Origin of the sequence: Massilia frigida (genome assembly GCF_011682175.1) — a bacterium.
Classification (GTDB): Bacteria; Pseudomonadota; Gammaproteobacteria; order Burkholderiales; family Burkholderiaceae_D; genus Telluria_A; species Telluria_A frigida.
In genome coordinates this window covers 1-45,876 of the sequence record NZ_WHJG01000051.1, presented here as the reverse complement: position 1 = coordinate 45,876, position 45,876 = coordinate 1, and the positions used below count along the sequence as shown (strand labels likewise).

44 protein-coding genes and 7 pseudogenes are annotated in these 45,876 nt (G+C 57.7%); 29 read left to right on the top strand and 22 right to left on the bottom strand.

The features are described 5' to 3' along the window. Positions 1-179 precede the first annotated feature (179 nt). Positions 180-689: a hypothetical protein gene (locus F2P44_RS30260; RefSeq protein WP_167093092.1), complete on the top strand. Its 510-nt coding sequence runs from the start codon at positions 180-182 to the stop codon at positions 687-689. A gap of 86 nt (positions 690-775) precedes the next feature. Here F2P44_RS30260 and F2P44_RS30255 read toward each other — a convergent pair whose 3' ends face one another. The 7 genes from F2P44_RS30255 to F2P44_RS30225 all read right to left on the bottom strand — a co-directional run bounded on the left by F2P44_RS30255 (position 776) and on the right by F2P44_RS30225 (position 4,286). Then, entirely contained in the window at positions 776-1,129 is a 354-nt protein-coding gene (locus F2P44_RS30255; protein ID WP_167093091.1) for a hypothetical protein, read from the bottom strand. Beyond that, positions 1,116-1,676: a hypothetical protein gene (locus tag F2P44_RS30250; RefSeq protein WP_167093090.1), complete on the bottom strand. Its 561-nt coding sequence runs from the start codon at positions 1,674-1,676 to the stop codon at positions 1,116-1,118. Before F2P44_RS30250 ends, F2P44_RS30255 begins: the two co-directional genes overlap by 14 nt. Beyond that, positions 1,676-1,939: a hypothetical protein gene (locus tag F2P44_RS30245; protein WP_167093089.1), complete on the bottom strand. Its 264-nt coding sequence runs from the start codon at positions 1,937-1,939 to the stop codon at positions 1,676-1,678. Before F2P44_RS30245 ends, F2P44_RS30250 begins: the two co-directional genes overlap by 1 nt. Before the next feature lie 88 nt (positions 1,940-2,027). Beyond that, positions 2,028-2,300 carry a helix-turn-helix domain-containing protein gene (locus F2P44_RS30240; protein WP_167093088.1) on the bottom strand — a complete coding sequence of 91 codons (273 nt, stop codon included), beginning with the start codon at positions 2,298-2,300 and terminating at the stop codon, positions 2,028-2,030. Then, positions 2,297-3,244, bottom strand: coding sequence for a helix-turn-helix domain-containing protein (locus F2P44_RS30235; RefSeq protein WP_167093087.1), 948 nt, complete (start codon positions 3,242-3,244; stop codon positions 2,297-2,299). Before F2P44_RS30235 ends, F2P44_RS30240 begins: the two co-directional genes overlap by 4 nt. 117 nt (positions 3,245-3,361) lie before the next feature. Beyond that, positions 3,362-3,856 (bottom strand): hypothetical protein, encoded by a 495-nt coding sequence (locus F2P44_RS30230; RefSeq protein ID WP_167093086.1) that lies wholly within the window; start codon positions 3,854-3,856, stop codon positions 3,362-3,364. Positions 3,857-3,974: 118 nt separating this feature from the next. Then, on the bottom strand, positions 3,975-4,286 hold the full coding sequence (locus F2P44_RS30225; RefSeq protein ID WP_167093085.1) for a hypothetical protein: 312 nt from the start codon (positions 4,284-4,286) through the stop codon (positions 3,975-3,977). A gap of 160 nt (positions 4,287-4,446) precedes the next feature. On the opposite strand from F2P44_RS30225, the gene F2P44_RS30220 reads away from it, so the two are divergent. Then, the gene (locus F2P44_RS30220) at positions 4,447-4,998 is read left to right on the top strand and encodes a helix-turn-helix domain-containing protein (protein WP_167093084.1); all 552 of its coding nucleotides are present in this window, start codon (positions 4,447-4,449) and stop codon (positions 4,996-4,998) included. On the opposite strand, the gene F2P44_RS30215 is transcribed toward F2P44_RS30220, so the two are convergent. After that, positions 4,995-5,216: a hypothetical protein gene (locus tag F2P44_RS30215; protein WP_166899316.1), complete on the bottom strand. Its 222-nt coding sequence runs from the start codon at positions 5,214-5,216 to the stop codon at positions 4,995-4,997. The two genes, F2P44_RS30220 and F2P44_RS30215, sit on opposite strands and share 4 nt — an antisense overlap. A 395-nt stretch (positions 5,217-5,611) precedes the next feature. On the opposite strand from F2P44_RS30215, the gene F2P44_RS30210 reads away from it, so the two are divergent. Next, positions 5,612-6,745: a DUF4902 domain-containing protein gene (locus F2P44_RS30210; RefSeq protein WP_167093083.1), complete on the top strand. Its 1,134-nt coding sequence runs from the start codon at positions 5,612-5,614 to the stop codon at positions 6,743-6,745. Here F2P44_RS30210 and F2P44_RS30205 read toward each other — a convergent pair whose 3' ends face one another. Further along, positions 6,746-7,747, bottom strand: coding sequence for a response regulator (locus F2P44_RS30205; RefSeq protein WP_167093082.1), 1,002 nt, complete (start codon positions 7,745-7,747; stop codon positions 6,746-6,748). A gap of 202 nt (positions 7,748-7,949) precedes the next feature. Between F2P44_RS30205 and F2P44_RS30200 the strand changes: the two genes are divergently transcribed. From F2P44_RS30200 to F2P44_RS30165, 8 genes are all read left to right on the top strand, one after another. After that, positions 7,950-8,135 carry a hypothetical protein gene (locus F2P44_RS30200; protein ID WP_167093081.1) on the top strand — a complete coding sequence of 62 codons (186 nt, stop codon included), beginning with the start codon at positions 7,950-7,952 and terminating at the stop codon, positions 8,133-8,135. Positions 8,136-8,142: 7 nt separating this feature from the next. Then, on the top strand, positions 8,143-8,409 hold the full coding sequence (locus F2P44_RS30195) for a hypothetical protein (RefSeq protein ID WP_167093080.1): 267 nt from the start codon (positions 8,143-8,145) through the stop codon (positions 8,407-8,409). An 84-nt stretch (positions 8,410-8,493) separates the two neighbouring features. Beyond that, positions 8,494-8,730, top strand: coding sequence for a hypothetical protein (locus F2P44_RS30190; RefSeq protein ID WP_167093078.1), 237 nt, complete (start codon positions 8,494-8,496; stop codon positions 8,728-8,730). Next, the gene (locus F2P44_RS30185; RefSeq protein ID WP_167093076.1) at positions 8,693-9,265 is read left to right on the top strand and encodes a hypothetical protein; all 573 of its coding nucleotides are present in this window, start codon (positions 8,693-8,695) and stop codon (positions 9,263-9,265) included. The genes F2P44_RS30190 and F2P44_RS30185 overlap by 38 nt, the downstream gene beginning before the upstream one ends. After that, positions 9,262-9,633 carry a hypothetical protein gene (locus tag F2P44_RS30180; protein WP_167093074.1) on the top strand — a complete coding sequence of 124 codons (372 nt, stop codon included), beginning with the start codon at positions 9,262-9,264 and terminating at the stop codon, positions 9,631-9,633. Before F2P44_RS30185 ends, F2P44_RS30180 begins: the two co-directional genes overlap by 4 nt. A 135-nt stretch (positions 9,634-9,768) precedes the next feature. Continuing rightward, positions 9,769-10,977, top strand: a complete 1,209-nt coding sequence (locus tag F2P44_RS30175) for a ParA family protein (RefSeq protein WP_167093072.1) — start codon at positions 9,769-9,771, stop codon at positions 10,975-10,977. A gap of 2 nt (positions 10,978-10,979) precedes the next feature. Next, on the top strand, positions 10,980-12,047 hold the full coding sequence (locus F2P44_RS30170; protein WP_167093070.1) for a ParB/RepB/Spo0J family partition protein: 1,068 nt from the start codon (positions 10,980-10,982) through the stop codon (positions 12,045-12,047). A gap of 786 nt (positions 12,048-12,833) precedes the next feature. Then, positions 12,834-13,247, top strand: coding sequence for a hypothetical protein (locus F2P44_RS30165; RefSeq protein ID WP_167093068.1), 414 nt, complete (start codon positions 12,834-12,836; stop codon positions 13,245-13,247). Positions 13,248-13,267: 20 nt separating this feature from the next. Here the strand turns inward: F2P44_RS30165 and F2P44_RS30160 are convergent, their stop codons facing one another. Genes F2P44_RS30160 through F2P44_RS30150 form a run of 3 tightly spaced genes read right to left on the bottom strand, consistent with a single transcriptional unit; the run spans position 13,268 to position 15,423 of the window. Then, the gene (locus F2P44_RS30160) at positions 13,268-13,489 is read right to left on the bottom strand and encodes a tyrosine-type recombinase/integrase (RefSeq protein WP_229423840.1); all 222 of its coding nucleotides are present in this window, start codon (positions 13,487-13,489) and stop codon (positions 13,268-13,270) included. A gap of 35 nt (positions 13,490-13,524) precedes the next feature. Then, the gene (locus F2P44_RS30155) at positions 13,525-14,445 is read right to left on the bottom strand and encodes a site-specific integrase (RefSeq protein WP_167093064.1); all 921 of its coding nucleotides are present in this window, start codon (positions 14,443-14,445) and stop codon (positions 13,525-13,527) included. Positions 14,446-14,451: 6 nt separating this feature from the next. After that, the gene (locus tag F2P44_RS30150) at positions 14,452-15,423 is read right to left on the bottom strand and encodes a DNA-binding protein (RefSeq protein ID WP_167093062.1); all 972 of its coding nucleotides are present in this window, start codon (positions 15,421-15,423) and stop codon (positions 14,452-14,454) included. 1,461 nt (positions 15,424-16,884) lie between these two features. Between F2P44_RS30150 and trbK the strand changes: the two genes are divergently transcribed. The 12 genes from trbK to F2P44_RS30090 all read left to right on the top strand — a co-directional run bounded on the left by trbK (position 16,885) and on the right by F2P44_RS30090 (position 26,925). Continuing rightward, complete coding sequence (gene trbK, locus F2P44_RS36695) at positions 16,885-17,289, top strand: entry exclusion lipoprotein TrbK (protein ID WP_167093060.1); 405 nt, start codon at positions 16,885-16,887, stop codon at positions 17,287-17,289. A 233-nt stretch (positions 17,290-17,522) separates the two neighbouring features. Further along, entirely contained in the window at positions 17,523-17,951 is a 429-nt protein-coding gene (locus F2P44_RS30140) for an antitoxin PaaA2 family protein (RefSeq protein ID WP_167093058.1), read from the top strand. Between the two features lie 9 nt (positions 17,952-17,960). Then, positions 17,961-18,248 carry a type II toxin-antitoxin system RelE/ParE family toxin gene (locus F2P44_RS30135; protein WP_167093056.1) on the top strand — a complete coding sequence of 96 codons (288 nt, stop codon included), beginning with the start codon at positions 17,961-17,963 and terminating at the stop codon, positions 18,246-18,248. Positions 18,249-18,459: 211 nt separating this feature from the next. Then, positions 18,460-20,721, top strand: coding sequence for a type VI secretion system Vgr family protein (locus tag F2P44_RS30130; protein ID WP_054264756.1), 2,262 nt, complete (start codon positions 18,460-18,462; stop codon positions 20,719-20,721). A gap of 10 nt (positions 20,722-20,731) precedes the next feature. Beyond that, positions 20,732-22,021, top strand: a complete 1,290-nt coding sequence (locus tag F2P44_RS30125) for a hypothetical protein (protein WP_054264757.1) — start codon at positions 20,732-20,734, stop codon at positions 22,019-22,021. Then, positions 22,018-22,563 carry a DUF6484 domain-containing protein gene (locus tag F2P44_RS30120; RefSeq protein ID WP_054264758.1) on the top strand — a complete coding sequence of 182 codons (546 nt, stop codon included), beginning with the start codon at positions 22,018-22,020 and terminating at the stop codon, positions 22,561-22,563. The genes F2P44_RS30125 and F2P44_RS30120 overlap by 4 nt, the downstream gene beginning before the upstream one ends. Positions 22,564-22,573: 10 nt before the next feature. Beyond that, entirely contained in the window at positions 22,574-23,653 is a 1,080-nt protein-coding gene (locus F2P44_RS30115) for a DUF2169 family type VI secretion system accessory protein (protein ID WP_167093054.1), read from the top strand. Continuing rightward, the gene (locus F2P44_RS30110; RefSeq protein ID WP_167093052.1) at positions 23,650-24,747 is read left to right on the top strand and encodes a hypothetical protein; all 1,098 of its coding nucleotides are present in this window, start codon (positions 23,650-23,652) and stop codon (positions 24,745-24,747) included. Before F2P44_RS30115 ends, F2P44_RS30110 begins: the two co-directional genes overlap by 4 nt. Next, positions 24,737-25,126 (top strand): DUF4150 domain-containing protein, encoded by a 390-nt coding sequence (locus F2P44_RS30105; protein WP_167093050.1) that lies wholly within the window; start codon positions 24,737-24,739, stop codon positions 25,124-25,126. Before F2P44_RS30110 ends, F2P44_RS30105 begins: the two co-directional genes overlap by 11 nt. Before the next feature lie 3 nt (positions 25,127-25,129). Continuing rightward, a complete protein-coding gene (locus F2P44_RS34965; protein ID WP_187363480.1) occupies positions 25,130-25,876 on the top strand; it encodes a hypothetical protein in 747 nt (248 codons plus the stop codon). A gap of 9 nt (positions 25,877-25,885) precedes the next feature. Continuing rightward, positions 25,886-26,347 carry a hypothetical protein gene (locus F2P44_RS30095; RefSeq protein ID WP_054264762.1) on the top strand — a complete coding sequence of 154 codons (462 nt, stop codon included), beginning with the start codon at positions 25,886-25,888 and terminating at the stop codon, positions 26,345-26,347. Positions 26,348-26,616: 269 nt separating this feature from the next. Beyond that, on the top strand, positions 26,617-26,925 hold the full coding sequence (locus F2P44_RS30090) for an H-NS histone family protein (RefSeq protein ID WP_054264763.1): 309 nt from the start codon (positions 26,617-26,619) through the stop codon (positions 26,923-26,925). Positions 26,926-27,033: 108 nt separating this feature from the next. On the opposite strand, the pseudogene F2P44_RS30085 reads toward F2P44_RS30090, so the two are convergent. From F2P44_RS30085 to F2P44_RS30055, 6 genes and pseudogenes are all read right to left on the bottom strand, one after another. Continuing rightward, positions 27,034-28,964 (bottom strand): annotated as a pseudogene (locus tag F2P44_RS30085) (PLxRFG domain-containing protein). Positions 28,965-29,027: 63 nt separating this feature from the next. Next, positions 29,028-32,282: pseudogene (locus F2P44_RS30075) on the bottom strand (hypothetical protein); the annotation flags it as partial. Between the two features lie 154 nt (positions 32,283-32,436). Beyond that, positions 32,437-33,135, bottom strand: a complete 699-nt coding sequence (locus F2P44_RS30070; protein ID WP_166899238.1) for a potassium channel family protein — start codon at positions 33,133-33,135, stop codon at positions 32,437-32,439. Continuing rightward, positions 33,128-34,462 (bottom strand): TrkH family potassium uptake protein, encoded by a 1,335-nt coding sequence (locus F2P44_RS30065; protein WP_167093044.1) that lies wholly within the window; start codon positions 34,460-34,462, stop codon positions 33,128-33,130. Before F2P44_RS30065 ends, F2P44_RS30070 begins: the two co-directional genes overlap by 8 nt. A 310-nt stretch (positions 34,463-34,772) precedes the next feature. Then, entirely contained in the window at positions 34,773-35,375 is a 603-nt protein-coding gene (locus F2P44_RS30060) for a recombinase family protein (RefSeq protein ID WP_167093042.1), read from the bottom strand. A 334-nt stretch (positions 35,376-35,709) separates the two neighbouring features. Further along, a complete protein-coding gene (locus tag F2P44_RS30055) occupies positions 35,710-36,963 on the bottom strand; it encodes a putative Na+/H+ antiporter (protein WP_166899181.1) in 1,254 nt (417 codons plus the stop codon). Between the two features lie 515 nt (positions 36,964-37,478). On the opposite strand from F2P44_RS30055, the gene F2P44_RS30050 reads away from it, so the two are divergent. The 4 genes and pseudogenes from F2P44_RS30050 to F2P44_RS30035 form a co-directional block, all read left to right on the top strand. Then, positions 37,479-40,472 (top strand): Tn3 family transposase, encoded by a 2,994-nt coding sequence (locus tag F2P44_RS30050; protein ID WP_167093040.1) that lies wholly within the window; start codon positions 37,479-37,481, stop codon positions 40,470-40,472. Positions 40,473-40,526: 54 nt separating this feature from the next. Continuing rightward, positions 40,527-41,648: pseudogene (gene tnpC, locus F2P44_RS30045) on the top strand (IS66 family transposase); the annotation flags it as partial. 28 nt (positions 41,649-41,676) lie between these two features. Next, positions 41,677-42,229, top strand: a pseudogene (locus tag F2P44_RS35910) (IS481 family transposase); the annotation flags it as partial. Further along, positions 42,193-42,474: pseudogene (locus tag F2P44_RS30035) on the top strand (Tn3 family transposase); the annotation flags it as partial. The pseudogenes F2P44_RS35910 and F2P44_RS30035, both read left to right, overlap by 37 nt. Before the next feature lie 92 nt (positions 42,475-42,566). On the opposite strand, the pseudogene F2P44_RS30030 reads toward F2P44_RS30035, so the two are convergent. Further along, positions 42,567-43,229: pseudogene (locus F2P44_RS30030) on the bottom strand (IS6 family transposase). A gap of 283 nt (positions 43,230-43,512) precedes the next feature. On the opposite strand from F2P44_RS30030, the gene F2P44_RS30025 reads away from it, so the two are divergent. Together F2P44_RS30025 and F2P44_RS30020 are read left to right on the top strand one after the other, a co-directional pair. After that, positions 43,513-43,794 (top strand): type II toxin-antitoxin system RelB/DinJ family antitoxin, encoded by a 282-nt coding sequence (locus F2P44_RS30025; protein WP_167093036.1) that lies wholly within the window; start codon positions 43,513-43,515, stop codon positions 43,792-43,794. Beyond that, positions 43,766-44,095, top strand: a complete 330-nt coding sequence (locus F2P44_RS30020) for a type II toxin-antitoxin system YafQ family toxin (RefSeq protein ID WP_167093034.1) — start codon at positions 43,766-43,768, stop codon at positions 44,093-44,095. The genes F2P44_RS30025 and F2P44_RS30020 overlap by 29 nt, the downstream gene beginning before the upstream one ends. Before the next feature lie 115 nt (positions 44,096-44,210). On the opposite strand, the pseudogene F2P44_RS30015 reads toward F2P44_RS30020, so the two are convergent. From F2P44_RS30015 to F2P44_RS36875, 3 genes and pseudogenes are all read right to left on the bottom strand, one after another. Further along, a pseudogene (locus F2P44_RS30015) lies at positions 44,211-44,513 on the bottom strand (hypothetical protein); the annotation flags it as partial. A 26-nt stretch (positions 44,514-44,539) separates the two neighbouring features. Next, positions 44,540-44,845 (bottom strand): transposase domain-containing protein, encoded by a 306-nt coding sequence (locus F2P44_RS35905; RefSeq protein ID WP_370662764.1) that lies wholly within the window; start codon positions 44,843-44,845, stop codon positions 44,540-44,542. A 964-nt stretch (positions 44,846-45,809) separates the two neighbouring features. Beyond that, positions 45,810-45,872 (bottom strand): hypothetical protein, encoded by a 63-nt coding sequence (locus F2P44_RS36875; protein ID WP_502572636.1) that lies wholly within the window; start codon positions 45,870-45,872, stop codon positions 45,810-45,812. Between the last annotated feature and the right edge of the window lie 4 nt (positions 45,873-45,876).

Here is a 45,876-nt window from a genome sequence, read left to right as displayed (position 1 = left end):
TGTTGGAATGAGGCCGATTGCCTCACTAACCAACATAGGAAACAGCTACAATCTTGCAGCAGAAACCCGGCTGTGGCGGGACCACAGGCTGCATCGAAGTCCGACTACCGCGCGAGCGGTTTAGTCCTTCGGCCAAAAGCGGACATCCCCATCGATAAATGAAAGGATAGAAAAAGACGATGCTTAGCCTCGACGACACAAGATGGAAGGAACTGCACGGCGGGTATGGGGTTCCATATGATGTCTCAGTAGCGCTTCGGTCGATGCAGGGCGGCAATGACGTTTGGGAAGAACTATGGAACGAACTTCATCACCAGGGCGACATCGGGGAGGCATCTTATGCTGCGGTCCCGCAACTCGTAAGAATTGCCGGGATGGCGGGGTCCAGAGACTGGAACTTTTATAGTTTGTTGGCGATCATTGAAGTTGATCGCCATCGAAAAGGAAATCCGCCCATCCCGGCGTGGCTACAATCGAGTTACGACGAAGCCTGGGTTCGAGCGTACCAAGTTGCGGTTATGGACTTGAGTTCGAGCACAGACAGCCTCACCATTCGAGCAATTCTGGCCGTCCTTGCCTTGGCAAAGGGTGAGGTGAAGTTAGGAGCATTGCTCTCGGGGTTGGATACATCTGAACTCGACGAGTGGCTAGAAGAACATCAAGCATGGTCCGATTCGTACGAGTCGTGACAGGCCATTGTCGGGCAAAACCGAACGGTCGGACGGCGGTGCTGTCACCTTAACGTACTATTTTTTTCAAATTCTGTGCCCGGCCCTTAAAGCGCGCGGCGCCACGGAAACGCCGGCGAATAGCCAAGGAACAGAGGCTTGGCAAAGAAGTTGCGCACGCGCGGCGGGACGATCGAGCGCGGCGCTTCTGGTGCGCTCTCCTTTTCGAGCTGGTGCCGGGCGCGTGTCGTCAGTTTGTATTTGATCCCCTCGCGAATCAGACAGCCGCGTTCGACCAGATCGCAGTAAAGCTCGACCATCTTGCAGTGGTCGATGCCGGCCGGGAGCTTGCGCGTGACGAAATCCCCATGCACCTCGGCGCCCTGATAGATCGTCATTGGCCCCTTGAGGAACGCTGTCAGGATCTGCTCGCTGCGTGAATTTTTCTCAGGAAATTTCATACCTAGCTCCTGCAGGCGCTCGCCGGTGGGTTTTGGCCGGTGTCTGGTGGACCTGGCCGGCGGCGATCCGCGCGGCGATCATCGTTTCGGCAGCGAACAGGTCGTGGCGGGTCGCAACGGCGCACTGCGCCTCGTGAATCGCCAGCGCATTGCTCACCGCGTCCATGCCCGGCCCATCGAGCCGGTACTGGCCGGTCCTCGCGCCCCGTTCCGCCGCCCACGCCATCGCCTCCAGGGCCGGTATCATTTCCGGAACGTACTCTTCGCCAATGCCCGTTTCGGCAAGACAGAGCGTAATGTTCATGGCCGTGCAGAGATAGACATACGACGTCTCGGTTGCATCACCCAGCTTGATATCCTCGAACGCACGCCAATATTTTACGCAGATGAGGGTCGCCTCTTCCCCCTCGATCGGCAGCGCATTCATCATGCGCACGTCATGCCGGGATACGCCGGCAGCGATCACCTGCAGGCCGCCGCCGACGGCACACTTCTTCTCGCGATATGCCTTGACGCGACGCTTCGGCGATCCGTGTTTGCCGGCCATTATGCGTGCTCCAGCAAAGAACCCTGCCGGCGCACATTCGCGCGCTCTCGCGGTGCTACGTTCATCTTCTCGGCTTTCATTTTCGTAAGCAGTGCTGTTGCGGCCGCCTGTCCTTTGGCGGCCTCCTGGTTGAGATGATTTTCTATTTGCGTGTAGGCCAGCTCGCGCTGACGTTGCACTTCCGCACGCAGTTTCGCCTTGACTCCGGCCAACGCTGTTTCGCCGTCCTCCCGCCTGACCTGGTCATAAGCGACTTGGCGCACGTGCTGGGGGGCTCCGCCAAAAGGCGGATTTGGCAGCATTCCCGGTGGGCATTGAAGCGCCCCGACAGCGCCACGCAAAACTCGCAACTCACCTGGTCGGGCCGACGAGGAAGCTGCGGATCGTGGTGATCGACATGTCCGCTACGTCGTGGATGCGGATCATCATCGCCGCACTCAGCGCGACCTTGACGTTCCGGATATTGCTCACGTTCGTCGGGGAGACGCCCAGTTCGCGCGACAGGGCGGCGTCATTCTTGACGCCAAGCTTCGCCATGACAGCGTCGAGCAGCAGGCCGACGTTGTAGGCCGGATTGTTGACGTCGATCGTCACGAATTTTCTCTCGGTGGTGGTGGTGGTCATACGTCGTCCTCATCGGTGGTAGGTTGGTTTTTTCGTGCTCGTGATGCTTTCAAAATTGCTTTCATGCCGGCCACGGCACCGGCCGGCATTCCTTTTTTGGCGCGGGGAAGTGCCTCGGTCGGATCGATGATTCCCACGCGGCTCTGGCGCGGTGGTGCCGGCGGGACCCCGCCGTTGTCGATCGCAGCCTGCACCCGGCCCTTGAACGCCAGGGCGGACTCGCCAGCTTGCGCCGGTTGCAGTCCCAGCCGCGCAGCTTCGGCCGCGACGCTGGCGTCCGACGCCCACCAAGCTTGGCTAGCCCGAGCGCCCGTCGCACGTTCCGGGCCTCGGGCATTGCGGCACCAGTTGCGCCACGGGCCTTCCCATTCGAGCTTGACCCCACGGGAACCTGCCATCGGCACCCAGTGGTCCCGGAACGTCTCAGCCACCTCGCGGACATGGTCTTCGGTCCAATCCGGAAACTTCGCCAACGCCCAGTCACCCCATGATTTCGGAAGTGCAAAATCTTTGGGCAAACGGGTACCGGTTGCCGTGTTCCGGTTAACTGATGATTCAATTGATGGTTTACTGATGGTTATGGGTGCGAGATCTGCGGGGGTTTTTGGCAGAATCTGCGGGGGTGGGAGTGCAGATTTTGCGGGGGTTGGGTGCGAATTCTGCGGGGGTGCAGATTCTGCGGGGGCGTCGAAATGGGCCGAATAGATGCGGTAATTCGTGCTGCGGCCACGCCGCATTTCGCGCCGAAGGATGCCGAGCGCTTCCAAGGCCGTGATATGGCCTTGAACGGTACGCTCGCCCATGCTGCATTTGTACGCTATCGTCGCGATCGACGGATAACACTCTCCCTGGTCGTTGGCGTTATCGCACAACGCGATCAACACGAACTTTTGCCCCGACGGCAACGGCGACTTCCATGCTGCTGTCATTAAACTAATACTCATTTGAATCCTATGTGCTGCATCAGAACGGCGCGCCGCCCGTCATGGGTTCGATACGGTGTTGACCACGCAGTCTCTGCTGGGCGACTTGGGCGACAATTGCCGCCAAGAAGGCTGGGTTCACTCATCGGATGTCATTCGGCGCGACCGCCGCGCGAACGCAGTGGACGCATTTGCCGTACTGGGCCAGCTGCTTGGCGAAGACGTTCTTCCCGCAAGCGCATTTCTTTGGCCTGAGCACCGGCCCAGGCTTGGACGCCCGCGTTCGCTCGCTAAACATGTCGGAGCCGATCCGACTTCCGACCGCCCACGTCGCGCCGCTTTCCAGGTAATGGCACCGCTCGTGCCGTTTGGCTTGATCTGGCCAAGTGTTTTCAAGCGCTGCAGGGGCGCATACAGCTCGGGCGATTTAACGCCGAGTGCATTGGCGATCTCGGCCACAGTGCGGCCGCCGTGCGCGCGTACGTGCTCAAACGTCTTGCGCTCGATGTCGCTGGGCGGGCGCCGTCCTGCGCGCCGCGCAGGTTCATCAAGCACATGCCTGGCGTGCAGCGCGGCGTGCTGCGCCGCAAAGTGTTGAAATGCATTCATTCGGTCTTCTTTATTGGAGATCATGTTTCCGGTCACACGGACAGACAGTAGGGGCGGCACAACGCCGTCCGCTAAAAATGCAGACTTGCGCACTTCATGTCAGCGGCCTCGATTAGGAGGTCAACTGCGGGGCACTAGGTTTTCATCGGTATTCGTCCGGCTGCACGTAGACAATGGCGTCGACGGGCACGACCTTGAGCCCGGCCGCTGCGAGCAAACGCGCGCAGTAATTGAGCTGCCCGCCCGATTTCGCACGAGAAATGGACGATTCGTGCATACCCAGTCGGTCAGCAATAGCGGTAGCCGTTGTTTTATTGATAAAATGCAAGATTGTCGTAAAGTTCTTGCGTGACTGGTCGGCAATTTCCGGGGATACTTGGGCCAAGTCGGCAAGTTCGGTCTTGCTAAACTCGGCATCGGACGTGTCCGTATCCATGGCGGGGCTGTTAGGCATGGAGAAATCCTATGCTGCATGGGTAAAAAATTGATAAAGTACCGGCGGTAGGCAGGAATGAGATGGTCGAAAATATCCGTGTCGAGCTGGGCGAGTAACTTTTCCGCCACGTGCAACAAGCTTGGCGCGTGCGGACTGCGTGCTACCCGACTGCACCGCAATGTCAGTTTCAGTTTTCTCGACTTCAAACATTATTGCCACCAATAAATCATTTAACAAAATATTACAGTTTTTCGCAAGATTTTACAATAAATTATTGCATTTGGTGATTTTAAGAAATTATTTTGGTAAAAATATAAAAATGACAGATGTGCAAAAAGACGCCCCTGATCGCACCCAGCGCCTTCGGGAGGCGTTGCAGCGAAAAAATGGCGGCAACGCGTCGGAGCTTGCGCGATACGCGCAGGTGGTCCCGCAAGCCGTCAGCAAGTGGCTCACAGGCACCCAGTTCCCGCGAGACAGGGCCTTAGACTTGGCGGCAGAATTCCTTAATGTGACCCCGGAATACCTCAAATTCGGCACGCCTACGGTACGCCCACCACCAACCGAAGATTCCCTTATCCTGATGTACGTCAAGCCGCTCGAAGCCAAGCTGCTGACAAACTTTCGCGAGTCAACAGAGCAAGGCCAACGCCAGATGATGATCTCCTCGACGCATGCCGAGAAACTGTCATCAGAAAAATTACCCGACAAAGGTGCGGCTTCGGACTAGCCGCAATTGCCGTTCCGCCGTGGCATGGTCGCCGACAAGGCGGCGATGGTATCTGCGACGGCGAGCGAACGTGCGACGTTCACCAGATACGCTTTTGACGCGGTCGAGGTGGAGTCGAACAAACCCATCAAGACATTGCGCGCCTGGTGCGACGAGGCGTTTTCGATGGGCACTTCTGGTACTGGTAGATTCAATTGAGCGGCGCTTTGGGTGGACATGGTATTAATCTGCTAACAATAATGTTACAACATGGAAACTGTAGTGACACTGTGCCAGAGCGTAGGGTTCATGGCAACCGAAGTTAACTATCACCTTTCGCCGAAGTAATAATTTACGTTTGACAGTAAACTATCAGCTGTAAGTTGAGCAGCACATCAAATTGTGCGGCTATCAACTATTGCATTTTGTTAATTTTTATTGCCCGCAGACTGGCATCGCTCACTGCGGAGAAGGGGCGGCCTTTGTGAAGTAGCGCCTGCCGAAGCGGCCAGGCCCTGGGACGCGGCCCTCAACTTTGCCCAATAGCTAAGATTAACAATCTGCGCTACACTTGCCACCGCTTATTGCAATGCGGAATTAAATGGCTTGTAGCACCCCGTTTCCCGAAGTGAGAATGACCACGGCCCAGCTGCGCGCGGTCGCGCACCTTGCCACGCTCATACAGGCCGACGACACCTTGCTGCGCGAGATCCGGCGCATCGTGCCCGCCAAGCTCGCCGGCTTCAGCGAATGGCGCGGCCAACTTGATTCCGAAGTGTGGGTCCGTTTCCACTGGTATTTCGATGAGGTACGCGACGATTTTGTCGTGCCGGCGCAGGGCGTAAGCACAAACATCGTTCTTGTCACCCCTTTCAAACAAGATCTGTCCCGGCCCACGTTCTACCGCATGCTGATGCGCCGCCTTCGACGCCGGCTCGACTGGCAACCTTATGTGAACAACCTGGAGGCGCGGGACGTGCGCAACGATCCGCAGCTGCCGTCCATGCGTGCCGCGTTGCGTCCCATACCTATCGCCATGCGGCCCCTTCACCGGGATGGAACCGCGACTTGGGGCAGAAAGACCGCACGCGAGCTGGCCTGCCTCCCGCCAGCGGACCAGTTCGCGCAGATCGCCAAGCTTGCCAGGCAGAAGTTCTCCTTCGACCAGACCCTCGCCTACGCCCGCTGCAAGGAAGATGTCAACATCTACGTGCTTGAAGAAAATCACCGGCCGGCCTGGCGCCAGGTGTATGCAACGGAAGAACTAGCGATGCGCGATCCACGCCTGCACATGCAGCGCGGCGCCCATACCTGGCAGGCCGCGCAATGGCACGCCGAAGATCCGGCGTTCTGGACCGCAGCTATCGAACAAGGCATCGAGCACGGTTGGCTGATGACGTCCGACGACGGCCTGGCCACGCTGGTCCTGTCACGCAAAGGTGAAGCTGTCACGGAAAGGGAGCTGCGCTTGATCGAGCCCAGTCTGGTTGAAATCGCCCGGTTCGCGCACAGCATGATGCGGCACCAGCTGCGGGCGCCCGCCGCCGCCCAAGCCGCCGCGGGCGCGGTCCTGTCGGATATCGAGAGGACGATTCTGCTTCACATGCACGATGGCCTGCAGCGCAAAGAGATCGCCGACCGCATGAGGATGAGCCTGTCTGCATTGGACCGGCATATCAAGTCGTTCAAGGTCGAATTGAACGCCAAGTCCAGCATCGATGCGATCAACAAGGCCAAGCTGCACGGCATGCTTCCCGTTACACGGTAATCAGGGGCGGTGGAGGTGCTCGCGCAGGAACCTGGCGTGCGAATACGGTTCGCGCTTGCGATAGTGGTCAGGCAGATCGAACATTGCCCAGTAGTAGTTTTCCCTGCCCCGCGTGACCTGCGGTGGCTTGCAGTATTTCAGCGGGTCGCCTGGCAGATCGGAGGACCAGCATCCGTCGCCAGTGTGAAAAAACGGCACCACGCGGCGCTCACGCAGCGCGGCCGACAGCTCCGCTGGCGCACCCTCCTCTGCAGCGATATCGGCGTGCCATTCAAGGCTTCTGGCGTTCATCATCGGGACGAGCGTGGGCGCTCCTTCGGCGTCAAAGAACAGAAAGCCGTGGGGATTGGTAAAAAGATAGTATTCAACGAATCCGTAGCGATCACACAGGCCCTGGACCATGGCGGCCGCAGCCGGGTCGCGCAAAAATCCAAACTCGTGGGCGTCCAGCTGACCGGCCTGGCTGCGTGATTGATCGAGGAAGTAGGTGTTCTGCAGAGCGTCGATGGCCGCCTCCAGCTGGTCGAGGGCGTCGGGCTCCTGCTTCCGGATAAACCGATGAATGAGGCCACGATTAAAGGCCGCCACGGCAAAGCTCGCGTCGGCGCGAGCAGTGAACATGATTTTCTTACAGGGCAGATCGGCGGCCGCCTCGCAAAACTCCAGCCCATCCATGTCCGGCATCGCGTAATCGATCACTACGACAGTGGGCAGCGAAAAACGCTGGGGATCGCCGACAAAGTGATAGATCCGCTCCAGGTCGCTTTCGGCGGTCGTGCCCCCTTCACCGCACTCATCTTCAAAGCCCAACAGTTGGGGTCCACTTGGGTCCACCCTGCTGAAAATGTCCGACACCCAGTCGAGTGCCGCGCGAGCCCGGTTGAAGGTGGTCTTTGCCAGGCTTTGTTCGAGGTGGAAATCCAGTACGGCCAGTGAAGAACGATCATCATCAATCACAACCGTCATTGTCGGGTGACGGTAAAGCGGCAACTGGACTGGCATGCATGTCTCCTCGGGCGGCTTTTCAGTATATAGCGGAATGAAGTTACAAAAAAGGCCAATGTTGGATAAAAGCATTTATCACCAATTCTCACATTTTTGATGAAATAAAAAATTACAACATACTCTCTAAATTGCAATATTATGTTGAAAATGCTGGCGATGTGCCGGCGCCATTTTCCCCAAAAGCGCACCCCGGAGCCCTATGAAAAAACTCAACAACAATCGCACGACGGATTTCTTCCTGCTGCCGTGCGCCCAGCCAATGGAACCATCTGTGAAGCGCCATTACATCGCAGCCCTGGTCGTGCTCGTCTGCGCAGTCGTTTATCTCAACGTCGCGCACTCCTCGCCCGCCCCTCTCAGCTGCCGCGCCGAGCTGTCCCAGTAAGGCCCATATGTCGACTACCTATCTGGGTATCCAAAAAGTGTTCCAGGATGAAATCGATCCACTATGGGGACGCATTGAACAGTTATTGAAGGAACACGACATCTGCGCCATCGCCGCGTTCGTCATCCCGCTTACGCCGAACACGGGCACTGTTGCCCTCTACGCGACGCCGAACAAGGACGGCACCATGCCGGCATCGCTGATGGCGGCCTATAAAGCCATCGATCCGACAGCCGTTATTACGCCATTTCCCTCTGACGACACGCCAGCGTAAAGGCTTTGTCCGCACGAATCGCCACACACGTCGCCGCGCTGAACCTGGCCCTCCGACCGTGGCCCGCCCTACCAAACCGCGCATATGAAAACTACACCCGCATGCCGCCACGCCGCCCATTGCGTGGCGTGCGCGAATTTTCCTGATAGCGCACAGATCCTGCGCGAGCTGCTTGCCATTGTCGGCAACGACGGCTATGCAATGACCGCCCTCACCCTGGGCGGCTACCGCAAGGATCTCGGCATCACCATCGCCAACTATCTCGACCTTTACACACCACGACATGAACGACTTGATCACGCAACTGCGCCTCGCCAATGACCCGACCGCCGACGCGGCCGCCGACCACATCGCCGCACTAAGTGGACGCGTCGCGATTCAACAGACCGTAATGGACCGCGCGGCCAGCATTCTGGTCGAGGCAATTGCATCAACGGACGGCATCAATGAAGCACAGGCAGAGGCATGTGTCAGCAGCATTCGCGGCCAGCTGGCCGCGGTCGGCAAAACGACCGCCGAACGGTACCTTGAGCTGATCTGCGACCGCGTCGCCGCCACGGCCGGCATCGGACCGCACATAGCATTCAATCCCCTCACTACACTGGACCAGATTCGAGTCATCCTGCACGCGCAGCAGCGGAACGCGGAACGACTTGAGTGGGCAATGTCGGTGCTGTGGACGCCGGCCGACAGCGTGAGCAAGTCGCACCTGGTCGTGCGCACCAAGGGGACGCGGGCGATCATCCGCGAATTTGCGCGGGGCCTAACCTGGCTCGATGCCGTCGACCAGCTCTTGAACGAAGGGGTGGCGAAGCGAGATGCAGCTGGCGTGGCATCGGCCGAGCTGCCGGCATGACGGCCAAGTCGACGCGGTGCCCGTTGACGCCGGTGGCAATCCTCGATCTAGCCAACGCGCACGCGAAGTCGAAGGCCAAGGCGCTCTACAGCTTTTCAAAACGGGACGTGATCGCTTTTGCGGAGGCGGTGGCTGCAGTGACGACGCAGACCGGCGAAGACACTGCACGACTCGCTGCGCTGAGCGGCAGTTCCGGGTTCGTCACCGGCCGCGACGCCGGCGAACCAGCCTACCGAATGTTGGGTACCGATGCATGGTACACAGATCTACGGACCGCGATTGACCAACACCCTGCCACACGGCGCTCCGCCTTTGCCCGTGCCCGACACGATCTCCAGGCGGCATATCACGTCTTACGAGATCATTAACTTAGCAAAATTCATCAGTTAACTTCCAAATCACCCTAAGTTGCGCTAGTATTCGATCAGTACGCGATTCGCCAGATTTTCGACGTTTCTTAGAAATCTGGCGAATCCTTAGAAAAATCAACTTAGGATACCTGAATGACTGCTCTGAAGCCGCTGCCGCCCGTTAAGTCGCGGATCAACATTCGGGGCTTGGTGGAGATCGCTGACCGCGCGCAAGTGACTTTGACAAACCTTCGCGATGACCTGCTCGAGCCGTGGCCGAGAAAAATGGCGCCTGAAATTTCGAGCAGTCGGTTAGCCAAACTCTGCCAAATTGACCGCACCCAACTTAATTACCTCTGTACGCGGGGCGATAAAGGTACCTACCCGACCGGGACTCTAAGCGGCACGAAGCGTAGCCGGATGTTTACCGTCGCCGAAGCGCAAGACTTCGTACGGGCTAATGGCGCGTTCAAGGGAAAGCCTCCTGGGATGAAGGCTATTGCATGCGCTGTTGGAAATTTCAAAGGCGGCGTAGGCAAGACTACTCAAACAGTCGCTATCGCGCAAGGATTAACGTTGCGCGGCTATAGAGGCTTACTGATCGACCTCGATCCGCAAGCGAGCGCTACTACGCTTATGGGATACGTGCCAGACGCAGAAATTACGGAGGATATGACCGTAATGCCCGTAGTGTATGGCGATGAACTTAGCCTTGAATATGCTCCGATCGCAAGCTACTGGCCAGGCCTAGATCTCATCCCCTCGTGCCCTGCTCTATTCGGCGCCGATTATTTCCTGCCTAATAAACAGGCTGCGGACCCGAAATTCGAGTTCTGGAAAGTCCTTGACAACGCACTTGAGCCGCTGCGGCACAAGTATGACTTTATCATGATCGACACCCCGCCAACACTGTCTTACCTGGCCATCGGGTCGTTCATGGCAACTGATGGATTAATTGTTCCGCTCCCTCCAGAGACACTTGATTACGCATCTTCCACGCAGTTTTTCCGCCAGTTTGCTGACTTGTTTGAACAATTGAACGATAGCAAGTCGATTGAAAAAGAGTTTGAGTTTATCAAGATTGTATTGTCTAAAGTCAAGCAGTCGGCCGCGACAACGCCTGTTGTTAAGGCTTGGATCAAACAGACCTATCATGAACTTCTTGCAACAGCAGAAATTATCGAAACTGATATTGTTATGAATGCATCGGCAGAGTTCAAAACCGTGTATGACCTGTCGAGCTACGAAGGCAGCGTGAAAACTTTCAATCGCGCCTTGGAATCCTTTGACGCTGTTGTGGACGAGGTCGAGAGCGATATTCAGAACGCTTGGCATCGGCGCTCAATGGAAAATGGAGATTGAAAATGGCAAGTAAGTTACAACAACGGCTTGCTGGAAAGACAGCTGCCATCCAGCGGGTCGCCTCTCCTAGTGAGGCCCATGAGGTTCTCGGCACCGCAAACAGTTCGCTGTCAACCGTGGATAGCGATGCTACATCTGGCTCACGACGCTCTATGTCTATGCCTGGTCAATTAGGCGCTTTTCGCTTGGAAGCGCAAAAGTACGAGCTTGTAATTGCAGATTTACAAGCAAAGTTAGCAGCAGCTAATCAAGGCTCCTATACAATTACACGTATTCCACTACCCCTAATCGACGACAGTCCGTACCAACCTCGACTCGAAATTGATCCAGAGGAAATTGACGAACTGGCAAAGACTATGGCAGCCGCCCATCAGGCAGATCCTATCAAGGTTCGTCGGGTGGGAGATCGCTTTGAACTCATTAGCGGTCATCGGCGAGTTCGAGCTGCACGGACATTGGGCTGGGAAGAAATTGATGCAATTATTGAGGTACGCAACGATATTGAAGCAGAAGTTGAGGCAATGCTTTTGGTTGTCGGTAATGTGCATCTTTCCGCCTATGAGTTGGCAAAAATGTATGACCGGGCTATCTCCAAAGGAATAGTTGCTAATCAGACCGCCTGTGCAGCTTTTTTTGCAGCAAAGCAACCTGTTGTTTCTGCTTGCCTGGGCATGCTTGACCTGCCCCCCGAAATTATTTCATTATTGGATTCAAAACCTCGGCTGATGGGATACGAGTGTGCAAAAGTCGTCAAAGCTCTTATCAAAGAACATCCTACGCACATTGATACGATTATTCGTGGCGTTGCCCGACTGGGCGAGGGAATGCAGCAAAACGCCCTTAAGGGTTGGGTACGTCAATCCATCAAACAGAGCGCAGAGCATAAGGAAGATGACCGGCGCACTATCACGAGCAATGGCCGCCCAGTGTTCACGACCAAACGCGACCCGCGCTCCGTGACCGTTTCATGCAAAATTCCAGGAATGGATATTGAGATCTTCGAGGAGCGGCTGCGTCTATGGCTTCAAGAGCAGGCGAAATCAGTTGATGAACTTATGACAGGCGCATAAATTGAAAATCCTTATAAATCAATCACTTAGGAAGTATAAGATTCTTATAATTCCAGCCTCACCGGAGCTGAGCGTATGAAAACGTAAGCTCTAATGAAAAAACCCCAGCCTGCCAGCCGGGGTTTTTTACTTTTAGACCATTGAATCATGCTAAAGGGTACGGGTGATGCGTCAAGAACTTCATCTTAGTCCCCTTGGTGTGACTCGTCAAACACTTTTGCTTCCCTTTTAGGCAGCTTAGGAGAGATCGTGCACCCAAAAACCCTAGATGACATTGTCAGGCCCTACCTTCACCTTCCTACTGCAGTCCAGTGCGCTCTGGTCAGGGTCGAAAGCCATCCAGTGTTCAGAGCGCTGACGAGAGCAACCCTGGCGGTACTCAAAACACTTGTTACGCGATCCTCGGCGACTAACGGAACCGCGATCATTCGCGCGCGAGTAGACAAGATGGCCGATGAGGCTGGCGTCAGCTACAAAACGGTTCAGCGTGCCATGCGCACGTTCCGTGAATTCGAGTGGGTCCTTCCGGCGACGGAAGGCCGGTCGGAATACGGGGTGTTCGAGTCGAAGCGCTATGTCTTCACGCCGGGCTTGTGCGAGCTGATCGATTTGCCGACCAAGAGCAAACCGGCCCCAGCTTTAGCCCAGGAGACAGAAATGTCCGACGGTGCTATATACGTTGATCTTAGTTTAAAAAAAGATCTACAGGAGATCTCGATCAAAAATCGAGAAGGGCAACCCCCAACCCTTCCTCCCACAGTGGCACGAATTCCAGAGGAAACCGGCATGCTAGCGACTGGTGTTTGCAAGCTGCTCGGGGTCGCTCGTCGCAACGACTACAAGCTCGAAGACGTGTACCTGGTCGCCAAGCCCTACCTCGATAAAATCGGTGCCAATGCCGCGCGATGCTATCGCTACCTGCACGCCATGCTGGTGAACCCGAAGAAGGTCGATTACGCCGGCAAAGCCGCCCAGGAGCGCCGCAAATGCGAACCAGATCCGGCACGTGAGCTGGCCAACATCGCCAGGGAGTGCCGTTTCAAGCGCTACTACCACGTCAGCAACGGCATGCGCGTGCGCTTCTTCGACGGCACCGCCGAGGTGACAAGGGACAGCAATTGCGAACTGTATGCCGGCGAGCAAATGCAGGGCTTGTACAAGGGGATCGCCAACGGCAATCTGCAGGAAGTGGTCGAGTGATCGCGGTGCGCGCCCGACCGCTATCCTGGGTCCCGAAAGCGAATCGCCATTGTCGCGACGGTTTCTGCATGGCGCTCGGCATCGTCCTTGTGCAGATACCGCCCGGTGGTCTTGATCGAGGCGTGGCGGGCATTATGCTGAACGGTCTTGAGCGGCACGCCACCGTTGGCCTGGTGCGTCAGCGAGGAATGCCGCAGCCAGTGCGTCGACGCGCTCGCCAGGCGATCCGCGATCTCGGGCATGCCGGCTTCCACGGCAAGGGCGTGTGCGCGGCGGATTACGGCCTTGAGGGCGGCGGCGACAGCGTAGTGGCTGGCGCCGCGCTGGGGGCTGCGGCTCGCCAGCACGAGCGATATCGTTTCGCCTGGTGCCGGCAGCGCGGCCAGGCCGAACGCTTGCCGGTATTGGCGGAATTCGGCGAGCAAGGATGGGGGGACAGGGACTTTCCGCGCCTACTACCCTTACCCAGGACATGCAGCCACCATGCCCCGCTGTCGTCGCGCCGGATACTGCGCATGTCCGCGCCGACGAGTTCATTCAGGCGCACGGCAGTGAGGTAGTAGGCCTGCACCAGGAAGCGCGCGCGGGCGCGCCGCAAGGCGGCGCCTGGCGTAGCGTCCTGCAGGACGTCGGCCGCTTCGAGCAGCAGAGAGATTGCGGCCGGGGGCAGGTGGCGCTCGATGGCTTCGCTGCCGACCACCCGCATGCCGGTAAGCAGCTGGGCCGGGTTCGCCTGCAAATACTCGGCGGCGTAAGCCCATCGAAACAAGCTCTTGATGACGGTCAGCGCCTGCAGCTGGGAGACGTCGGCCAGTGGGCCGCAAAACGGTCGCCAGCGCGGGTCGGCGCGTGCAAAGCGCGTCGTGGCGATCCACTGGTCGGCCGGCTGCGGATCGGTGATGAACGCGGCGAAGGCCAGCAGGTCCTCGTAGCGTACGTCGGCGAGCTGCTTGCCGTGAACGCGTATCCAGAACAAAAACCGGTCGGCCTCCTTGCGGCAGTTGCGTACGGTGCGCGGCGACAGATTCGGCCGGCGTAGCCAAAGCGCAATCAGCTCTTCGTCATTGATGGCGCGGGTCAGCGACCCGGAGGGGAAGGGAGGGGCGCCGCCGGCGGCGAGCGGCCGATGGGGCACTGGCACGAGTAAAACAGATTCGATGTCACCCCCCTGCGCGGGGGCGGGCAGGGGGATCGACATAGGTGCTTACTTTTTGGACGGCGGGGTTTTTGCGCGAGGCTCGCCAGGTTCGCGGTTCTCGCCGGCGCGCTTGGCACCATCCTGAGTGGCGAGCGTATCGGCACGCATCTGGCCGCGTAGCTCGGCCGCTTCCTCGCTGGCGCGCTTGGACTCATTGCGGGCGGTGCTCACCAGAGCGCGCGCCTGCTCCAGCTCGCGTGCTGCGCTTTCCAACCGCGCCTGGCTGGCCTGTACAGCCATGTTGGCCGACGCCAGCTCGCGCGCCGCTTGCTGCGCCATCCGCTCCAGTTCCGCGATATGGGCAACGGCTGCCAGCTCGCGCGCCTCGATCTCGCCGGCGCGACGCTCGCTTGCATCGAACTTGGCTACGGTGACCGCTGCCGCTTGCTCGGCCGCCACGCGGGCCGTGCGTTCGACGGCCAGTTCCTCGCGCGCCGCGCCGAGATCCGCTTCCAGCCGCGGCATCGCCTCGAGGCGCAACTGGGCCTTGGCCAGTTCGGTTCGCGCCGACTCGGCCGCCTTGCGCTCGCGATCCATTTCGACCTGGCCGGCCTGCCAGTCGAGTTCCAATTGACCGGCTTTGCCCTGGACCGTAGCCAGTTCCACCTGGAGCGCTGTCAGCGCGTCGACCTGGCCCTCGATCTCTGCAGCCTGGCGCTCATTCTCGGTGGCGAGATCGGCCGCCTCCTGCTGTTGTTCAGCCAGTTCTGTTTCCAACGCCGCTTTCGCGCTGGACAGTTCCTGACCCATGAATTCCAGGATGGCGCGCTGCACTCCCGCCGGCAAGGTCAATGCGCTGGCGATCTTCTTTTCCCGATCAGCGCGCCATTGCTGCAACAGCTTGCTGATGGTGCCCAGGCTCCCCATGTTTCCAAGTCGCTCGCGCACAGTGCGCAAGGCTGGGGTGCTTCCGGCCGCAACCATCGCGTCCGCGATGGCGGCCACCTGGGCCAGTGTGATGCTCGCTTCTCTACCCATCGTTTGCTCTCCGCTTGTAATGATACGATATGATACGAATGATATGATATGAATCACCGAAGAACAAGCGCCCCTTATACCTTTCTTGAGCAGCAAGTGTAGCGCGGTTTACCCGAGATATGGCGGGTGTCCCTCAACGCGTGATTAGGGATCTAATCACGCGTTCGATCAAAAAATACCGCCAAGTCAACGATATGGTGCAGTGCCCAACGCTGACTAAGGCAACGGCCATGAGTCGCGTTCCGCACTACTTTTGACCGGAAACCGACGCCTGAAGAAGAACGTCAATCAATCCTCGCACGACCGCCTGACTTTCCTTCGGAAGGAGAAGGAAATCATTTATTAACGCCTGTGACTTAGAACTGAGCGCTTTACAGTCCTGCATAAGCGGCGAACTACCACAACGGTCACCCTCGCCAAATCGGAGCCAGGCGGCGCTTACTCCAGTCCAGTCCGCAAGTATCTGGATACGACCTTGGGTGGGTATCGATTCTCCGCGAAGCCACTTACGCGCGCCGTGCGTAGTCACAGTTACGCCATGAGCACGCAAGTTAAATCCTCGTGCAAACTGGGTGGCGGAAGTGGGGATCCCCGCAGCCAAAGCAGCACTATTTAATCGCCGGGCGAATAAAATACCTGCGGTGACAGGAGCCGGTTGGTTGCCGGCCTCAGCCCCGACGATTTCACTATTTCCATGTAAAGATATTTTTCTCATTTAAAATACTTATTTTTGGAAAAAAATGCATAAAGGATAGAGTGCGCGCAATAATTTGACTGCGTACTAAAATTGCGTTTTGCTTGTGATTATTTTTTTTATGTATTTTACATACGAAATATTTGTAGTCGGAAACCGAAGTGCGCTAGAAACGTTCACAACAATGGTCGATCTCAGCAACCTGTCATACATCCACCTCCAACACGTACCCGTTCCGAGCGGTGGTTGGTTTTATGATACCTATAAAATCAGTTTTTATCTGCACTCCTCATTCGCGCCCAGCATCGAGCAAGTCGAATTATGGTGTAGAGCGGCAGGGTTTTCCGCATGGGCCCTGCGCCGTATCTGACGTAGCGTAAGTCCAATGCGTTGGTATTCGACGCAGCAGCGCGGGGGAACGCAATCAAGGCGTACAAAAAACATGAATTGGCGAGCCGCAATTTGGCGACGGTGGTTCGTTCGCGGAAATTCGCTGCGGGCTGCGTTAACGCTTGGCTGAAATTTTTGGGTGGAGCAAAGTATGCTGAATTTGATATTTAGGATTATCACGTTACCGATGTGTCTCTTCCGGCACGACGACATATGTACAGGCGAGGGCTATCACTCTGGAGATGGACTGCGCTGGGAGTATAGCAAGTGCCGACGTTGTAGTCGAGAGGTGACAAAAACGTACCACCAATAAACGATTCAAAGTGTTCGAGGAAAAGGCTTGTGTACCTGATCATGAACGAAACCATGGGGTAATTATGAAACAATTCAAAATGTTGGCGAAATCGCTCCTGGCTGTGGCACTCTCCGCCGCTGTCGGCACAGCTAGTGCCGACAGCGGGCGCAACGCGCAGTATTGGCTGGACCACCCGGTGGAGCGAACAGCCAAGCTGAAGGAATGCCAGGTCGACGTAGCGACAACGACGAATTCGCCCGATTGCGTCAGTGCAGGGCAGGCCGCTGCCGCGGCGCTGGGGCGCGGGAAACCTGTATATGTAGGAGCGCCACCTGCGCCCTCCGTCACCTCATTGCCCCCTCCGGATGACACTTGCAAAACGGAGGCCTTGAAAGCGATTCATGACAAGGCGGTGCGAGAGGATATGGCAGCAGCATGTATTCGGCGCGGTACTTTCAAGCCAACGCCTAAGACACGCACCTGGTGAATCGAATTTCCCTCCCCGACGGACGTCGTGCTAAACCGAAGGAAAATGACTAGGCGCTGCGACGCTAAGACCGCTTCCCCCGGTTGTGCGTGCCATCGCGCCCTGTGCGCCATGTTCGCGCAAGCAGCGTTATGTCTAGTCGACGGCGCGGCCATCCATCTCTTAGCTTGCAATCTTCTATAATTTGCGGATAATTCAATGATTGGATGTTTCGCAAAACCTGGGAGAAAAGCATGACCACCGACACCATCGACCACACCACCCTCATCAAGCTGGCCGAGGCCGGCGTTGTGCGCAGCGCCCACGCGGTCGGCCAGGCCGGCGGCTGGGGCATTCTAGTTAAATACGGCATGACCGAGCGCGCCCTGGCGGCCCAGCGCAGCCAGCAGGTCCGGATCTTCCGCAAGCTGGAAACGCTCGTGGAATACCTGAAAGGCGTCGGCATCGCACGCTTCGACGTCGATGCCGTGAACTACGACCCGCGCAGCATCACCGCCACCAGGCGCCCCGATCGCGCCGCCGCGATGAAGGATGCGCACGCCGCGGCTGCCTACACGAAGTGGCTCAAGGCCGAGGTTCAGGAAGCGCTCGACGACACCAGCCCAACCATCCCGCACGACGAGGCGATGCGCCAGGTGCGCGCAGCAATAAAACTGACGTAAGGGAAGCGCATGCACGTCATCCACTGGAAAAAACAAGCCATCAACGACCTCATCAAAATCGCCCAGCATATCGCCAGGGACAGCCCCGCCAGTGCGGAGAAAATGATTGACCTCATCGAGGGCAAGGTGATGCCCCTCGCTGCGCATCCGAACCTCGGCCGCGCCGGCCGCAAGCGCGGCACCCACGAGCTGGTGGCCCATGAAAGCTATATCGTGATCTACCGCGTGCTGGCCAAGAAGGTCGAGATCCTGCGCGTAAAGCACACGGCGCAGCAGTGGCCACCGGCATCCGCCTAGCGGAATATTTTGGCCGTTTTTCCGTTTTCCCTATTCTCCCTCAGGAGTAAAAATCCATTCAATTTCAACTCTGAAAAGCAACAAATATTGCATTTATATATTGTATTACTGCTAACTATGGTAAAATAAGGTATCTGCCGAAGCCACCCCCAATAGAACAAATGGCCGGTTTAAGCCCTTCCCCCGTTAACTTGTGATATTGGAATAAAGCATGAGTAGAGCTTTGACCGTCTTACGTGATCTCGTTGGAGACCGTCAGCACAATCGCCTATTGCGCTTGTCATTTCCAAACCAGGACGCCCCTTCTGGTCAGTTGCTCGTCAACAAGCTGGAAGCATTCGAGAGCTTGTCAAAGCCCTTCGAGTTCCGCGTCGAACTGCTGTCTGACAATCCCGACATCCCGCTCAAGGATATGCAGGGAAAGATGCTGTGTGTACAGTTGGTTCGCCGGGATGGCACGCTGCGCTACTTCACCGGGATCGTCTTCAGTTTTTCCCTCAAAACCGCCGATGGCGGGGTGTCGTATTACGAAGCCTTACTCGGTCCTTGGTACAAGTACCTGGCGATGCGGAAGGATAATTACCTCTTCCACTACACGACGATGTACCAGCAGACCGCCAGCATCTTCGGCGACTATGGCAGTCTGGCCGAGTGGGACTGGCGGGTGAGTGGTGCGACCGAGGTGCTTACGGACTGCTGCCAGTTTGACGAGAGTGACCGCAATTTTCTTGAACGGCGCTGGGTCGGCAACGGTATCGTGTATTGGTTTGAACACTCGGAGAACGGCCACAAGCTGGTGCTGTCGGATGACACGACCAGCGTGGAGCCAATCGACGGCGATCCTTCGATCCGGTTCCAACGTCATGGCGGCGAGGCAGAGGAGGACGGCTTGGGCGAGTGGTCACCTTCAAGGCAAATCATGCAGGGCGCAGTAGCGCTCGCATCTTTTGACTTCAAATCACCTACTCCTGTTCACACTTCGCTGCCGACAGTGAGTCAGCAGGGCAACGTACCGAGCATCGAATCGTACGAATACACCGGGGCATACGGCTTCACGGGTGGGGGGCGCTCCCTGGCACAGTTGCGGATGGAAGAATTCGAGGCCGCTGGCAAGCAGTTTGAAGGTTCCGGGAATAACCGCAGCGTCCTTCCGGGGCGGTGGTTCAGACTCGCCGACCACTTTGACGCCAGCGCGACCGGTAACGACGCCCAAGCGCGTGAGTTTTTGATTCTTGAAGTAGTTCACAATGCCTCGAACAACTATCACGTCAAAAACACTGCCGAATCCCACTACCAAAATCGACTGCGCGCGATCCGCAAGATCATTCCTTATCGTTCCGGGCGCGACCATAACAGCGTGGAGACGAAAATCCACGGCATCCAGACCGCGACCGTGGTCGGGCCGGCTGGAGAAGAGATTCACACCGACGAGTTTGGGCGCGTGCGCGTGCAGTTCCATTGGGACCGGGCCGGCACCAACGACGAAAAGAGTTCGGCGTGGCTTCGGGTGGCCACCCCGTGGGCCGGCGCTAACTTTGGTATGACCGCGATTCCGCGAATCAACGGAGAAGTTCTTGTGCAATTCATAGACGGGAATCCAAACCGTCCGATCATCACCGGCATGGTGCCGAATGCGGACACGATGCCGCCGTGGACACTGCCGGCCAACAAGACGCAAAGTGGCATCCTCTCGCGTTCTACGCCGGGCGGTAGCTACGACAACGCCAATGCGCTGCGCTTTGAGGACAAAAAAGGTAGTGAGCAGCTCTGGCTGCATGCGGAAAAAGATCAACTGACCGAAGTTGAGCACGACGAGGACAAGTGGGTCGGCAACGACCGGCGAAAAACGATCGACAGGGACGAGACCACGCTCGTCAAGCGGGACAGGACCGAGACGGTCAATCGTGACGAGACAATTACGGTGCATCATGATCGCACCGAAACTGTCGACAACAACGAGACTATCACGATCCATAACAATCGCGTCGAGCGCGTGGATCACAATGAGAAAATCAGCATCGGCGACAACCGCTCTGAGGACGTGGGCAAAAACGAAACCATCGATATCGGTGGCAACCGCACCAAGTCGGTCGTGAAGAACGAGAAGGACACTATCGGAAAAAACTGGTCGATCAACGTGACCAAGTTCAAGACCGAGACCATCGGCATGGCCTACATGCAGAACGTGGGCATGGGGCGCATGGAAAACGTTGGACTTGGTTACAACCTGAATGTTGGCATGATCATGGCGACTATTGTGGGAGTGAATCAGACTACCCAGGTCGGTAAAAGCATTTCGATTGGTGCGGGGACGAAGATCGATGTCACTGCCGGTGAGGAGTTGTCGATCACTGTCGGCAAGGCAAGTCTAGTGATGAAAGCAGATGGTAGCATCGTAATAAACGGTAGCAAGATCAACGTGACGGCGACCGGCGACGTCACGATCAAAGGCAAGAAAATATACAATAACTAGAAGCACTTTTATGATTAGTCAGTATGAACCGGAGACGGAGTCAGGAAACGCGATTCCCTTGGTTGTACGTCGCTATGCCGAAGAAATAGCGACCCGTTGGTGGCGGCGTCACTCCGCATATATCGAAAACCCGCGCACTCGCCTTGAAGAGGTGATCGATTTCGACGAGTCGATTGATGCTTTTCTCGATGGCTTGGAGCAGTCGGGGCTATCTGGCCGCAAGTTTGTGGAGCAAACCGTTTTGGGGGACGCGCCGGATGTGTCAGCGGATATTTTCGTAGCATTGGCCCTCGCCGCCCGCAGTGGCGAAGAGTCAATCCTCGACCGTGCACTTGAGCATACCCAAGCTTTGCCAGGCATGCCGCAGGCGCTGGAAGGATTGTTTTCGTGGAGCCGCGAACCGCTCGTCAGCGCGACCCTGCTTTCCTGTCTGGGCCACTCCGATCCACGCATTCAGGATGCTGCATTCTCCCAGTGCCATACGCACGGAAAGAGTGGTGCCTCGCACCTCGCGAACCTCGTCAACGGGCCAGCAACGCCGTTGCTGGCGCGAGCGTTAAGAACGGCAGGAGAATGCGGCAGAGTTGACCTGCTTCCCGCGATCAGGGACTGGGCAAGCCAAGATCAGGACACGAACGGCGCTGTTCGCTACTGGGCATCGTGGTCTACGGTCTTGCTCGGTGGCGCTAACCCGAGCTCGATTGCTACATTAAGATCCGTTGCCGAGAGCGGGGCCACCAACAACGGCACGGCGCTGCAGCTGTTATGCGTGGCGTTGCCACAGGACGAATTGATCGATTATCTACAGTCAATTTCATCGTCGATCAAACCCTCTTTGTTGGTGCAGGCAACCGGCTGGAGCGGACACTGTGGCTACGCGCCGTACCTGATCGAAAAGATGCGGATTCCTGCATTGGCTAGTTACGCAGGGGAAGCCTTTCGTTTAATTACAGGGCTTGACTTCGAAATGGCACAGGCGGTCATCGATCCACCGCCCTTTTTCGACGATGGCGAGCTGACCTTGACCCAGCAGATGTACCCCTATCCTGATGCAGATCAAGCGGCGAACTGGTGGGCTGCTTGCCAGGACGATTTCAGCAAAGAGCATCGCCTGCTCCTGGGTGAAAAAATTAACGCTCAACGGCTAGATGACATTCTGCTTGGCGGTGAGCAGGCACAGCGTGAATTAGCGCTTATTCACCGTACGCTGTCACGGCCAGGGGACATGCTCGTACCCCTCCATGCCCACAGTTCCATACAATGGCTGCGTTTGCAACAACTTAAGGGAAAGACAATATGACTGCCACGAAATCAACCCGCGTAAAGAATATCGTCGCCCCTGACATTCCGTCGACATCAACCAAACACCCATGCATTGCCAGCGCGGCGCCCACAGTCGCTGGCCTGGTGATTGGTACGCTCACCGGCCTCACGGAGGAACTGGCTTGCATGGTTGACTTCGGTGGCAACCCGTGCCGTGAGCCTCTCATGGCGCGCGCTTTAGTCCCACTGACGATAGCTGATATCGGAACGAGCGTGGCGATCTTATTTGAGGGTAGCGACCTCACCAAGCCGGTCATCATGGGACGCCTGTTTGGAAGTGCACTACAAGCCGATGTGACCGCATCCGAGAACGTTTCGATACTGTCCAGTGGCGCGCTTCAGGTAATCACCAATGATAACGAGGTGACATTGATGGCTAGCCGGAAACTGACTTTAAAGTGTGGTCGCGCCAGTATCACACTGGATGTTGATGGCAATGTGGAAATTCGCGGTGACAATTTGCTTTCACGCGCTGCCGGCCAGAATCGGATTAAAGGCAGTTCAGTCTCGCTGAACTGACAAACGTCTAATGCATATCATCAATCGCACGGCGTATGTGGCCGACTATACGACCACCACGGATAAGAGTGGGCGCAAGCATTTGGTAGTCATCATTAAAGGCACCTACGTCCTGCCACTGCGTGATGAAAAAGCACAGTTAATGGAGACCCAGTTGCCCTTGTGGGTGGCCGACAGCGCGACTGGCGAGCTAGGCTGGTCCGCTCCTGAGTACGAGTGTGATTACGTGCTGAACAAGCCGCAGTGCGATGTTCTTCTGTTGGGAACGGCCTACGCGCCGCAGGGAATCCCGACAGAGCGCGTTGCTGTTGGACTCAAAGTAGGGAAATTGAATAAAGCATTTTACGTCACTGGAAAACGCACCTGGGTCGGTGGCCTATTCGGCGTCAGTCCCGGTGATCCCGCGCCGTTTACCAGCCAGGCAATATCTTATGACGTGGCATTCGGCGGTTATAAATACAGTCCGGTTCACACCGATAACCCTGCCGTTTTTTTACAAAACCCGGTTGGCATAGGCTTTCAAAAAAACCCGGAACGGGGCTCATTCGATGGTATGCCGATGCCGCAGACAGAGGCAGCAGGCGCACCGATCAGATCCCCCAGACGACACTACACACCGATGAGTTTTGGGCCGGTCGGACGCAGTTGGCCGCAGCGTGCGCAGTACGCGGGCACTTACGACGCTGCATGGGAGGAAGATACCTTTCCTTTCCTTCCCGCTGATTTCGACGAGCGATATTTTCAGGCCGCGCCAGAAGATCAGCAACTGCCAGTTTTGACTGCGGGTGAACGAGTTACCTTGTTCAATCTGACTCATCCAGCCTTGACGCCATCTGGCCGTCTGGACTTCACCTTGCCCAACCTGATGGTGAGGGTGCGATTTCACCCCAAGCAAGGTGACGTCACAAGCGCGACCGCGCGGGCCGATACATTGCTCATCGAACCTGACCAGCAGCGCTTTAGTGTGACTTGGCGCATCTCCTTACGGCTACGACGATCATCCGAAGAGATTGACCTTGTAGAAATCATCGCACCCCTCATCGAAACCAGCCAGCACACCGCCAGTCATAGCGCGGTGCACGGACTATGAAAACTCTACAAATCGCGATCAGCTGCGCTGGCTTAGTGACTAGTGTTGGGTTGGATACAAATTCCACGTGTGCGGCATTGCGTTGCAGACTGAATAATTTTGTTGAGCTTGACGACATCGATTATGACGCCGAGCCACTGGTCGGCGCGCCAGTGCTAATGGCGGACTTCGACCAATCCGGCATTGCTAAGCTAGCCGCAATGGCCGCTTCGGCCATTGCCCAAACCTTGGGGGCGCAGCCGGGACGCAATCTCATCGACATTCCGCTGCTGCTCTGCGTTGCCGAACCGGGCCGCGCGGGGCGCTTGGTCGACCTCGACAGCGCACTGTTCGGCGCCTTGGCGAACCATTTTTCTCACGGATTTCATGCCGAATCGGCGATTATCGCCGCAGGCAAAAGCGCGGTGGCACTTGCGCTGACACGCGCTAGCAGGATGCTGTCAGGCAGCTCATACCCCGCAGTAATGATCGTCGCCGCCGACACCTTTCTCAATTACGGCACCGTCGCTGCCAATCTGGCAAGCGACAGGATGATGGCGACGGAGGTGCGTGCCGGCTTCATCCCTGGGGAGGCCGCCGGCGCTCTGCTGGTGACGCGTTCGGACATCCAAGCCGATGTTGAGTTAGTGGTTTTCGCACTTGCCAGTACGACAGAGGAGGCCACGTTCGCCGCCGATCTTCCCCTGCGCGCCAACGGCCTCGCTGCAGCCATCAAATCCGCAGCGAAGAAAGCGGATGCGCACCCTGACGATCTTGCTATCTGCTTATCCGATGTTAGCGGGGAAGACTACTACTTTGAAGAACTTGCATTGGCTCAGGCACGAGCCCGAATTGAAGCGCTACTGTGGTTGCCCGCCGAATCGGTGGGTGAAACCGGCAGCGTGATTGGATGCATCCAAATCGCTTGGCTGCTTGACGCCAAACGCCAATTTTATCTGCCGGGCAATACTGCATTGTTACTCACTAGCGACGACGATGGCCGAAGGACAGCATCCATCTTGGCGTTCCAATACAGCAAGGCTTATACAGCGGCATCGCTCGCTCAAGACCCCATAAACGATCTTATTAATGAAGGAGTGGCCAATGTCACATGAAGTCTACGCGAATGGGCACGAAGTAGTGGCAAAGGCGGGCGATAGCATCACCGCCGCCAACTTTCCTGATGTCTGCTTTAGCCCGCCTTACCCAGCAAAGGTAGGCGTTCCAATTCCCTACCCTAACAGTGCCCAAGCGAAAGACACGAGCAATGGATCACGGACTGTTTTTATCGGCGGCAAGGAAGTCATGCAAAGAAATAAATCCTTTTTAAGGGTAAGTACAGGAAACGAGCCAGCAACTCAGCAGTTCAAAAAAGGGGCGATTACAGGGGTGATCAAAGGAAAATGCTACTTCCGGTCCTGGTCCATGAATGTATTCATCGAAGGCTATAACGTTTGTCGCGACAACGATTTAACGACGAACAATCACGGATAGTATATGCCTATTCCTGTTATCGTTCTGGGATTAATTGAAATTGGCGCGATGGTTGCAGCACGAGCGGCACTGCGGCAAGTGTTGAAAGAGGCAGCGAAAAAAGCCGCTACAGAAGCCGCTAAAAAACTTGCTGCAGAGGCCGCTAAGAAAGCTGCGGCGGAGGTTGCCAAGAAAGCTGCGGCTGAGGGTGCCAAGAAAGCTGCGGTGGAGGCTGCTAAGAAAGCTGCGGCTGAGGCAGCAAAGAAAGCAGCAAAGAAAGCAGCGCCGAAAGCAGGCACAAAGGCAGCCCCAAAGGGTACGTCGAAGGCCAACACACGTCCGCAATCGCATAAAGGTAAGAAGAAAAAACCTGGGCCGTGCGACCATTTGCGGCTAGGGAGCGGTAAGGGTGACTATCGCGGCGGATCGCATAATAAAACAAGTAGGCCGCTTAACGATGGTAAAGATTCGCATCACGCGCCGGCGAAGGATTCAAGTCCGCTTAAACCAGCGGATGGCCCTGCGATTCAAATGGATCCAGCGGATCATCATCTAACATCAAGCAACGGCAAAAGGGCCGGCTCCATAAAATACCGAGCTATCATTCGCGATCTGATCGCGAAAGGAAAATGGGATGATGCGATGGATATGGAAATTTGCGATATTGGCAAGGTATGTGGAAAAATAGGTCAACCTGGAAAATACGACGAAGCCGTCAAAGAAATGCGAGAATATTACGAGTGCCTGAAAAAGCATAAACTTTTAAAGTGAGAATTAATCATGACTGAGAATGATATATTTGATTTGACGTCCTATTCAGGGGTTAATAACGCCAGATTTGGGATGACTCCAAAAGAAATCGAGGCTATTTTTGGATTGCCCGATATTGTCGATATGGATTACTTCCAGCAACGGGAGGAATTTAGATTATTTATGAATGTTGCATATTCTGCCGAGCCAGAAAGAGCAATCCATTTTGGATTTGGACGGCAAATGAAAGGCACGAAATATAACGAAATTTCTCTTTTTACTGAAGATCCAAATATTGTATTGCAAAAGCTGATCGCAGCCGATGGGAACCCCCAACTGCTCCTCGGCTTTGTCATTTTTCTTAACCTCGGGCTGACGCTAACGGGTTTTCATGACAACGATGAGTCCCAAAAAGCTGTGACCTTATTTGAACGGGGTTTCCACGATGAAAGCCTCCAAGAAATGAAGCCCTTTCGCTTACGAAAAAAATAGGGGCAGGATGCAGTATGCGCGATATTACATTTTTGAATTCTTGCCATACTCAGATGCAGGCAACGCTAAATCTGGATTGACGCCTGGGGAAATTGAGTTTCCAAAAATCGTCTCCGTTCTATCAGCGTGCGAAGGCATGGTTGACGATGGCGAAAATTTGTGCAGTTCGTCAACTATGCCAAAATATTCCAAATTCTTTTGACACGACGGATGACCAGCGGGTATTGTTGTAACAAATTATTGCAATCAACTCACCTGAACGGACTCGCATGAAATTATCACAGCTGTCTATTGCCGATTTAACAGCACTGCGCGATCAGATTGGCGTCGAAATAAGAACTCGCGAAAACGATGCGATCGAGAAAGCGCGCGCAGAAATCACCGCTATCGCGGCCAGCGTAGGCATTCCTATCGGTGAATTAATGGGCAAATCTGGCAAGATGCCAGTGAAAAACAAGGCACCGGTAAAATACCGTAACCCTGCAGACCCGAGCAAGGAATGGACGGGCCGCGGTCGTTCCCCGGCGTGGGTAAAAGATTTGGAGGTGGCCGGCAAGCTCGATAGCGCCAGGGTGTAACGCCATGTCTGATGGAAGGACCGTTCGCATGTTCCAGCGCGACTTGTGGGAACGGATGCATTAAATAAAGAGGCCCCGACTTTCAAGCCGGGGCTTTTTTATTGGCCGCTATGCGGCCCTTGTTTCCGCAAGCTCGCGTCGCACGGTTTGTTTCAGGGCGGCCGGCGCGGTCTTCTGCGTCCGGTTCAGCGCATCCTGTCTCATCGCCTGTACACGCTTGATGACGCCCGGCATGCTGACCCTGATCGGCGTGGCCGGGTTCTTGGCATTCCAGTCGTCGCGCCACGCGCGCGCCTCGTCCACCTTCGCCATGTCGCCGTTGGCCAGGCCCTGCGCCCAGTGCTCGGCGATTTCTATTGAGCGCATGCGGTTCTGGCCGACCATGTTCAGGGCCTGGCCCTTGGCATCCTGGATGTCGGCGGTGCTGTTCGGCTGGAAGCCGACCATCTTCATCACCGCTTCGGCGGCGCTGGTGTCGTTCACATTGTAGCCGCGCGCGTCCCGGTAGGTGCCGGTGGCCAGCATGTCCGCCCCCTTGGCGACATTGCGCAAGGCCGCCGGCATGACGTCGAGCACTGCCCCGGCCACGTCGCCTCCCAGTAGCTTGCCGGTGCCGGTGAACGCGCGCTTGGCGACGTCACCTGCAGGTCCGGCCAGCTCGCCCAGATCGCGCGCGTACGAATCCTTCTCCGTCAGCAATCCCGTGCCCGGAATCAGGTTGCCCATGCCAAAGCGGCCGGCGACGTCGACCGGCATGCCCGGCATGCTCGATACGCCCTTGAGGACGAAGTCCGCGCCGCCTTGGCCCAGGGTATCGGTCAAGAACGCCTGCTTCGAGCGCTTGCTCGAAAAGTTATAGCCAAGACGCTGCAGGATGCCATCGATCGCGTCCTCCAGGTCCTGCTCGAACGGCAGGCCGTCGGCGCCACCCATCAGCAGCAGCACGGCCAGCATGTACAGCGCCGCGCGGCGCCCGGCTGCGCGCTCCTTCGAGCCAGGCGCGCCGGCGAAGGCCATGCGCGACAGCAGCTCAAGGTAGCCGATTGAATACTGCTTGAACGTCATCAGCAGCGAACCGACGGCGCCGCGCGCCCATTTCGGTTTGTTGCCAGAATTGTAAATGCCCTGCGTTTGCGCTACCGCCTCCTGTGCGAAATGGGCAGGGTCTCCCATCCCCTCTTCCACCGCCGTGCGGTAGGCCGCGATGAAGGTAATACGCCGGTTGGCCAGCTCGGCCATGGCAAACAGCTTACCCCAGCCCAGCGTCACCTTCGCCATGGCATTGTTCAAGTGGGCTCGCGTGTTGCCGGCAGTGGTGCCGTCGCCGGCACGCAGCGCACCCTTGCCGGACGCCTGCGCCTGCAGGTAATGGACCTCCTGCGGCGCAACGATCCCTTCCTCTGTCGCCCATTGCATCGCGGCGTCGAGCTGGGCATCTCCAGTCGCATCCTTGCCGGCATCCTTCACGGCGGCCGCCAGGCGCACGCCTGCCTTCGTCAGGCCCCCGAATTGGCTCAGGTAGGGCAAGGTCATGGTGAACGGCTGGGTAAGATTGACCATGGCGGAGGCGACCGAGCCCCCAGGAACTGCGCGAACATCAGGCCCCCGAGCGGCACCCCCGCTTCCGGGTTACGGATATGCTCGCGCAGCTGCATGGCCGCGTCGATCAATTCGCCCTGCTGCTTCGGGATCTCGGTAACGGCTTCGTCAATTTCGTCCAGGTGGGCATTGCCGGCGGTGAGCCGCGCGTTGCTGTAAATGAAGCCGGCCAGCACCCGGCCGGCGTCCTCCGAAAAGCCCGCGATACCCTTGCGCTGGATCATGCGCTTCATCGAGCTGCGGTTGTTCTTCGCCAGTTTCAGATAGGTCTGGTACACCTCGGTACTGGCGGCGCTGGCCTGGCTGTCGAGCCCGACCATCGAACCGAACAACTCGATCGTCTCCGGAGAAACGCCGGCGAACAGCTTATAGGCGTCGGCCGACACGGTACCCTGTGATACTTCCGCGTCCGGATGCTCGGCGCGCATGTCGCGCACCATCTTCGACGCCTCATATTGCGTCTCGAACATGCCGAAATACACCTGTTCCTTGCTTTGCTGCACCTACACGGTGTGCTTGCCGAAGCGCGACAGCGGCGCGTAGCCGCGGTCCATCAGGTCCTTGCCCTTGTCAGACAGGTTCATGATCTGCCTGGCCGTGTCGAGGTGCATGTCCGCCTTTTCCGGGTCCAGCTTGGCCAGGGCGACAAAATGGTCGCGCAGCAGCGCGGCCGCAGCCGACAGATCCGGCGCCGCCACGGCCTGCTCAAGCATGCCTTTCGCGTCCTTGCCGCCGAGCTTGACCATTTCGCTGATCGTCAGGTTCGTCAGGCTCTTGTCGAGCGCCGCGCGGAACTGGCGGTACAGCGCGATCTGGTCGGCCGACAGACTGAACATGGCGCCCAGCTCCGCATCGGACCACACCACGCCTGCGCGCAGCTGGGTATTCTTGAAGCGGCTGTTGATGATCGAGTCGTAGATGTCGAGCGGGTTGTGCTGCCAGGCGCGATTCTGCTGGTCGTCGATGATGCTCTTCTCCAGCAGGATGCGCGCCTTGTCTGCGGTCGACATCGCCACGGCCTGTTCCTCCAGCACGTCGATCTTGACCGGCTCGCCGTGCGCATCGCGCGCCCAGGTCAACGTGCCCTCGAAGATCGGTGCCCCGATCGCCTTGGTATCGGCGGCCGTCAGCGCCTTTTTGCGGTTCTTGCCGACGATATCGGCCACGTTTTCCAGCTTCGGCAGGAGGGTTGGCGCCAGGTCGGCCGCCACCACGGCGTAGCGCGAGACGTCGCCCAGGAAGTGCTGTACGGCGCCGTAGACTGCGGCGAATGCCGGTTGGCGTTTCGCCAAGTTGTCCATCGTGCCGATCGACTTGTGCCACCAGCTCAGTTTCCCCGTGCTGTTGAACAGGTCGCCGACGAGATAGTTCGCCGGCAGGCGCACTTCGGCGATGCTGTTGGCGGCGCTGGCCAGCGCGCTGCCAAGTCCGACACGGCTGAACGCTGGCGACCTGCCAGGCGCCACGGCGCCGCTCGATGCCGGCTTGCCCTTGCGCAGCGCCGCGCTGCCCGCAGCGGCCCACGGGTCCGCCGGCGGGAAGTCGGTCGCCGTCTTGCGGAAAATCTGCTGGATCAGCGCGCGCGCCTCTTCGTTCTTCATGCCGCGCCAGTAGGCGGCCGCCTCGGGAATGCCCAGCCATTCGGCCAGGTTCGCCAGCCAGCGCTGTACGGTGCGTTCTACCTTCGCGCGCACGTCGGTTTGGGTGAAGGCGCCGGCGTTCGGTTCGGCCAGCACCGCAAGCGCTTCGTCAATGCCGCGCGCGGTGGCGTACTTTTGCCCGCCTTGCTTCAAGGCCAGCTGGCCCTGTCCGGTTTTTACCCAGCGGTCGGCCTCGGCCCGGAATGCACCATCGCGCTGGTAAATCATGTTCATGCGGGTGATATACTCGTCGCCTGGCAGAAACCTCTGGAGTCCGTAGTGCAGCATTTCGTGGAAAAGGGTCCGCTGGACCTCCCGGAGGGTGGGCAGGGCGTCCCGGAACAGGTAGATGACGCCTTCGTACACCGCCCCGGACACGTGCTCATCACTTGCGACACCCGGGAGGACGCCGAAAGCGCTGTCGCGGATGCGGATCACGGGCTGGTGCTCAAATTTGCCAATGCGGTTTTCAACTTCTTTGGCTATCGCCTCGTCCGCAAGCCATTTCGCGCGCGGCAGCGCGACTGAGGATTCGCCCATCGCGCGGCCGACCACGGGCGCCGGTGCCGCGGCGTCGCGCGTCGCGTTGTTTTCCGTCCAGGTCGCAACCATGATCGCGCGCACGGCGTCGACGTCGCGCACCAGCGCGGCCACATCGAAACGCGAGCCGCGCAGGCTCTTGATCAGCTTGGCCGCCACTTCCATGAATTTGTAGGCGACGCTGCGGAACAGCGCGCGGTCGGCCTTGGCCAGATCGGACCAGAACACCGGGTCCATCCACATGCCGCCATTGATATCGGCGATGACTTCGGCTTCCGCCTGATCCTCTGTGACATCCTGGAACCCGTTGGCCGCGAATTCGCGCGTCTGGCGGTCTTCCACCACCCCTTCTTTCAGGTAACCGCGGATCTGCGTGCGCAGCTTGGCGCCCAGCTCCGGATTCGACTGTTCAAGTGCATGCAGCGTTTCGTGGCCGGCAATTGCCAGCTCGGCGTTGCGCATACCTTCGGTCAGGTAGGCCACGCCGTTATAGGCCACGCCCTCGAACTCTGCGTTCTTGCTCACGAAATTGACCTCGATGCCCAGCGCCTTGCCAACCTGACGCGCCAGGGCGAACTGAGCGTTGGGAGCGGTGCGCAGCGCGCGCACAGGTGCCATATCGGCCTTGGCCAGTTCGCGGTTGAGCTGTTCCGTCGCCTTCATGGCGCGCAGGAAATCGACGCCGCTCAGTTCAAGCGGCGCAGTGGTGCCGGCATCGGCGCCGGGGGGAAGAGTTGGCAGGGAAGAAACGCCATCGGCACGGAAGTATTCCGCATCGCGGCTGTACAGCAGACGAGCGAGCTGGGGACTTACACGTTGTAGGAGCCGCTCTGAAACGTGATCCAGAACTTCTCGCCCTCCGTCTCGTCCAGCCTCTTGTAAAACAGACTGGGTAAGAACCGCTCTCTTAATATCAGACATCCCAATCGGCGGCGTATACATTCCTCTTGCGGTTGGGAAGAAGACGTCATAAGCGTTTCGTACCGATTCTGCAGCAGTAACAAAATCCTCGTTCGTGAAAGGTACTGCATCCACTCGCCCGACGTCCCGTGCGCCTTCATCAGCGCGGTCAGTTCCGCGTCCGGAAGTGCTTCCACTGTAGGCTGGTCCCAGCCCTTGCTCATCAGACCATTCTCCGAGATCGGATTGGTCAGCTCGTAGTGGCCCGGCAGATGCCCGAACGGGTGCGCGCTCGAAGCGGGCGCGGGCGAAGTTGTAGGTGACATCGGCGATCTCAGGGAAAAGGTGCAGGATGTTAGTGTAGGACGAAACCAGCATTTCCTGCAAGTTATGGGCATCGTCGCCGGGGCGCCACGCGATCGGGCGCACGTCGGCGCCGCCGGCCGTTCCCGTCGCTTCGACCTGGCGCGCGTGCGGCGCCAGGTGCTTGGTGGTGCCGTGGCGCAGCGCGGAGGAAATCATGTGCTCTGTGCGGCGGTACAGCGCCTTGTCGGACAGCCCGGCCGGGTCGCCGATGAAGACATGGCCGGTGTTGTGGGCGAGCGTGGCCACGGCCTGATAAACACCCGAGCCGGTGCGGCCTTCTTTCCAGTTCGAGATATCGAGCCAGATTTCCTTGTTGCGGTTGTTGCGGTAGGGGTGTAAGGTGCAGTGGAACGGAAAACCGGGTTAAGGCTCTAACGACTGGATTGCGCCATGGAGCTAACCGTTCGATAGTGTCTATCCCGATGAGACTGCGCTCACGGAAACAGGCCTGCTTATCACTACATGCCTATTTTTTTGCTTTGGTGCCGCTAGCAAATAACTCAATCTTGCGCGTGGGACCGGAAACAATGAGTAGATCAGCAGGTTGTACGGATGTCTCGGGGGTAGCGTGCTGAAAGTCCGTATTTGCTCGCTTAACGCCGACAATTGTTACCCCGAACTGCTCACGAACTCGTGACTCGGTGAGCGATTTGTTGTGAGTCATGACAGGGGCGTGGATCTTCGCGATGGCAAACCCGTCATCGAATTCCAGAAAGTCGATCAACCGCCCTGTAACCAGATGGGCTACTCGCTCGCCCATGTCTGCCTCAGGCATCACCACATGGTGGGCCCCCATCTTTTTTGCTAACTGGCCGTGGTCGTGGTCGAGAGCCTTGACCCAAATGTCCTTGATCCCCAATTCAGTCAGTACCATCAGTGTTAAGAGGCTAGCTGCAATGTCCCCTCCAATTGCTACGATAGCATGTGAAAAGTCAGCAGCGCCCAGCTGAAGCATGACGCTTTCTTTGGTTGAGTCGGCCTGCACTGCGTGGGTTAGCTTATCTGCCCAAACTTGTACACGCTCGCCATTGTTGTCGACCCCCATGACGTCATGACCTAGGCGGACAAGCGACTGGGCAACAGCGCTGCCGAACCGGCCTAAGCCTATAACCAAAACACTGTCGCTGGCGGAAAATGCAAACTGCTCTGTGAAAATTCTACCCAACAATTGGATGCTCCTCTGGAAAGCGATACGGCATTCGCCGTTCACCGAGTATGAGTGAAGTCGCTAAGGTGATCGTTCCTATGCGGCCTAAATACATCAATATAACAAGTACAAATTGCCCCACGGGAGGAAGATCGGCCGTGATTCCTGTCGAAAGGCCAACCGTACCGAAAGCGGAAATCACCTCAAAAATGATACGGTCGGTCGACGCATCGCTTACAGACAGCAATATAGTAGTCCCGAGGATTACTACTGCACCACCAAGTACCAGGACAGTAATCGCTTGACGCTGTGCTGGGCTGCCGACTCGACGACCAAACGCTTCGCTATCGGGTTGACCCCGTATCTCTGCTATGACCAGCAAAAACAAAATCGCCACCGTGCCGACCTTGACGCCTCCGGCGGTGCCGGCGCTGCCGGCTCCCACGAACATCAGCAGATAATGTAGAGCCCATGTTTCTCGACTGGCCACCGCGAAATCGATGGAATTGAATCCCGCAGTCCTTGCCGAAACCGAAGTGAACGCTGCCGACAAAACCTTATCAGGTACCGACATTGCACCAAGAGTCCTTGCGTTGGACCACTCGAAAAATAGGACGCCAAGGAAGCCCACGAGTAGTAGGAAGCCCGTCACTGCAAGCGTCAGCTTTGTATGCAGAGACCAGCTGCGCGGCGACCGTGTTTTGTCTCGCAGGTCCATCAGCACTGGAAATCCTATGCCGCCGATAAAAATCGCCAACATGAGCGGCAGGAGTACTAACACATCTGGAGCGTAACGCATGACGCTGTCGGCGTGGATTGAGAAGCCGGCGTTATTAAATGCCGAAACTGAGTGAAACAGTCCGCTCCATGCAGCCTGTTGCCATTCGAGGCCGTAACCAACACGGAACCGTAACATCAGAACTAGCGCAACAATTAGCTCACACGCAACCGTCACGGTTAGCACGAGCTTAGCCACATTGGCCACATCGCCCAGTCCCAACGAATGAGTTTCTGTTTGAGTGATAAGTTTCAGCCGCAGCCGAGGCGACCGATTCACCATGAGACCTAGCAGAGTCGCGCCGGTCATCATGCCAAAGCCGCCCACTTGAAAGAGCAGCATAATGATGCCCTGACCTGCAGAAGACCAATATGTACCGGTGTCAACGACGGCAAGTCCGGTAACACATACCGCTGAAACTGAAGTGAAGAGCGCAGTGAGGAAGGGTGCTGACCCAGGCGCGAGTCGAGCAAAGGGCATCATCAGAAGTAAAGTTCCAATGATGATCGTCGTGAGAAAAGCGAGCGCGACTATGCGTGCTGGGTGAAGTAGTCTTTGTCGTATCATCGTTTTTTCTTGGTGAGACGGCGTCGCGCACAAATTCGCTGCAAAAGATTCGTGGCAATATCGTTATGCTGCATCGTCAGGAACCCGCTGGGCCACCAAGTCCTGCCGTCGATAGCGAGGCAGATACGCTTGCTTAACATGGTGATCGTTTAGTCCTCTGATCAAAACATCCAGGGTCTCATCACTAGAGGTTAAGCGGTAAAGAAAGAAGCTGCTCTTCCGTAGTGCAACGCCACAATACATGCAGAAACTGGCGCCTGCGTGAACTTGACGGGCACAGTTAAACCGGTTGATAAATCCGCGAATAATTTTAGCCATCACTGTCGCTTTCCCGAAAATCGGGAGCAAGGGTCGGCGCCGACAGTCTGAGGTATTGATACAGGGTCTCGCGGCTGATTCCGAACTCACGGGCGAGCGTTGATTTTTGTTCGCCGGAGCCAGCGCGGCGGCGCAGCTCGATAACTTGGTCGTCAGCTAACGCTTTTTTGCGGCCACGATATGCGCCGCGTTGCTTGGCCAGCGCGATCCCCTCTCTCTGCCGCTCTCGGATCAGCGCCCGCTCGAATTCTGCAAATGCTCCCATTACCGACAGCAGTAGATTTGCCATCGGCGAATCGTCACCAGTGAAGCTCAGTGATTCTTTAACAAACTCAATACGAATGCCACGCTTGGTCAGCGCTTGCACTAGTCGCCTCAGGTCGTCAAGGTTGTGCGCCAGGCGGTCCATGCTGTGCACTACGACGGTATCGCCTTCGCGGGCGAATGATAACAGTGCATCCAGCGCTGGCCGCTGTGTGTCTTTGCCAGATGCCTTGTCAGTGAACAGTTTATCCACCTCGACCTGATCGAGCTGACGCTCTGGATTCTGGTCGAAACTGCTGACCCGGACATAACCGATGCGCTGACCTCGCAAAACGTGTCTCCTTAACAAGATGTGTCAGGAAAGACTCTATGACTGTTCAGTGCATGTGTCAAGATATTTCGTTACGGACCCTATTCTGACTTGTAGAGCCAACGCAACCTGACATCAGGTTAGGGTATAGCTCAATCTGACATTTGGAGCGATATCAATCGCAGCGATGTGCTTAGCGCCCGATTTCCCCCCTTTTCCCTATTTACCCCAACGGATAAAAAATGGGTTTCCCCAGTGATGGAGAAACCCAAAAAGCCCATGAAGGCACTGCTGAAACTTTTCTGCAGACGGACAGCGCTGCCCGGTCCAAGTAACGGCCGCCGCGAACTCGCTCCTAAAGAAGAAAGAGCGCAAGCATGGCGACCACTGTCGGAGCCAAAGCGCCCAGCAGCAGGCCACCCACACCAATCGACTCATCGTTAAAACCGTCGCGCAACAGGGATACGCCGGCAGGATTTGGCGCATTGGCGATTACCGTAAGCCCACCACCGGCGACGGCACCGGCGACCAGCATATACTTGGCCTGATCGCTCATGCCAGAAATGAGCGATCCCAAATAGGTGAGCGCGGCATTGTCGGTAATGGCAGTAAGTGCGGTAGCACCAAAGAACAGGGCCGTCGGCGCAAGGCTCGATACGATCGGTTGCAGCCACCACTGTTGCATGCCGCCCAGGACTACAAGGCCAGCAAGGAAGAATCCAACCAGCAAACCCTCTTTCAGAATCAAGGGATTCTGGTATTGCTCGTAGGCCTTGGTAAAGCCGATAAAGAACATGAACAGTCCCATAAAAATAACGGGATGATGGGCGAAGCCGACGACGGCCCCGAGAAAGGCGAGATGTATGGCACTCACTAGAAAAGGAATTCGGTCGGGGGTCCGCGCACCGGGCTTGTCGTCCCGGATGTGCCGCCGAAGCATGAAGGTCACTACCGTCGCGTTGATCACGACCGCAATGGCCGACTTCCATCCGAAATTGGTCGCCATGAAGGCGCTGTCCCAGTTCCAGGTCGACGCGACCATGAGCACGGGAGGGGCAGCAAACGAGGTGAGGGTGCCGCCGATCGAGACGTTAACGAACAACACGCCCAAGGCCCCATATTTTAGCCACTCTGGCATGCCCTGGTCCTGGCGGAAAATCAGTGGTCCCAGCATTAACGCAGCCAGTGTCATTGCAGCAGGTTCGGTGATGAAGGAGCCGATGAGCGGTACTAGCGCCAGGCAAAGCCAAACGCGAACGACTGCGGTTCGTAGCGGAACCAGTCGCGCCAGCAGCGATATGAGGGCTCTGATCGTCTCTAGCACTGGCTTGGACGCGGCAACGACCATGATAACGAACACGAACAGCGGTTCGGTGTAGGTGCGCGATTCGGCGTACTTGATTGCCTCGGAACCGCCGACGACGAATGCCATAGCAATGATCAGAACGAGTGCCCACAGACCGAAAACGACTTCTACTTCACCAAAAAAATGAAACAGTCCGGCATGTCGCGGGAAACGGTCGGCCAGACGTTCAAACGTCTTGGTTGCAAAGGTGTGTGCGAGCGCCAGTCCAAACAGCACCGCAGCGATTAGATTGATATCTGCCATTTTGCTTTCATATCTGAACGATTAACTGATGAAGAGTGGTTACCGGACAGGGGTAACTGGTCGCTGCGCAGAGGTTTGGTCACCGTCTCGGCGACAGTACACATGGGTGTGGTATTGGTAGCCCGGCAGACTGCATGCGCTGGCGCGACAAGGCTTTGGCCATCTTCGAAGGGGAACAAGCAATCGGGCGCAGTAGCGATGAGCAGATCGGTATTCGATGTTTTCATAGGGGCGTGAGCAGACAGCGTGGCGGCCCGACCGACGCTGTTCCTGCTCCACACGGCAGTGTGTGCACCCGGCGCCATTATATACGATTCCATTTGTCCCTCCGATCTGACGCAAACCTCCGACAAAGGGTGATCTGCAACCTCCATTGGAGTGTTGTAAGCTGCCCGCATGTTGCAAGTCCGCTCCCCTGACATCGAGCCTAACCAGCGACAGATAAGAATTTTTTACACACAAGTCGCGGAGATTTAGCAATTCAACATTGGCCCAGACGGGCGTGGATCGGACCTATGCCAGTCAGCTTTCTTTCGAACGACCAGCGCGAAAACTACGGTCGCTACGCCGGCCCGCCGTCGCCTCATGATCTCGCCCGGTACTTTCACTTGAACGACACCGACCACGCTTTGATTGCACAAAAGCGCGGTGCGCACAATCGGTTTGGTTTTGCCGTTCAGCTCGGCACGGTGCGCTACCTGGGCACGTTTCTGGAAAATCCCCTTGACGTGCCCCAGCCTGTGCTGTGGGCGCTGGCAAAGCAATTAGGCATCGAGGCGCCGGACAAGGCAAGCGCCTATAGTGCCGGCGAGCAGCGCTGGCAGCACGCAACGGAAATTCGCGCGTCCTATGGTTACGTCGAGTTCACAGAACCCCTGATCGCCTTCCGTCTTACGCGGTGGCTCTATGCCTTGTGCTGGACCGGCACCGACCGGCCGAGTGTACTTTTCGAACGCGCCACAACATGGCTCGTGACGCACAAGGTATTGCTGCCTGGCTGCACGACGCTCGAACGGTACGTTGCGCGCCTACGCAGTCGGGTCGAGGAGCGATTATGGCGCTCGCTTGGAAGTGGGGTCAGCCTCGACCAGCAAACGCGCCTGGAAGGCCTCCTGGTATCTTCTGGCGGCAGCCGCAATTCCCCGCTTGACCGCCTGCGCACCGGGCCGGTGGTGGCCAGCAGCCGATCAATGAGCTTGGCGCTGATGCGGCTCCAAGCCGTTCGAGAGCTTGGCATCCGGTTGCCGGCTGCCACGCGTATCCCAGCCACGCGGGTCGCGGCCCTTGCCCGGTTTGCCGGCGCCGCCAAGGCCAGCGCGATCCTGCGCCTACCGGTGCTGCGTCGTCTGGCCACCCTGGTAGCGTTTGTGCACTGCCTCGAAGCATCGGCACAGGATGACGCCTTGGAAGTGCTCGAAGTCATCCTGCGGGAGCTTTTCGGTGACGCCGTGAAGGCGGACAAGAAATCCCGCCTTCGCTCGCTCAAGGACTTGGACGAGGCGGCGGCCACCCTCGCCAGCGCGTGTCAAATGCTGCTGGACGACACTGTGCCGGATGCCGAGCTGCGCAAGCTGTTGTTCGCTCGGATTTCGCCGGACGCGCTCGCGCTGGCCCTCGCCGGCGTCAACAAGCTGATTCGACCGACCGACAATGTGTACTACCAGGAGCTGGACGCTAAGTACAAGACCGTGCGCCGGTTCCTGCCGGCGCTGGCCGAGCACATTCACTTTGGCGCGAATGCCGCTGGCGAGCCGTTCATCGCCGCCTTTGCCTGGCTTCGCGCCAACATGACGGTGAAGAGGCCCGACAACGACGCGCCGCGCGAGATCATCACCAAGCCCTGGCAGCGTCATGTGCTGCGCGAGGGCGATACCATCGATTTTCACGCTTACACCTTTTGCGTTTTGTCCGAATTGCGTATCGCGCTGCGCAGGCGAGACGTGTTCGTGGCACCAAGCTGGCGGTACGCCGATCCGCGCGCCGGCCTTCTCGATAGCGCTGAATGGGAATCCACACGCCCGATCATTTGTCGCACGCTTGGCTTGTCGGCGGTACCGGGTCCGACCTTAAGCGCGCTGGCCGATGAACTGGACCTCACCTACCACGCTGTCGCCGCCAGGTTGCCCGACAACCCGGCCGTGAGGTTCGACAAGGTGGGCGATAAACAGGAACTGGTGCTCAGCCCGTTGGACAGAATGAATGAACCGGCGTCGTTGATCGCGTTGCGCACCAAGGTCATGGGTATGCTGCCGCGCGTCGATCTGCCAGAACTGATCCTAGAGATTGCCGCCCGCACTCGCTTCACTGACGCCTTCACCCACATATCGGAGCGCACCGCGCGCGCTTCTGACCTGCATGTGAGCATCTGCGCGGTGTTGATGGCCGAGGCATGCAACACGGGACCGGAGCCGCTAATTCGCGGCGACGTCCCGGCCCTCAAGCGCGACCGATTGTCCTGGGTGGATCAAAACTACCTGCGCGATGACACCATCACGGCAGCAAACACAATGCTGGTATCGGCGCAAAGCCGTTCGGCGCTGGCCGGCGTGTGGGGCGGCGGTGAGGTCGCGTCGGCCGATGGCATGCGGTTCGTGGTGCCGGTACGATCAGTGCATTCCGGGCCGAACCCGAAATACTTCGGCGTCGGGCGCGGTGTGACTTGGTACAACCTGATATCGAACCAGTTTTCCGGCCTCAACGACATCACGGTGCCTGGCACGCTGCGCGATAGTTTGGTCCTGCTGGCCGTCGTCCTGGAACAGCAAACCGACCTCCAGCCAACTCAGATCATGACGGACACAGGCGCGTACAGCGACGTGGTTTTCGGATTATTCCGCCTGCTTGGTTACCGATTTAGCCCACGCCTGGCGGATGTCGGCGGCACGCGCTTCTGGCGAATTGACTCGAAGGCCGACTACGGGCTGCTCAATTCTGTATCCGGACACAATATTAGTCTCCAGAAAATCGAATTACATTGGGATGACATGCTGCGCCTGGCTGGCTCTCTTAAGCTTGGCCGGGTGCCGGCTGCCGGCATCATGCGCACGCTTCAGGTGGGCGAGCGACCGACCAGACTAGCCCAAGCCATCGCCGAGCTCGGCCGCATCGATAAAACCCTGCACACCCTGACGTACATCGATGACGAAGCCAAGCGCCGGAGCACGCTAACCCAACTCAACCGGGGCGAGGGTCGGCACAGCGTCGCCCGCGCGGTCTTTCATGGAAAACGGGGTGAATTGAGGCAGCACTACCGCGAAGGCCAGGAAGACCAGCTCGGCGCGCTCGGCCTCGTGCTCAACATGATCGTGCTATGGAACACCAACTACATAGAGGCCGCGTTGAACCAGCTCCGCGCGGACGGCTTCGAGGTGCGCGATGAGGACGCGACCAGGCTGTCACCACTGCTGCATGAGCATATCAACATGCTCGGCCGGTATTCATTCTCAGTACCGGACGCCGTGGCCAAGGGTGAGCTGCGGCCGCTGCGGAACCCGTCGAGCGACGAATAAGCCAGCGAACCTAGCCCTAAACCCGGTTTTCCGTTCCACTGCACCTCAAACCCCCACATCCGCAAGCGCTACGGCTGCCCCGGCAGCGTGCACGCGCCGGTGACGGCGGCCCTGCCGCCCCAGCCTCTGCCAAAAAGCAACGCCAGCGCCGACCTGCTGGCCATGCTGCTGGTGGTCAAGTTCATCGACGGCCTGCCGCTGGCCCGCTTCGAATACGTGCTGGGCCGGCATGGCGTGACGGTGCCGCGCCAGACGCTGGCGCGTTGGGTCATCGGCGCGGCCGGCGTGCTGCAGCCCTTGCTCAACCTGATGCGCGACGCCTTGCTCGAAGGCGCGTTCCTGCACGTCGATGAAACCGTGGTGCAGGTACTCAAGGAGCTTGGCAAGGCGCCGACCTCGAACAGCTATATGTGGGTGCAGACGGGCGGGCCGCCGGGACGGCCGGTGGTGGTGTTCGACTACGATGCGAGCTGCGGCGGGCAGGTGCCGGTGCGCCTGCTGCACGACTATCGGGGCTATGTGATGACCGACGGCTACAGCGGCTATAACGAGCTGATGCGCACCGACGGCATCGAGCAGCTGGTGTGCTGGGCGCATGTGCGCCGCCGGTTCGTCGACGCCGTCAAAGTGCAGCCGAAAGGCAAGCGCGGGCTGGCCGACGAGGCCGTCGCAATGATCGGCAAGCTGTACGGCGTCGAGCGCGACCACAAGGACGCCGATGAAGCCACGCGCCTGCTGGCACGGCAAACCCATGGCGTGCCGACGCTGGCGGCGCTGCGGACCTGGCTCGACAAGACGTTGCCGGGTGTGACGCCGAAAAGCGCGCTCGGCACGGCGCTGTCGTACCTGCGCGATTGCTGGCCGCGCCTGACGCGTTACACGGAACGCGGCGACCTGCCGATCGACAACAACCGCGCCGAAAATACGATCCGCCCGTTCGTCGTCGGCCGCAAGGCATGGCTGTTCAGCGACACGGTGGCTGGTGCCAACGCCAGCGCCGTCATCTACTCGGTGCTGGAGACGGCCAAGGCGAACGGAGTAGAGCCTTACACGTGGCTGCGGCGTGTGCTGCGCGACCTGCCTTCGGCGACAACCGTGGAGGACGTGGAGGCGCTGCTGCCGTGGAATGTGAAGGATTTGCATACCCCCGATTTAACCAGCGATCTACCCAACTGAATAGGCTGGGGTTTGTGGAGCCCTTACGTTCGACATGTCGCCTTCTGATTTGAAGCTCATCGAGGCGCCGTCCTAGGTAGACCCGTCCAGGGGCGAGCCCACCTTGATGCTGTACAGCGTGGTCGACGACCGGAGCGGTGTGTCCTTTCTCGAATACCGCTGCATCTACAGCGAAGACGCGGAATCGGGTTGCGCTTCCTGTTCAATGCGATGGCGGCGAAGACCGAGAGCGAATCAATGGCCCGGTTGCCAAGAGCGGGGTGTTCCAGAACATAATGTAGGCGCTGGGGGGCGAGTGGCGGACCCACATCCCAGCGGGCAAGGACGGTGAGAGGGTTACGGTGCGTTCGAAGGGCAAGGTCGAGCGCCCGTTTCGCACCGTCAAAGACGCCCAGGAGATGCTGTACCATTTCCACATGCCGGAGACCGGACAGCTGGCCAACGACTGGCTGATACGCTATCTGCTGCGCTACAACCGCCAGGATCACCGTGCCAAGCCACGTTCGCGTATCGTGGACTGGATCGCTAGTTTTCCGCCTGACGGTATCCGCGCCAGAACGGCTTGGCGATCGCGCTGCGCGAGCTGGGGCGCATCGAACTGACGCTGTTCATTTTGGACTGGCTGCAAAGAATGGAACTGCGCCGACGTGTGCAGGCGGGTTTGAACAAGGGCGAAGCGCGTAACGCCTCGGCGAGGGCGGTCTTCATCCACCGGCTCGGCGAGATCCGGGATCGGAGCTTCGAGCAGCAGCGCTACCGAGTCAGCGGACGGGGCCTAGTGACGGTTGCTATCGTGCTGTGGAATACCGTGTACCTTGAACGGGCCACGCAAGGGTACTGTCAACTTGTTGAATCGAAGGCGGAAGCAGGGGAAAGTCGGCTCGATCCGGCTGTATTGAGATCTTGAGATGCTGTAAATTATCCGTTCATCGCTACATCGGTTACCCGGTTCCAGAGTGAGAATGCTTGAGTGCGGACGTGACGATATTGCTGCGCCGACAACTGATTACGCTGACACCGGAAGGCGTTGTTGATAGGGCCATGAGCCGACAGGAAACGCTGTGCATGGCCAGGTGATTTGAAGCGGCGCATCTGCCGTTCTCGTTGTCGCGTTGGCTGGTGTGATAGCTCGGCACGATTGTTCAAACCTTTGTACTGGCGATGCTCGACACCGGGCATGATCTGCACCTTGGCGGCCGCATAGCTTTTCAATTTGTCCGTAACCAGCACCCTTGGTGCATAACACAGGCCCGTGAGCAGCTTACGAAAGAACCGTTTGGCGGCCTGGCGGTTGTGCCTGCTTTGAACAAGGACGTCCAGCGTATGGCCATCCTGGTCGACAGCGCGCCAGAGATAGTAATGTTTGCCCTTGATGGTGAGCACGACCTCGTCGAGATGCTATTTGTCGCCGCGCCGCGGCTGACGCCGGCGCAGTTCATTGGCATATCGCTGACCGAACTTCAACGTCCATTGGCGGATCGTCTCATATGTCACGAAAATGCCGCGACTGGCCATCAGTTCCTCAATGTCGCGAAAACTCAGCGAAAATCGGAAGTACAGCCATACGACGTAGCTGATGATGTGGTGTGTGTGGGAAGCGAAAGCCGAGGTAACGTTGGGTGGGTGTCATGCCAGCAGTTTACAAAAACCGCCACGCTCCGCCAAGTTGACAGTACCCGAGCGAGAGTGCATTGCCCGAGGAATGGCCGCGCAAGCGAGAAACAAAGCGAACCGCTTATAATTATGTATATATGTAGGTATATATATACCTACATAATGACTACAAACCAGACTTTGACTCGCCTTGCAGCGGCGGTAAATTTGCGATACAATGTATCTCAATCAGTCGCTAAAGGAGGCCATCATGGCTGCTACCACCACTATGGTTCACGTCCGCGTGGACGAAAACGTCAAGACGCAGGCTGCGGAAACGCTGGCATCGATGGGCCTGACCGTCTCCGATGCGATCCGTGTTTTCCTGACCCGCGTTGTCGCCGACAAAGAACTACCGTTTGCGATCAAGGCACCGAATGCCAGCAGCCGCGCTGCAATGGCTGAGGCCAACGAGATCATTAAGAGCCGCCGCGCTCGCTTCGCCAACACCGACGCCTTGATTGATGACCTCGAAAAAGCCAGCCTCAAGTAAACGGGCGAGCCTGCCGCGCGCCTCGGACTACACCAAAGAATTCCTCAAGGACTGGCAGCGCCTGTCGCACTCTGGCAGGTACGACATGAACCGGCTCAAGGAAGCGATGACGCTGCTGACGGCCAACAATGGCCCGCTGCCGCCTGAGTGGCTGGATCACCTGCTGACGGGCGACTGGGTAGGCCATCGCGAATGCCACATCGGCGGCGACTTCCTGCTGATCTACACGCTCGACGACACCGGCAAGCATGGCTTGGTGGTGTTCGTCCGCAGCGGAACACACTCCGAGCTGTTTTCGTAACCCGAAAAGAAAGCCGCCTCGCATGGCGAGGCGGTGAAAGACTGCGGGCAATCAGGGAGGAAAACGCCGCTACAAGGCAGACCTCCCGATTATCAGGGCAGAAGGTAGGGCTGCATCAGAACTCGTACTTTTCCTTGCGCTGGATGAAGGCATCACGGCCACCTTCCAGAATGCCGGCCACCTGATCGCGGATCACCGGCACGTCAATCGAGCCTTGTGCTTCCAGCCCGAGACATCCTTGGTTCTCTGCGGCCGTAAAAACACCGATCCACTCAGCATCGCCAAACACAGGAATGTTTGCGTTATGCGTTGCAAACAGGAATTGCGGACAGGTTTTTGCTTCCCTCAGCTCGGTGACGATCCGATCCGCGATAAAGGCGTTGTCTAAGTTGTCCTCCGGCTGATCCATGGTAAGCGGCCAGCGCAGCCACCTTTCATCAGTCGTCAGACCTGCGTAGAGTTAGTGAACGGTAGCAGCGAGTCGATCCTGCTATTAGGGCACGTGGGAAGTGCTTCAAGGGTGTCAGCCAGCCAGCGGGCGGGGTCGAGGCTGTATTCAGGGGAGCACTTATCAACCCCGCCGTTAACGTCGAAGAGATCACGCAATCTCTCTCCTTGCCCAAAAAGAATTGCGTCACCCATCTCGCCCGAGAAATTTACGACACCTTGAGGAAGTGACGGCAATTCGAGGAACCCCAGCGGATCACTGTAGGACAAGGGATTGCCGCCAACATAGGCATATGTATTGATACCCCCAGCTAGACTGATCGGATCACTTTGGATATATCGCCCGCCTGACGCGACTTCCCCTAAATTTCGCTACTTTCCTAGTCCAATCAACCACTTGCAGCAGCTAAATTCAGATGCCGCACCTGCATTGTTGCAAATTTCCCTAGACACGCATTCTGGCTTGCGCGCACGCGCGAGGCAAGGCTTTTCTGGCACGAGGTGGCGGATGGGCGGCGCGGGCGCAGTCAGGGGCGCGCAGCGGCGCAGCGAACCCTTGACGGCCGAGGACGAAACACGCTCAGGCATGCGATGGAAGGCGAGTTTTTACCTTCCACCGCATGCAAACCGGGACTGGGGGGGTGATCTGGCTGTTTCCCTGCTGCGTTGCTCCTACCACGCCGTCAAGCATGCAGATTTGTCCGGGCAAATCCCGGCCTTAGCCTATCCTGCATTAGAGAATTTTCGTTCTTGTCCTTCTCCATTTTATTTTGACTTGTCGATATGCTGTCGATGTCCTGTCGATGTCCTGTCGATACCGCGTCCTGGCATGTGGTATCGACAAATAATCGACAGCACCAAGCTCACTGTGCTGACGTTGTCGATGCACAGCGGCCGAGTTGGGACGCTTGGGATGGCTTGGAGGTGGTTGGGTAGTGCTGACTTCCTGCCGACGTAGTGCGGCCCGGTCAGCGCGTACTATCGCCATGGCCTGGGTTTCAAAGGGACTCCCTTTGGCACGGATATGAATGCCAAACCCGCAGGGTTTTGTATTCATATCTGTCGTGCCTTTGCCAGGGCGCTTCCCGCAGGCGAACGGTTGCATTTGGTTGCATCCCGTGGCTTATGGTTGCAACGCGGTGGCACGTGGTTGCATGAGGGTGCAAATCGGTTGCGTGGGGCGTTGTTACCAAATAGATAGGAATCGCCGGTTCGCGTTACCGAACATATTAAGATTCCTATGTTCTTAAGGCTGCGGCTCGGCGCGTCAACGCGGTGCGAATCCCTTGTCGGCCAGCGCCTTGCGTACCTTCTCGCCGGCGTCAACCATCTCG

Excerpts from the sequence above, each read along its gene's own strand:
- F2P44_RS30130 (WP_054264756.1), top strand. The coding sequence starts at position 18,460 with ATGAGTAGAGCTTTGACCGTCTTACGTGATCTCGTTGGAGACCGTCAG.
- F2P44_RS30170 (WP_167093070.1), top strand. The coding sequence starts at position 10,980 with ATGGCAAGTAAGTTACAACAACGGCTTGCTGGAAAGACAGCTGCCATC.
- F2P44_RS30220 (WP_167093084.1), top strand. The coding sequence starts at position 4,447 with ATGTCAGTTTCAGTTTTCTCGACTTCAAACATTATTGCCACCAATAAA.
- F2P44_RS30235 (WP_167093087.1), bottom strand. The coding sequence starts at position 3,244 with ATGAGTATTAGTTTAATGACAGCAGCATGGAAGTCGCCGTTGCCGTCG.
- F2P44_RS30065 (WP_167093044.1), bottom strand. The coding sequence starts at position 34,462 with ATGATACGACAAAGACTACTTCACCCAGCACGCATAGTCGCGCTCGCT.
- F2P44_RS30120 (WP_054264758.1), top strand. The coding sequence starts at position 22,018 with ATGACTGCCACGAAATCAACCCGCGTAAAGAATATCGTCGCCCCTGAC.
- F2P44_RS30260 (WP_167093092.1), top strand. The coding sequence starts at position 180 with ATGCTTAGCCTCGACGACACAAGATGGAAGGAACTGCACGGCGGGTAT.
- F2P44_RS30020 (WP_167093034.1), top strand. The coding sequence starts at position 43,766 with ATGACCTCGAAAAAGCCAGCCTCAAGTAAACGGGCGAGCCTGCCGCGC.
- F2P44_RS30205 (WP_167093082.1), bottom strand. The coding sequence starts at position 7,747 with ATGCCAGTCCAGTTGCCGCTTTACCGTCACCCGACAATGACGGTTGTG.
- F2P44_RS30050 (WP_167093040.1), top strand. The coding sequence starts at position 37,479 with ATGCCAGTCAGCTTTCTTTCGAACGACCAGCGCGAAAACTACGGTCGC.
- F2P44_RS30135 (WP_167093056.1), top strand. The coding sequence starts at position 17,961 with ATGCACGTCATCCACTGGAAAAAACAAGCCATCAACGACCTCATCAAA.
- F2P44_RS30250 (WP_167093090.1), bottom strand. The coding sequence starts at position 1,676 with ATGGCCGGCAAACACGGATCGCCGAAGCGTCGCGTCAAGGCATATCGC.
- F2P44_RS30165 (WP_167093068.1), top strand. The coding sequence starts at position 12,834 with ATGCTAGCGACTGGTGTTTGCAAGCTGCTCGGGGTCGCTCGTCGCAAC.
- trbK (WP_167093060.1), top strand. The coding sequence starts at position 16,885 with ATGAAACAATTCAAAATGTTGGCGAAATCGCTCCTGGCTGTGGCACTC.
- F2P44_RS34965 (WP_187363480.1), top strand. The coding sequence starts at position 25,130 with ATGCCTATTCCTGTTATCGTTCTGGGATTAATTGAAATTGGCGCGATG.
- F2P44_RS30185 (WP_167093076.1), top strand. The coding sequence starts at position 8,693 with ATGAACGACTTGATCACGCAACTGCGCCTCGCCAATGACCCGACCGCC.
- F2P44_RS30190 (WP_167093078.1), top strand. The coding sequence starts at position 8,494 with ATGAAAACTACACCCGCATGCCGCCACGCCGCCCATTGCGTGGCGTGC.
- F2P44_RS30105 (WP_167093050.1), top strand. The coding sequence starts at position 24,737 with ATGTCACATGAAGTCTACGCGAATGGGCACGAAGTAGTGGCAAAGGCG.
- F2P44_RS30115 (WP_167093054.1), top strand. The coding sequence starts at position 22,574 with ATGCATATCATCAATCGCACGGCGTATGTGGCCGACTATACGACCACC.
- F2P44_RS30215 (WP_166899316.1), bottom strand. The coding sequence starts at position 5,216 with ATGTCCACCCAAAGCGCCGCTCAATTGAATCTACCAGTACCAGAAGTG.
- F2P44_RS30025 (WP_167093036.1), top strand. The coding sequence starts at position 43,513 with ATGGCTGCTACCACCACTATGGTTCACGTCCGCGTGGACGAAAACGTC.
- F2P44_RS30090 (WP_054264763.1), top strand. The coding sequence starts at position 26,617 with ATGAAATTATCACAGCTGTCTATTGCCGATTTAACAGCACTGCGCGAT.
- F2P44_RS30180 (WP_167093074.1), top strand. The coding sequence starts at position 9,262 with ATGACGGCCAAGTCGACGCGGTGCCCGTTGACGCCGGTGGCAATCCTC.
- F2P44_RS30140 (WP_167093058.1), top strand. The coding sequence starts at position 17,523 with ATGACCACCGACACCATCGACCACACCACCCTCATCAAGCTGGCCGAG.
- F2P44_RS30055 (WP_166899181.1), bottom strand. The coding sequence starts at position 36,963 with ATGGCAGATATCAATCTAATCGCTGCGGTGCTGTTTGGACTGGCGCTC.
- F2P44_RS30195 (WP_167093080.1), top strand. The coding sequence starts at position 8,143 with ATGTCGACTACCTATCTGGGTATCCAAAAAGTGTTCCAGGATGAAATC.
- F2P44_RS30175 (WP_167093072.1), top strand. The coding sequence starts at position 9,769 with ATGACTGCTCTGAAGCCGCTGCCGCCCGTTAAGTCGCGGATCAACATT.
- F2P44_RS30240 (WP_167093088.1), bottom strand. The coding sequence starts at position 2,300 with ATGACCACCACCACCACCGAGAGAAAATTCGTGACGATCGACGTCAAC.
- F2P44_RS30200 (WP_167093081.1), top strand. The coding sequence starts at position 7,950 with ATGAAAAAACTCAACAACAATCGCACGACGGATTTCTTCCTGCTGCCG.
- F2P44_RS30110 (WP_167093052.1), top strand. The coding sequence starts at position 23,650 with ATGAAAACTCTACAAATCGCGATCAGCTGCGCTGGCTTAGTGACTAGT.
- F2P44_RS30150 (WP_167093062.1), bottom strand. The coding sequence starts at position 15,423 with ATGGGTAGAGAAGCGAGCATCACACTGGCCCAGGTGGCCGCCATCGCG.
- F2P44_RS30095 (WP_054264762.1), top strand. The coding sequence starts at position 25,886 with ATGACTGAGAATGATATATTTGATTTGACGTCCTATTCAGGGGTTAAT.
- F2P44_RS30155 (WP_167093064.1), bottom strand. The coding sequence starts at position 14,445 with ATGTCGATCCCCCTGCCCGCCCCCGCGCAGGGGGGTGACATCGAATCT.
- F2P44_RS30230 (WP_167093086.1), bottom strand. The coding sequence starts at position 3,856 with ATGATCTCCAATAAAGAAGACCGAATGAATGCATTTCAACACTTTGCG.
- F2P44_RS30160 (WP_229423840.1), bottom strand. The coding sequence starts at position 13,489 with ATGCCCGAGATCGCGGATCGCCTGGCGAGCGCGTCGACGCACTGGCTG.
- F2P44_RS30210 (WP_167093083.1), top strand. The coding sequence starts at position 5,612 with ATGACCACGGCCCAGCTGCGCGCGGTCGCGCACCTTGCCACGCTCATA.
- F2P44_RS30125 (WP_054264757.1), top strand. The coding sequence starts at position 20,732 with ATGATTAGTCAGTATGAACCGGAGACGGAGTCAGGAAACGCGATTCCC.
- F2P44_RS30225 (WP_167093085.1), bottom strand. The coding sequence starts at position 4,286 with ATGCCTAACAGCCCCGCCATGGATACGGACACGTCCGATGCCGAGTTT.
- F2P44_RS30255 (WP_167093091.1), bottom strand. The coding sequence starts at position 1,129 with ATGAAATTTCCTGAGAAAAATTCACGCAGCGAGCAGATCCTGACAGCG.